General features: G+C 43.5%; 40 protein-coding genes. 30 read left to right on the plus strand and 10 right to left on the minus strand.

Translation table 11 applies throughout. From position 1 onward, the window contains the following. Positions 1-199 precede the first annotated feature (199 nt). Both EDD59_RS14480 and EDD59_RS14485 read right to left on the minus strand, forming a co-directional pair. On the minus strand, positions 200-1387 hold the full coding sequence (locus EDD59_RS14480; RefSeq protein WP_132383133.1) for an oxygen-binding di-iron domain-containing protein: 1188 nt from the start codon (positions 1385-1387) through the stop codon (positions 200-202). A gap of 75 nt (positions 1388-1462) precedes the next feature. Continuing rightward, positions 1463-1675 (minus strand): DUF542 domain-containing protein, encoded by a 213-nt coding sequence (locus EDD59_RS14485; RefSeq protein WP_165920952.1) that lies wholly within the window; start codon positions 1673-1675, stop codon positions 1463-1465. A 213-nt stretch (positions 1676-1888) separates the two neighbouring features. On the opposite strand from EDD59_RS14485, the gene EDD59_RS14490 reads away from it, so the two are divergent. The 4 genes from EDD59_RS14490 to EDD59_RS14505 all read left to right on the plus strand — a co-directional run bounded on the left by EDD59_RS14490 (position 1889) and on the right by EDD59_RS14505 (position 5927). Next, positions 1889-2818 carry an ABC transporter ATP-binding protein gene (locus tag EDD59_RS14490; RefSeq protein ID WP_132383137.1) on the plus strand — a complete coding sequence of 310 codons (930 nt, stop codon included), beginning with the start codon at positions 1889-1891 and terminating at the stop codon, positions 2816-2818. A gap of 11 nt (positions 2819-2829) precedes the next feature. Next, on the plus strand, positions 2830-3960 hold the full coding sequence (locus EDD59_RS14495; RefSeq protein WP_132383139.1) for an ABC transporter permease: 1131 nt from the start codon (positions 2830-2832) through the stop codon (positions 3958-3960). Continuing rightward, on the plus strand, positions 3947-5089 hold the full coding sequence (locus EDD59_RS14500; protein WP_132383141.1) for an ABC transporter permease: 1143 nt from the start codon (positions 3947-3949) through the stop codon (positions 5087-5089). Before EDD59_RS14495 ends, EDD59_RS14500 begins: the two co-directional genes overlap by 14 nt. Positions 5090-5231: 142 nt before the next feature. Continuing rightward, positions 5232-5927 (plus strand): S1 RNA-binding domain-containing protein, encoded by a 696-nt coding sequence (locus EDD59_RS14505; protein WP_132383202.1) that lies wholly within the window; start codon positions 5232-5234, stop codon positions 5925-5927. 231 nt (positions 5928-6158) lie between these two features. Here EDD59_RS14505 and EDD59_RS14510 read toward each other — a convergent pair whose 3' ends face one another. Next, on the minus strand, positions 6159-6986 hold the full coding sequence (locus EDD59_RS14510; protein ID WP_132383143.1) for an Mrp/NBP35 family ATP-binding protein: 828 nt from the start codon (positions 6984-6986) through the stop codon (positions 6159-6161). Positions 6987-7179: 193 nt separating this feature from the next. Between EDD59_RS14510 and EDD59_RS14515 the strand changes: the two genes are divergently transcribed. Further along, positions 7180-8832 (plus strand): putative manganese-dependent inorganic diphosphatase, encoded by a 1653-nt coding sequence (locus tag EDD59_RS14515; protein ID WP_132383146.1) that lies wholly within the window; start codon positions 7180-7182, stop codon positions 8830-8832. Between the two features lie 25 nt (positions 8833-8857). After that, positions 8858-9457 (plus strand): flavin reductase family protein, encoded by a 600-nt coding sequence (locus EDD59_RS14520; RefSeq protein ID WP_132383148.1) that lies wholly within the window; start codon positions 8858-8860, stop codon positions 9455-9457. On the opposite strand, the gene galT is transcribed toward EDD59_RS14520, so the two are convergent. Next, entirely contained in the window at positions 9441-10931 is a 1491-nt protein-coding gene (gene galT / locus EDD59_RS14525; RefSeq protein ID WP_132383150.1) for a UDP-glucose--hexose-1-phosphate uridylyltransferase, read from the minus strand. The two genes, EDD59_RS14520 and galT, sit on opposite strands and share 17 nt — an antisense overlap. 14 nt (positions 10932-10945) lie before the next feature. Further along, on the minus strand, positions 10946-12151 hold the full coding sequence (locus tag EDD59_RS14530) for a galactokinase (RefSeq protein ID WP_132383152.1): 1206 nt from the start codon (positions 12149-12151) through the stop codon (positions 10946-10948). A 240-nt stretch (positions 12152-12391) separates the two neighbouring features. Between EDD59_RS14530 and EDD59_RS14535 the strand changes: the two genes are divergently transcribed. Further along, positions 12392-13243: an AraC family transcriptional regulator gene (locus EDD59_RS14535; RefSeq protein ID WP_243117445.1), complete on the plus strand. Its 852-nt coding sequence runs from the start codon at positions 12392-12394 to the stop codon at positions 13241-13243. Here the strand turns inward: EDD59_RS14535 and EDD59_RS14540 are convergent. Further along, complete coding sequence (locus tag EDD59_RS14540; RefSeq protein ID WP_132383154.1) at positions 13221-14588, minus strand: MATE family efflux transporter; 1368 nt, start codon at positions 14586-14588, stop codon at positions 13221-13223. The genes EDD59_RS14535 and EDD59_RS14540 overlap by 23 nt on opposite strands. Before the next feature lie 158 nt (positions 14589-14746). Between EDD59_RS14540 and EDD59_RS14545 the strand changes: the two genes are divergently transcribed. Both EDD59_RS14545 and EDD59_RS14550 read left to right on the plus strand, forming a co-directional pair. Then, positions 14747-15448 (plus strand): polysaccharide deacetylase family protein, encoded by a 702-nt coding sequence (locus EDD59_RS14545; protein ID WP_456299103.1) that lies wholly within the window; start codon positions 14747-14749, stop codon positions 15446-15448. A gap of 19 nt (positions 15449-15467) precedes the next feature. Then, complete coding sequence (locus EDD59_RS14550; protein WP_132383208.1) at positions 15468-16784, plus strand: replication-associated recombination protein A; 1317 nt, start codon at positions 15468-15470, stop codon at positions 16782-16784. On the opposite strand, the gene EDD59_RS14555 is transcribed toward EDD59_RS14550, so the two are convergent. Beyond that, positions 16761-17273 (minus strand): DUF4364 family protein, encoded by a 513-nt coding sequence (locus EDD59_RS14555; protein WP_132383156.1) that lies wholly within the window; start codon positions 17271-17273, stop codon positions 16761-16763. The two genes, EDD59_RS14550 and EDD59_RS14555, sit on opposite strands and share 24 nt — an antisense overlap. Next, complete coding sequence (locus EDD59_RS14560; RefSeq protein ID WP_132383210.1) at positions 17266-18192, minus strand: tRNA modification radical SAM protein MnmL/YtqA; 927 nt, start codon at positions 18190-18192, stop codon at positions 17266-17268. The genes EDD59_RS14555 and EDD59_RS14560 overlap by 8 nt, the downstream gene beginning before the upstream one ends. Before the next feature lie 280 nt (positions 18193-18472). On the opposite strand from EDD59_RS14560, the gene rho reads away from it, so the two are divergent. From rho to glyA, 14 genes are all read left to right on the plus strand, one after another. After that, entirely contained in the window at positions 18473-19822 is a 1350-nt protein-coding gene (gene rho, locus EDD59_RS14565) for a transcription termination factor Rho (RefSeq protein ID WP_132383158.1), read from the plus strand. A gap of 114 nt (positions 19823-19936) precedes the next feature. Then, positions 19937-20137, plus strand: coding sequence for a 50S ribosomal protein L31 (rpmE, locus tag EDD59_RS14570; RefSeq protein WP_132383160.1), 201 nt, complete (start codon positions 19937-19939; stop codon positions 20135-20137). Between the two features lie 69 nt (positions 20138-20206). Then, positions 20207-21202, plus strand: coding sequence for a DUF1385 domain-containing protein (locus EDD59_RS14575; protein ID WP_132383162.1), 996 nt, complete (start codon positions 20207-20209; stop codon positions 21200-21202). Between the two features lie 2 nt (positions 21203-21204). Further along, positions 21205-22095 carry a peptide chain release factor N(5)-glutamine methyltransferase gene (prmC, locus tag EDD59_RS14580; RefSeq protein WP_132383164.1) on the plus strand — a complete coding sequence of 297 codons (891 nt, stop codon included), beginning with the start codon at positions 21205-21207 and terminating at the stop codon, positions 22093-22095. A gap of 35 nt (positions 22096-22130) precedes the next feature. Then, positions 22131-23204: a peptide chain release factor 1 gene (gene prfA / locus EDD59_RS14585; protein ID WP_132383166.1), complete on the plus strand. Its 1074-nt coding sequence runs from the start codon at positions 22131-22133 to the stop codon at positions 23202-23204. Positions 23205-23286: 82 nt separating this feature from the next. Beyond that, positions 23287-25023 (plus strand): ABC transporter ATP-binding protein, encoded by a 1737-nt coding sequence (locus tag EDD59_RS14590; protein WP_132383168.1) that lies wholly within the window; start codon positions 23287-23289, stop codon positions 25021-25023. Positions 25024-25169: 146 nt separating this feature from the next. After that, on the plus strand, positions 25170-26069 hold the full coding sequence (locus EDD59_RS14595; RefSeq protein ID WP_132383170.1) for a DUF2156 domain-containing protein: 900 nt from the start codon (positions 25170-25172) through the stop codon (positions 26067-26069). 14 nt (positions 26070-26083) lie between these two features. Further along, complete coding sequence (locus tag EDD59_RS14600; protein ID WP_132383172.1) at positions 26084-27271, plus strand: pyridoxal phosphate-dependent aminotransferase; 1188 nt, start codon at positions 26084-26086, stop codon at positions 27269-27271. 13 nt (positions 27272-27284) lie between these two features. Beyond that, positions 27285-28367 carry a histidinol-phosphate transaminase gene (gene hisC / locus EDD59_RS14605; RefSeq protein WP_132383174.1) on the plus strand — a complete coding sequence of 361 codons (1083 nt, stop codon included), beginning with the start codon at positions 27285-27287 and terminating at the stop codon, positions 28365-28367. Continuing rightward, a complete protein-coding gene (locus EDD59_RS14610; protein WP_132383176.1) occupies positions 28364-28873 on the plus strand; it encodes a COG2426 family protein in 510 nt (169 codons plus the stop codon). The genes hisC and EDD59_RS14610 overlap by 4 nt, the downstream gene beginning before the upstream one ends. 82 nt (positions 28874-28955) lie before the next feature. Continuing rightward, positions 28956-29405, plus strand: a complete 450-nt coding sequence (locus EDD59_RS14615; protein ID WP_132383178.1) for a hypothetical protein — start codon at positions 28956-28958, stop codon at positions 29403-29405. Positions 29406-29478: 73 nt separating this feature from the next. After that, entirely contained in the window at positions 29479-30540 is a 1062-nt protein-coding gene (gene ispG / locus EDD59_RS14620) for a flavodoxin-dependent (E)-4-hydroxy-3-methylbut-2-enyl-diphosphate synthase (RefSeq protein ID WP_132383180.1), read from the plus strand. Then, entirely contained in the window at positions 30528-35042 is a 4515-nt protein-coding gene (locus tag EDD59_RS14625; protein WP_132383182.1) for a PolC-type DNA polymerase III, read from the plus strand. The genes ispG and EDD59_RS14625 overlap by 13 nt, the downstream gene beginning before the upstream one ends. Positions 35043-35369: 327 nt before the next feature. Then, on the plus strand, positions 35370-36605 hold the full coding sequence (glyA, locus tag EDD59_RS14630; RefSeq protein ID WP_132383184.1) for a serine hydroxymethyltransferase: 1236 nt from the start codon (positions 35370-35372) through the stop codon (positions 36603-36605). A 114-nt stretch (positions 36606-36719) separates the two neighbouring features. Here the strand turns inward: glyA and EDD59_RS14635 are convergent, their stop codons facing one another. After that, complete coding sequence (locus tag EDD59_RS14635) at positions 36720-37577, minus strand: DUF368 domain-containing protein (RefSeq protein WP_132383186.1); 858 nt, start codon at positions 37575-37577, stop codon at positions 36720-36722. A gap of 316 nt (positions 37578-37893) precedes the next feature. Here EDD59_RS14635 and EDD59_RS14640 point away from each other — a divergent pair, with 316 nt between their 5' ends. Genes EDD59_RS14640 through EDD59_RS14665 form a run of 6 tightly spaced genes read left to right on the plus strand, consistent with a single transcriptional unit; the run spans position 37894 to position 43802 of the window. Beyond that, on the plus strand, positions 37894-39204 hold the full coding sequence (locus tag EDD59_RS14640; protein WP_132383188.1) for a phenylacetate--CoA ligase family protein: 1311 nt from the start codon (positions 37894-37896) through the stop codon (positions 39202-39204). Positions 39205-39208: 4 nt separating this feature from the next. Further along, complete coding sequence (iorA, locus tag EDD59_RS14645; RefSeq protein WP_132383190.1) at positions 39209-40954, plus strand: indolepyruvate ferredoxin oxidoreductase subunit alpha; 1746 nt, start codon at positions 39209-39211, stop codon at positions 40952-40954. Between the two features lie 2 nt (positions 40955-40956). Next, positions 40957-41526, plus strand: coding sequence for an indolepyruvate oxidoreductase subunit beta (locus EDD59_RS14650; protein ID WP_132383192.1), 570 nt, complete (start codon positions 40957-40959; stop codon positions 41524-41526). A gap of 19 nt (positions 41527-41545) precedes the next feature. Beyond that, on the plus strand, positions 41546-41965 hold the full coding sequence (locus EDD59_RS14655; RefSeq protein ID WP_132383194.1) for an ACT domain-containing protein: 420 nt from the start codon (positions 41546-41548) through the stop codon (positions 41963-41965). A gap of 40 nt (positions 41966-42005) precedes the next feature. Continuing rightward, on the plus strand, positions 42006-43337 hold the full coding sequence (locus tag EDD59_RS14660) for a phenylacetate--CoA ligase family protein (RefSeq protein WP_132383196.1): 1332 nt from the start codon (positions 42006-42008) through the stop codon (positions 43335-43337). A 21-nt stretch (positions 43338-43358) separates the two neighbouring features. Then, positions 43359-43802: an ACT domain-containing protein gene (locus EDD59_RS14665; protein ID WP_132383198.1), complete on the plus strand. Its 444-nt coding sequence runs from the start codon at positions 43359-43361 to the stop codon at positions 43800-43802. 197 nt (positions 43803-43999) lie between these two features. On the opposite strand, the gene EDD59_RS14670 is transcribed toward EDD59_RS14665, so the two are convergent. Continuing rightward, the gene (locus EDD59_RS14670; protein ID WP_089985107.1) at positions 44000-44197 is read right to left on the minus strand and encodes a cold shock domain-containing protein; all 198 of its coding nucleotides are present in this window, start codon (positions 44195-44197) and stop codon (positions 44000-44002) included. A gap of 269 nt (positions 44198-44466) precedes the next feature. Here EDD59_RS14670 and EDD59_RS14675 point away from each other — a divergent pair. Continuing rightward, on the plus strand, positions 44467-44667 hold a 201-nt coding region (locus EDD59_RS14675; RefSeq protein ID WP_132383200.1), incomplete at its 3' end, for an HPr family phosphocarrier protein.

The following is a 44667-nucleotide window of genomic DNA, read 5'->3' on the forward strand; positions in this document are numbered from 1 at the left end:
ATAATAGGCTCCTCTCTGATAAGAATATTCATATTTAATTCTTTCCAGATTGGATCCATTTATTACCAAAGACACAAAATTTATGACACTACCCTGTCTGAAACAGGGTCAGAAAACAATATAAAAGAAGCAGTCCAGTATCCCGCAAATAATTTACACCCACCGTACATTCCTTTCTGCTGCCCCCGCATCAGGCGGGCTATCCAAGTACAGCATTTACAAGTGCATTGGCTTTATCAAAATCCCCGGCTTCGGGGTTCCACAGAGATTTAATATTTTCGTCGACTACATCGAATCCAGAGTCCTTTAATTGTTCTGCCAGAACCTTGTTTCCTTCGCCGCTCCATCCGTAACAGCCGAATACAGCTGCCTTTTTATTCCTGAATTTCAAAGATTTTAAGAAATGAAGCAGCCCGGCCAAATTGGACAGGATATCGTTGCCAACAGTTGGTGAGCCTAAGGCAATTGCCCGGGATTTAAACACCTCTGTCATGATTTCATTTTTATCTGATTTTGAGCAATTGAATACTTTCACAACTGTATCCGGGCTTACGTTTTGAACTTCCTTTGCAATGCAGTGGGCAATCTTTTCTGTGCCCTGCCACATTGTATCATATATTATGGTAAACTGATCTTCCTGATATGCCTTTGACCATGCGGCATATTTCTCCACGATCTGCAGTGGATTTTCTCTCCAGATTGCCCCGTGGCTTGGAGCAATCATGTCAATCGGGATATTCAGTCCAACAATCTCATCTATTTTTTTAGAGACCAGAGGAGAAAATGGATTTAATATATTCGCGTAATACTTCATAGCTTCTTTGTTGAGCAGACACTGGTCGGCTTTATCGTTAAATAATTCCTCCACGGCGTAGTGTTGTCCGAAGGCATCGTTGGAGAATAAAACATTATCCCCTGTTAAATAAGTTGCCATGCTGTCAGGCCAGTGCAGCATACGCATTTCTACAAAGATTAATTTTTTCCCGTTGCCGATGTCCAAGGAGTCTCCGGTCTTTACAACATGAAAATCCCAGCCCTGCTTTCCATATTGCCCTTCCAGGCTTTTGACTGCGTTAGCAGTACAGTAGATGGGCTTACCGGGAATCTCCTTCATCAATTCTACAAGGGCTCCGGAATGATCCACCTCCCCGTGGTTTGCGACAATATAATCAATTTTATTCAAGTCGCTCTCTTTCTTTAAATTTTCTATAAATTCAAATCTGTGAGGAGCCCATACGGTATCTATTAATACTGTTTTCTCTTCCTCTACCAGGTATGCATTTTGACTTGAACCATTTAAAATGGAGTAATCGTCTCCGTGAAAACTTTCCAGCTCCCAGTCTATATAACCAATCCAACTTACATTACCCTTTATTGTTCTTTTCATTGCGTCATTCCTCCTGACTTATTTTAAAAATAATACACTGTGTTTTTATGATATAAGCTATCAAATCTTTCCTGTTTAGATCCAAGGGGTTTCTGTCATATTAACATTTTTCTTCTGGCGGTTCAACAAATTAATAAAAAAATCTGCATCAAGTTTCTTTTCCTGGAGAGCTGCCTCAAGAGGCTTGTTTCCTCCACAGCAATAATCAATGTTTTCATCCGAGAAAATTTGGATAATGTCCGGATTGTCTCGTATAGCCTCTGCTACTGTCATTTCTTTGGTAATCATAAAAATACCTCCTTTCATTGGATACCTCTTTGTTTAAGTAGAGTATACCCAACAGGGGGAGTAAAAACATTGATTCAAATCAAGTTTGAAACGTATTATTAAAATCATCTTGTACAGATGACATTTGTCATACGCTATTATGACGGATGACACTGACATATTGCAAACGGCAGAGTTATACTTTTCTTATAGTAATGATAGGAGGATTTGCTAATGATTCAAATAGAAAATCTGGTAAAACGATATGGAGAACTACTGGCCCTTGATCACCTGAATTTAGAAATTGAAGAGGGGGAGATATTCGGCCTTCTTGGACCTAACGGCTCCGGGAAAACTACGGCTATTAACTGTATGCTGGCCCTCTTGAAGTATGACAAGGGGACTGTAAGGATATTCGGCGAAGAGATGAGTCCGGACAATTACAAGGTAAAACAGCAGATAGGAATTGTGCTTCAGAATGTGGCGGTTTTCGATGAACTGACCGTCTATGAAAATATAGATTATTTTTGTGGTTTGTATGTGAAAGATAAAAAAGAAAGAAAAAAATTGGTGGATGAGGCTATTCATTTTGCAGGTCTGGAGGAATATACAAAAATGCGTCCTAAAAAGCTTTCAGGAGGCCTGCTCCGGCGCTTGAATATTGCGTGTGGCATTGCCCATAAACCTCGGCTGATTATTATGGATGAGCCCACTGTTGCGGTGGATCCCCAGAGCAGAAACCGGATTCTCGAAGGAATTAAGGAATTGAACCGGCAGGGCTCCACTGTTATATATACCTCCCATTATATGGAGGAGGTAGAGCAGATCTGTACAAGGATTGCTGTTATAGACCACGGAAGAAGTGTAGCCGTGGGCACAAAAGAAGAATTGAAAAGCATGATTAAGACTGGGGAAACCATAACAGTTGAGAGCGTTGCATTAAGTGATGGGCAGATAGCCGCTGTCGGGGCACTGCCCCATGTATTTGATGTAAAGTACAAGGAACAGGTTCTGAAAGTTCGGTGTACAAGGGGAAAACATAATCTTATGAGGATACTGAGTTATCTTCAGGAGGAAGAGATTTCTTTTGGCAGGGTCTTTTCAGAACTGCCGACTTTAAATGATGTATTCCTGGAAATCACAGGAAAAGAATTGAGGGATTAGGAGGAGATTACATGCTGCATCTCATGAAATATGATGTAAAGGTAAAGCTGCATAATTTTAACAGGATGTTCTGGCCCCTTTTGTTTCCCCTGATTCTTGCCACTCTTTTCTATTTTGCATTCGGCAAAATGGATGAAGCAGATTTTGAGACAGTACCTGTGGCTGTTGTGGAGGAAACAAACAGCAGTGGGGAAAAGACATTTTTAGACTTTTTGTATACAGTTGAAAAGGATAAATCCAAATTAATAAAGACAGAGGTAATGGGGGAAAAACAGGCCGTAAAGGCTCTCAAAAGCGGAAAGGTATCCGGCATTTATTATGCAGGGGAAAAACTTTCGCTGACAGTAAGCGGTGTTGGTATTAAGGAAAGTATTCTGCAGTCTCTTCTGGAAAGCTATGAGAATGGGAAAAATACAATAGAAAATATTGCCGTGAATCACCCTGAAGGAATTCAGAGTGCATCAGAGCAGATGTCTGATTACCGGGACATGGTAAAGCAGGTATCTCTGGGAGGAAAAACTACGGATCAGACTGCACAGTTTTTCTATGCGCTCATAGCGATGGCATGTCTTTATGGGTGCTTCAGCGGTTACGGAACTGCACTTTACCTCCAGGCAAATCTGACGGCACTGGCAGCCAGAAAATGTGTGACACCTACCCATAAGCTGAAGCTTATACTTTCAGAGATGCTGACTTCCTTTTTCATGCATTTTGTTGATATTGTCATACTTCTGATTTATTTGCGGTACGTGCTTGGGATGGACTTTAGGGGAGATATTCCCCGCATGCTGCTTGTGTCTTTCATAGGAAGCATGATTGGCGTGTCTATGGGAATTTTTATCAGCAGCATCGGCAAGACCAGAGAAGGCGCAAAAATAGGAATTCTGCTGGGAATATCTATGGTATGCAGTTTCCTGGCAGGCCTAATGGTCTCCGACATGAAAGATATAGTGGAGAGATACTGCCCGATTATAAACAGAATCAATCCGGCAGCTCTTATAGCAGATGCATTTTACTGCATTAATGTATATGATGATCCGGCGCGCTTCTGGCGCAGTCTGGCAATATTGACGGTCATGTCGGTGCTGCTGACACTGGGTTCATTTTTTATGGTCAGGAGGGAACGCTATGACAGTATTTAAAGGATATATGAAAATCACAAAACAAAATATAGGCCTGATTATAATGTATCTGGCGATATTCATGGGCATTACGGTTATGATGCAGCTTTCTGCCAAGGATCAGGAGACTGGCGGCTATAGGGCAGAGAGTGTGAGAATTGGGTTTGTGGATGAGGATGGCGGTGCACTGGCAAAGGGGTTGGAGGAATATCTCGGGAAAATACACAAAATTATCCCAATGGATAATAATAAAGGGGAGCTGCAGGAGAATCTATTCTATAGAAATGTTGAATATATCGTAAAAATTCCTGCCGGTTTTGAAAAAAGATGCCTGAAGGGAAATGAGAAATTGTCCGTTACAAAGCTTCCCGGCTCCTATACAGGCTTTTATGTAGATCAGCAGATAAATAGTTTTGTGAATAGTGCAAAAGCGTACTATGCTGCAGGGTATACCTCAGAAGAAGCAGCAGAAGCAATTATGGAAGGGCCTGAGCCTAAGGTGAAAATGTTGGATACAGGACATACAAAAGGAGAGACTCCGGGGTATGCTTACTATTATAGATACATCCCATACCTGCTATTAAGTGTACTGTGTTATGTCCTGGGTAATATATTGTCTGCCTTTCATAAGGGAGATGTCCCCAAGAGGATGCAGGCCAGCCCCATATCCGGGCAGAGACAGAATCTGGAAGCTCTGCTGGCAGCTGGGGTACTGGGCATTGTGCTGTGGATAATCTGTATCCTGGGAGGTATTTTCTTCTATGGGAGAGAGCTTCTTGAAAGCGGCGGATTTGTATATTATCTGCTTAACTCACTGACCATGCTGCCTGTATCACTTTCCTTGTCTTATCTGGTGGGAATATTGACAAGCAATCCAGAGGCCTTAAGCGGTGTTGTAAATACCTTGTCACTCGGAATGTGCTTCCTCTGTGGGGTATTTGTACCTCTTGATATTTTAAGTACAAAAGTTAAGACGGCGGCACAGTTTCTTCCGGTATACTGGTATGAAAAAGCCAATGACACAATAGCAGAATTCGAAAACATCACAGGAGGCGTGAAAACAGAAATATGGCAGGCAATGGGGATTCAGCTGGTATTTGCGGCAGCAATCCTGTGCGTTGCTATGGCAGTGGGGAAAAGAAAAGCGTAGGAGTATAAGAAGTAGATAGAGATGGCTACTATAAAATCAGCATTTCAAAATTTCAAGATAAGGTGTTTTTTTAGACTCAGCTATGGTATACTTAAAATATGTGGTTTATACGAATTATGAAAAAATAAGTTGAGGTGCTATGATGAGTGAAGAGATGAAATTAGAAGGGTTACAGACAAGTGAAGAGAATGTAGAGACAATGGCAGACTATGAAGAACATTTTGACGATGCCAATCCATGGAATCGTGTTCTTGATTATATGGAGAAGAAGACGGTTTTGCCGGTTAAAGTAGAAGGTATTGTAAATGGCGGAGCTATAGCGATGGTGGAGGGGTTGCGCGGATTTATCCCGGCATCCAAACTTTCACTTTCCTATATCGAAGATTTGGAGACATATTTACTGAAAGATATTGAGGTGCGTGTTATTGAGGCTGACCAGGCCAATAACCGTTTGGTATTATCTGCCCGCGAAATATTAAAAGAGAAGGAAAAACAGGCACGCAAAGAGCAGATTGAGAATATTAAGATCGGTACAGTCATGGAAGGCACTGTAGACAGTCTGCAGAACTATGGCGCATTTGTCAATCTGGAGAATCACCTCTCCGGGCTTGTCCATATTTCCCAGATTTCCAAAAAGCATATTAAGACGCCGGGTGAAGTTCTGAAAGTGGGTGATACCGTCAGAGTCAAAGTAATCGGAATTAAAGAAGGAAAAATCAGTCTGAGTATAAAAGCTCTTGAGGAGGCACAGGAAGAAGCAGAAGAAAAAGTGGAGCTTCCAAAGAGTGAGAAAATTGGAACAAGCTTGGGCGATTTATTTAAAAATATCAAGCTATAGAGAGTTGACAGGAAATATAGAATTAAGGGCAGTTTAGCGTTGAAAAGAACTGCCCTTAATTTTTTGCTATACTACGGTTTATTCCCGCGAGCAATGAGCCAAGCGGAAATGCTTGCATTTCCATTTGGCGACTGCCGCGAGGGTCAAATACCCCGCAGCTTGCTGCGGGGTATTTGACTAATTCGATATATAAAATCTTATGCCATTTGGGATGAAGCTTCCTCTTGAAGGTTATAGCTCAATATTTTGCAAATATGGATTCTCTGTCTCATAGAATTTTTCTGCTTCCACAGCCTCAGCGATTTTCGCATCTATTGGTATTTTACCAAGTACCGGAATTTCTAATTCTGCAGCAATCTCCTCAATATGGCTCTCGCCAAAAACATTGATTTCTTTTCCGCAGTCAGGACACTTCACATAGCTGTAGTTCTCTACAACGCCCAATACCGGGATATTCATCTGCTTTGCCATATTGTAAGCTTTTTTTACAATCATACGGACAAGATCCTGAGGGGAGGTTACAATTACAACTCCGTCTACGGGAAGTGACTGAAATACGGTGAGTGGAACGTCTCCTGTTCCCGGCGGCATATCTACAAACAGGTAATCCAAATCTCCCCATATAACATCCGTCCAGAATTGTGTTACGACTCCGGAGACGACAGGACCTCTCCAGATGACAGGGGCATCCTCATCCTCTAGTAAAAGATTTACGGACATTATTCTTGTTTTGTCCTGTGCGATACAAGGGAATATTCCGTCTTCTGTTCCTTTTGCCATCTCGTGCACACCATACATTTTGGGTATGGACGGTCCCGTAATATCGGCATCCAGAATTCCAACTGTGTATCCTTTCTCACGCATCATTCTTGCGAGAGAGCCGGTGACTAAGGATTTACCCACACCTCCTTTTCCGCTGATAACACCAATCACCTTTCTTATCTGTGAATGTGCATTTACAGGTGCACCAAAATCTTCCTTCTTACTCTGGCATGTTCCAGCCTGCGCACATCCTGAACAGGATTCCTGGCTGCAGCCGCTGTTATTTTTTTCTGTCATATTTGTCTACCTTCTCTTTCTTTCATAAACATCAATGTAAATCTGTACAACTAACAACTCACTTTTCCATTATACCTTATTGAACGTTAGTAGTTCAATAAGTATAGCATACTATTTTTAACTTTTGGTTGACGAATTCTATAAAAAATGGCAATCTTATTATGTGAGAACCAACAGAAAAAGGGGATATAAGATGGATAACATAGTAAATGCAAGAAAAATATACGTGGTAGGTCATAAAAATCCGGATACAGATTCTATTTGTTCTGCGATAGCCTATGCCAGGTTAAAGTCAAAATTGACAGGGGAAATATATACACCTCGCAGGGCGGGCCAGCTTAATGAGGAAACGCAGTATGTACTGGAACGGTTCAAGGTAAAGGCTCCGAAGCTTCTTTCTGACCTGCGTGTTCAGATAAAGGATGTGGAATTAAGAAAAATCCAGGGGGTAGATGGCAGTGTTTCCATCAGAACCGCCTGGGCGCGGATGAAGGAACTGAATATTAAGACACTGCCTGTGACAAGGGAAGGAAAGCTGGAAGGGCTGATTACAATCGGCGATATTGCAACATCATATATGGATGTATACGATAGCTCTATTTTATCTGCTTCCAGAACACAGTACCGTAATATAGCCAGTACCATCGGCGGAAAGGTTGTTGTGGGGAATGACCACAGCTTCATGCCAAAAGGAAAGGTGGCAATTGCAGCTTCCGGCAGAGAACTGATGGCCGACTTTATTGAAGAGAATGATTTACTGATTCTGGGAAACAGACCAAATGTCCAGCAGGATGCCCTTGACTTGAATGTGAGCTGCATCGTTGTGTGCCAGGGTGCGGAGATTTCGGATGAGATTATAGCTCAGGCGAGAAGAAAAGAGATTGTCATTATCCGTACACCTCACGATACTTTTACGGTTGCCAGATTGATCAATCAAAGTATTCCGGTAAATTGTTTTATGACAAAAGAAGGGCTTATCACTTTTGGTATGAAAGATTACGTGGATGATGTGAAAGCAGTGATGGCAACAAAGAAGTTTCGTGATTTCCCCGTTCTGGATGGAAATAAAAGCTTTCTGGGGTTTATTTCGAGAAGAAGGCTTTTGAACAGCAGGAGAAAACAGGTTATTTTGGTAGATCACAATGAAAAAAGTCAGGCTGTCGATGGGGTGGAAGAGGCGGACGTATTAGAAATTATTGATCACCATAGATTAAGCAGTATCCAGACTATCGGACCTGTATTTTTCAGAAATCAGCCGGTAGGCTGCACGGCTACAATCATTTATCAGATGTATCAGGAAGAAGAAATAGAGATTGATTCGGTCACAGCATCACTTTTATGCTCGGCAATCATATCGGATACGCTGATGTTTCGTTCTCCCACCTGCACTCCTATAGATGAGGCGGCTGCGCGAAAATTGGCAGAGATCGGGAATATTAATATAGAGGAGCTGGCTTTAGAAATGTTCAATGCAGGCAGCAACCTCAAAGGAAAGAGTGCAGAAGAGATTATTTTCCTGGATTTCAAACAATTTACAGTGAATGAGACTGTTATAGGCGTGGGGCAGGTGAACTCTATGAATACATCTGAACTCAGGGAAATCAAAGCAATGGTGCTGCCGCACATGGAAGAGGCGAGGAAGAAAAATAGTTTGGATATGATATTCTTCATGTTGACGGACATTGTGACTGAATCTACCCGGCTTCTCTGTTGTGGCCCTGAGGCTCTAAGTAAGGTGATTATGGCTTATGATTTAAATGAGGACACAGAGGACATTATACTAAGAGGCGTTGTATCAAGGAAAAAGCAGCTTGTACCTACATTGGTAGGCGCACTGCAGCAATAGAGGAAGAAAACAGAAAGGAAAGAAAATGAGCAGACAACTATGGAAGCCGGGTAACATGCTGTACCCTCTGCCTGCTGTAATGGTGAGTGCAGGCAGCCTAGAGGGAAACCAAAACATTCTGACCGTTGCCTGGACAGGCACCATCTGCACAAATCCAGCCATGGTCTATATTTCTGTAAGGCCAGAGAGATATTCCTATCAAATGATAAAGGATACCGGAGAATTTGTCATCAACCTGACAACGGAAAAGCTGGCAAAAGCTACAGATTACTGTGGGGTGCGGTCAGGGAGAGATGTGGACAAATGGAAGGAGACGGGGCTGACTCCGGGAAAAGCTGAAAAATTGGAGTATGCCCCAATTATAAATGAGTGTCCTGTAAATATAGAGTGCCAGGTAACAGAAGTAAAAGAACTGGGCAGTCATCATATGTTTATCGCAGAGGTGCAGGGAGTTCAGGTGGATGATGCCTATATCAATAAGACAAATAAGTTCGAACTCAATCAAACAGGTCTTCTTGTGTACTCTCACGGTGAATATCTCTCTTTAGGGAATACTCTTGGAATGTTTGGATATAGTGTGCGGAAGAAAGTAAAGGGAAAAAAGAAAGCTACAAGGAAGAAATAAACCTTCCGAAGGCTTCCAGCCCTTTCCTTGTATACTTGTATACACCTGCGTCCTTCAGAACCTGACAGAAGACCTTGCCGATTTCCTGCTCTAAAATGGAGTCGATATTACCCTGACTTACATGGCTGTAAGCCGGAAGGAATTCCGCCACCCAGTCTGCATGTTTTGCCAGTACCTTGCTGCTTCGAATATCTTTCCCTTCCAGAATATAAGTCTTTAGCATGTCCATCTCTTTCTTAAGACGGGAAGGCAGTACAGCCAGACCCATGACTTCAATCAGCCCGATATTTTCTTTTTTAATATGGTGCAGATTAGCATGAGGGTGATAGACGCCCAAGGGGTAATCTTTTGTTGTGATATTATTGCGGAGTGTCAGATCCAGTTCATACAGATTCCCCCGCATTCTTGCTATAGGAGTGATGGTATTGTGAGGTGTCCCTTTTGTCTCTGCAAAAATAAAAGCTTCTTCATCTGTATAGCCTCTCCATACATGAAGGATATGGTCTGCCAGCTCGGCCACTCGCTTTTCGTCCTTACTCTGTAATCGGATAACAGAAAGCGGCCACTTTATAATTCCGGCTGTGACATCCTCATAACCCTTCACTTCAAATGTACGGATAACAGAAGCTTTTTCCATGGCGAAGGTATAATTTCCTCCTTGAAAATGATTGTGGCTTAAAATTGAGCCTCCCACAATGGGAAGGTCGGCATTGGAGCCTACGAAATAATGAGGAAACAGTTTTACAAATTCAAATAATTTCTGAAAAGTTTCCTTTTCTATTTTCATAGGTATATGCTTCTTGTTCAGGATAATACAGTGCTCATTGTAATACACGTAGGGAGAATATTGAAAACCCCAGGTGCTGCCCTGTATGGGAATAGGAATAATGCGGTGATTTTCACGGGCCGGGTGATTTGCCCGACCGGCATAACCCTCATTTTCCATACAGAGAAGGCATTTCGGATAGGACAAGTCTTTTGCATTTTTGGCAGCAGCGATTGCTTTCGGATCCTTCTCCGGCTTTGATAGATTGATTGTAATATCCAGTGTGCCGAATTCCGTACCCACCGTCCACCTTATATCCCTGCTGATACGGTATCTGCGGATATAATCGCTATCCTGGCTTAGTTTATAATAATAATCGGTGGCTGCCCGGGGAGATACTTCGTATTTTTCCCAAAATTGCGCCTGAACCTGGGCGGGACGCGGCATTAAAGTGTTCATCAGTTTTGTGTCGAACAGATCCCGGCATATAATATTGTCTTCAATGATTTCACGCAGGCAGGCTTCGTCCAGCAGCTCGTTTAATACGTCTCCCAATACAATGTCAGATAAATTACAGGGTACATCTTTATAGTCATCTTCGCCAAAAAGCTCCAGAAGGAGATTAGTTGTATAAACACGTTCACACTCCGGTGTCAGACCGGTTTCAACCCCATATTGCACCAGCTTTTTGATTGCTTCATATAACATAGTTATTGCCTCCCTTAATCTCTGCCCTCACTGTGAAAAAACGGCTGTGAAGTATCCAGCTTACGTGCTCCATCGCCAATGTCCACAGTATAAAAGTCAGCATCATGTCCCACCTTTTTCCTGTATGCTTTCCCGATTGTTTCAATAAATGTATCTACACTGTGGTTTTTCACAATACTGACCGTACATCCGCCGAAACCGCCGCCCGTAATTCTGGAGCCGATTACACCGGAAACAGCCCAGGCAAGATCTGTGAGAATGTCAATCTCTTCGCAGGACACCTCGTAGTCATCCCGCAGGGAAATATGGGACTGGTTCATTAGTGCTCCGAACCGAGCGATATCACCGGCTTTCAGTGCCTTCACAGCTTCAATGGTGCGCTGGTTTTCGGAAACAGCATGTTTTGCCCGCTTTATGAGTACAGGGTCTTTGATGACCTCCTTAAATTTATCAAAGGTGTCCATATTCAGATTACCCAGAGAGTTGATATCCAGTTCCTGCTGCAGTGCGGCCAGGGCCTTTGCACATTCCTGCCGGCGTTCATTATATTTTGAATCTACCAGGCTGTGCTTCACCTTGCTGTTTGTGATTATAATTTTTGCATCTTCCAGTTCAATGGGAGCGTATTCATATTGCAGTGTGGCGGTATCCAGGAAAATGGCATTATTCTTTTTACCCATAGCTACAGTAAACTGATCCATAATTCCGCAGTTGCAGCCGTTAAAATTATTTTCGGAATACTGGCAGATAAGGGCCAGGTCAGTCATGCTGAACTTATGAATGTCAAACAAATCCAATAGGACAATTCCGGTCAGAACCTCCAGGGAAGCAGAGGATGAGAGGCCGGAACCATCCGGAATATTCCCCCATATTACCATATCAAATCCGGTATCCAAGGTACATTTCCTCTGTGCAAAAGCCCACACAACACCCAGGGGATAGTTGGCCCAGCCGTAGTCTTGCCTGTTGGTCAGGTCGTCGAGTGAAGTCTCGACTACACCGAAACTGTCCAGGTTCATGGAATAAAGGTGCATTGTTCTGTCTGTGCGTTTGCGTGCAATCCCATAGGTTCCGAGGGTCAGTGCACAGGGAAATACATGCCCTCCATTATAATCGGTATGTTCTCCAATCAGATTGACGCGGCCAGGGGAAAAATAAAATCCGGCATCTTCTATATTCCCAAATAATTCCCTGAATTTTGCAGCCAATTGTTCTTTCATATATAAACCTCACTTTCGTTAGATAAACATGTCATAAAAAATCGATTGCCTTTACTTATCATTATAGGGGGAAGGAAAAGAAAAGTATATAAAAAATCTGCTCAAAAACATGTAATTATGTTGCATCTAGTCAGAGCAAAAGAGTATAATGAAGATTAAAGATCAGCCATGTACTAGTGTACTGTCTCATTGACAGTTTCCAAAAAGATTAGCATTTGGTTTGCAGAAAGGGTGAGAAACATAAAAGAGACTTATAAGTATTCTTATAAAACAGGTGAAAATCTCATGACCTCCCTGTCAGTCTACAACGTGGGCCATCAAAAATGCGAGCCGGGATATCAGTGGGGGCCGGGGGTGCGAAATCATTACTGTATTCACCATATTATTTCAGGCAGCGGATATTATAGCGTGAATGGGAAAACACACCATCTTTTTGCCGGGGACACCTTTATACTTTATCCGGATATTGAAGTGAAATATTATGCGGATATGCAGGAACCTTGGGAATATGCATGGGTGGGGTTCATGGGGGCGGACGCCCCGTCGATCTTACATTCCACTGATTTTACGAAGGATCATCCTTTTATCCAGAAGGCTGGCCCGCCCAGAGGCCTTTTGCAAAAACAGCTGGCCCTGATTTACGAAGTAAAAGGAAACAGTTATGAGGCGGCAGTGGCAATGACGGGCGCCCTGTATACTCTTTTGGCAACATTCATGCAGTATGCTGCAAGCTCAGAGCAGGTAAAGGATATTCAATTCCTCTACGTCCAGAAAGCTAAGTCCTATATATCCACAGGCTATTCTTATCCTATAACAATAGAGGAAGTGGCAGCTTACGTAGGAATCAGCCGGAGCCACCTCTACCGTGCTTTTAGGGCCTGCCTGCAGCAGTCTCCCAAAGAATACCTGAGTGATTTCCGCATAAGACAAGCCTGCAGGCTGCTAAAGGAGACAACCTTGTCTGTCGCAGCTATAGCATATTCTGTCGGGTTTGAAAGTAACCTTTATTTTTCCAAAGCTTTTAAAAAACAAAAAGGACAAAGCCCCTCAAAATATCGCGAGAACTACCTTATGACTCTTTTAAAACATTAATTTTTAATTGTATTATCCTCTTAAAAAGAAGAGAGGAGAGAGCAACAGCAGCAATCTCTGCTATGGGAATAGCCCACCATACCATGGCAAGCCCAGACAATTCTGCAAACAAATAAGCGATGGGTAGAATGACAATCAGCTGTCTTGCAGCAGAGATTATCAGGCTGTACACTCCATTTCCCAGAGCCTGAAAGGCTGAACCCACTACAATATTAAATCCTGCAAGGAGAAAGCTTAGGCTAATAATACGGAGTGCAGGGACGCCAATCTCCAGCATATGTTCAGATGCACCGAACAGCCCCAAAAACTGTGTGGGAAATATTTGAAACAAAAGAAGCCCTACTGTCATGAATCCTATGGCAATGAATATAGCCATTTTTATGGTATCCACAATTCTTTTTTTGTTTCGCGCACCGTAATTATAGGCAACAATAGGTATCATTCCGTTGGTCAGCCCAAATACCGGCATGAAAACAAAACTCTGCAGCTTAAAATAAACTCCGAATACAGCCGCAGCGGTGGAAGAGAATATCAAGAGTATCCGGTTCATGCCAAATACCATGACGGAGCCGATGGACTGCATAATAATGGAGGGGACTCCAACCTTATAGATTTCAGCGATGATAGCCTTATCCGGTCTGAAGCCTTTCATATTTAAGTTCAGCTCCGTATTTCTCTTGCAGTTAAAATACAAGGACATGCAGACTGCTGTAACCTGGCCAATGACGGTTGCGATAGCAGCTCCTGCCACCTCAAGCCGGGGCATGCCGAACAGACCAAAAATCAGGATGGGATCCAGAATAATGTTGATGATGGCTCCCGTTCCCTGGGTGATCATATTGTAGATCGTCTTTCCGGTGGATTGTAAAAGACGTTCAAAAGTGATCTGCATAAAAATCCCCACAGAGATAACGGTGATGATAGTCATATAGTCAGTTCCATAACGAATGATAGCTGGGTCATCTGTCTGTACCAGAAAAAAATAGTGGGAACCAAGCAGCCCGATAACTGCCATAATGATACAGCTGATAATTCCAAGAAAGATTCCGTTTCTGGCAACAAGATTGGCCTCCCGGAACTTTTTCTCGCCAAGACTTTTGGAGAGCAGGGCGTTGATTCCAACACCGGTACCGGCAGCTATGGCAATCATCAGGTTCTGCACCGGAAAGGCAAGAGAAACTGCAGTCAGTGCCTCTTCGTTGAGCTGTGCAACAAAAATACTGTCTACTACATTATAAAATGCCTGCACCAGCATAGATATAATCATGGGCAGAGACATAGTAACCAATAATTTTGGAATGGGCAGCAGACCCATCTTATTTTCAGTATGTACTGTTTCTTCCATTGAAAAACTCCTCCTCAAATGTGACATAGTGAGCATTATAGCATAAATACTTGGTTTGCAAAAGACCTCTCATATCATCTATAAAAATTTGGAATAATGCATATATTTGTAAAGAAGTGTTAAAAGGGACTGTATGCTGTTTGCGTTTAAAGAGAATGATGCAGGGAGTGGGGCTGGTCTATGTGCTTTTATTGTTAGGACTGATTTGCCCGACACTTTTTACAGAAAATCAGACAAAAGAGAAGGTACAGGAGGTCTCTGACTCAAATGCCGGTGCATATGAAGGCACTGCAGAAGAGAAGCCTAAAATAGCACTTACGTTTGATGATGGCCCCAGTGCAGAATGTACTCCTATGCTTCTGGATGGGCTCAAAGAAAGAGGCGTGAAGGTTACTTTTTTTCTGATTGGGCAGAATGTGGAGAAAGATAATAACTGTGAAATTGTGAAACGTATGTACGAAGAGGGACATTTAATCGGAAACCATACGTACCACCATGTAGAAATCACCAGAGTGAGCAACGAGACTGCCTATCAGGAGATTGCAATGGGAAATGAGGCTATCAAGAATATAACCGGGCAGGAAGTAGAATATATGAGGCCCCCCTTTGGTTTGTGGCAGAAGGGATTGGAGCAGAGGGTACATGTACTGCCGGTTATGTGGACGATTGATCCGCTCGACTGGGCAACGGGAAATACAGACGAAATTGTTAATAAGGTAGTGACGAGGGCAGAAGAAAATGATATTATTCTATTACATGATTGTTACGACAGTTCCGTAAAAGCAGCCCTGCGCATTATAGATTTGCTGCAGGCGGAGGGGTTTGAGTTTGTGACGGTAGACAAATTGATGATGAATTAGAGAAAGTACGGTGAGAACAGTGGATTTGTTCGATTATATGAGAGAGACCAATAAGGAAAAAGAGGCGCCTCTTGCTTCGAGGATGCGCCCGGCCACCTTGGATGAAGTAGTAGGACAGCAGCATATCATAGGCAAGGATAAGCTTCTGTATAGAGCAATTAAGGCGGATAAGCTGAGCTCCCTGATTTTTTACGGGCCTCCAGGGACAGGAAAGACAACACTTGCAAAGGTAATCGCCAACACGACCAGTGCCCAGTTCAGGCAGATTAACGCCACGGTTGCCGGGAAGAAAGACATGGAGGAAGTTGTCAAAGAGGCAAAAGATTTATTGGGGATGTACCAGAAGAAGACAATTCTGTTCATCGATGAGATTCACAGATTTAACAAAGGACAGCAGGATTATCTACTTCCCTATGTAGAGGACGGTACCATAACCCTTATCGGGGCTACGACGGAGAATCCGTACTTCGAGGTGAACAGCGCCCTCCTGTCCAGGTCCGGCATATTTGAGCTAAAGGCATTGAGCCGGGAAGAGGTAAAAACTATTCTAAAGCGTGCAGTATATGACAAAGACAAGGGTATGGGCAGTTTCAAGGCAGAAATTGATGAAGATGCCCTGGAATTTCTTGCTGATGTATCAGGAGGAGATGCCAGACAGGCTTTAAATGCGGTGGAGCTGGGAGTGCTGACTACCCAGCGAAGTGAAGACGGGCTTATTCATCTCACTCTGGAGGCAGCCTCCGAATGTATCCAGAAGCGGGTGGTACACTACGACAAAGCAGGCGATAATCACTACGATACGATTTCAGCTTTTATAAAAAGTATGAGGGGCTCAGATCCCGATGCGGCAGTCTATTATCTGGCAAAAATGTTGTATGCAGGGGAGGATATTAAGTTCATCGCCAGGCGGATTATGATTTGCGCCTCGGAGGATGTGGGAAATGCGGACCCCATGGCTCTCACAGTCGCAGTATCGGCTGCCCAGGCAGTGGAGCGCATTGGAATGCCGGAATCACAGATTATTCTCTCCCAGGCAGTGACTTATGTAGCATCGGCTCCGAAAAGTAATTCTGTGGTAAATGCTATATTTGCGGCAAATGAAAGTGTGAGACGGCAGAAAACAACTGTTCCTGCCCACCTGCAGGACGCACATTATAAAGGCTCAAAGAAAATGGGACGCGGGACCGGCTATAAGTATGCCCACGATTATCCCGGACACTATGTAAAACAGCAGTATCTTCCTGACGAAATCAAAGACGCCAGATTCTACGAGCCAGGTGTTCTGGGATATGAAAAGACAATCAAAGAATATTTAGAGAAGCTTAGACAGGAGTAAAGCATAGATATCCTGGCTTCTTCCGGCCCAGTTATTGGCGATAGTTTCAGCTTCGGTTTTTGTGGGGACAGTGATTTTCAAATCGATTAGGCTGAAACCATTCTCCACTATCCGGCATCTGACTTCATATTCGTGGTTCGTGTTCAGATAGTAGTCTGATTTTACTGCGGATTCTTCCTTCAGGTCATATTGTTTTTCTCTAAGGAATTCGTTGATATCCTTCTGGATGCCGGGTGAAATTTTATTTGTAAAAAAACGTATAGTCTCAGTTCCATTTTCTGTCAGGTGATAGAGCGTGCGGTTATGGGTTGTCTCGGCTTCCAAAAGCTCGGAATCCACCATGTCCGACAGGGCCTCCTGCAGTTTAAAGTAGGTTGTATAACCTTTATCTAGTATAAACTCTGAGATTTGGGATGTAGTAAGCGGAAAATCTACTTTCTTTAACATATATAGTACAATCAATTTGTATAAGGTAAATGTTTCAGTCATAGTACTCCTTTCCCTGCCATATATCTTGTTCTTTCAGATAACGGTGCAGTGTGTTTAAAACAGTTCTTTTATTGCCGGCCCAGAGAGGGGCAATCAATAACTCTGACGGCCCATCCCCTGTCAGACGGTGTATAGTAATCCGTGGATTCAGGCGGGCGATGCAAACGCCCAGAAACTGGATATATTCCATCATATCGGGGATATGAAAAGGATGATTCCTATATTCTGAGGCAAGCACTGTATCCTTTAAGACATGGAGAAGCTGTAGTTTAATGCCCTGAATATCCATGTGGTTCAGATAATCCAAAGTTTCCAGCATATCTTTCCGGGATTCTCCGGGAAGATAGAGAATCATGTGGACAATTACTGTAATTCCAAGACTCCGCAAATGCCGGACTGCGTCCTCAAAGGCAGTCAAGTCATATCCTCTGCGAATGTATGATGCAGTCTCAGAGTGAATTGTTTGAAGTCCCAGCTCTATCCACACAGGCTTTATCTGATTAATCTTATCAAGAAGTACAAGGACATCCTCACCCAGGCAGTCAGGCCTGGTGGCGATGGAGAGAATCCTGACCTCCGGATCCCGGATAGCTTCTCTGTATAGCTTTTTCAGATATGGGACAGGTGCATATGTATTGGTAAAAGCTTGAAAATATGCAATGTAGGAATGTACCGGACGCTTTCTTTGCAAAGCTTCTTTTCCACATGCAATCTGCTCGGAAATCGAGGCACGGGCGTTGCCGGCAAAGTCACCGGAGCCCTTGCTGCTGCAGAAGATACAGCCGCCTTTGCCGACGGTACCATCACGGTTAGGGCAAGTCATACCGCCGTTTAAGGTGATTTTATAAACCTTTTCTCCATAGATGGTCTTTAGATCATAATCCATTGAATGGTAACGTTTTTCTCCCCAGTGGTTCATCTGTGCCAGCCCCTTAAATTTCTTGATTATCTGCCCATTATCATAACACTCATGGAAATACAGCGCAAGAAGGAACGTGGTGAAAGAAGACACATTTAAAAAAAACTTTCCTTTTTTTGAAAGATGATGTATAATGGCACCAGATTCAATTAATGTTTTAGGAGGCTTTAAGCTTTCGCCTAAATTCGGACAAGTCACTTCAGACTGAGGTTCCCGCGATATTTTATTAAAACAGTTTTGAAAATTATATTATGGATTTATAGGAAAGGAAATATATTGTATGACGAGAGAAAAATATGAATCTCTGCCTCTTGCTACGCTGAGAGAGTTGGCAAAAGCCCGCAAAATGAAGGGTGTATCTACTATGAAGAAAGGTGAACTGATAGATGCCATGCTGGACCGGGATGAAAAAGAAAATATGGAAGCAGCAAGAGCAGAAGCAAAAGAGGAAGTAAAAGAGGAATTGAAGGAGAAAAAGGAAGGCACTGATATTGAACAGCTGGACAGCGGCAATTCTGCCAATGGAATACTGGAAGTGCTGCCCGATGGATATGGCTTTATCCGGTGTGAAAATTACCTGCCGGGGGAGAATGATGTATATGTATCACCGTCCCAGATTCGGAGATTTAACCTGAAGACGGGAGATATTATCTCGGGAAATACAAGGGTTAAGACACAGTCTGAAAAGTTCAGCGCACTGTTGTATGTTTCTACGATTAACGGCATGAGACCTGCAGAAGCATCGAAAAGACATAATTTCGAGGATTTGACACCTATTTTTCCCAATCAGCGTCTCCGCTTGGAAACGCCGGGATGCACTACCGCAATGAGAATCGTGGATCTGCTTTCTCCTATAGGAAAAGGGCAGAGAGGTATGATTGTATCCCCCCCCAAGGCAGGAAAGACAACCTTGTTAAAAGAGGTGGCACTTTCCGTCCAGAAGAGAGAGCCTAATATGCATCTTCTGATTCTTCTGATTGATGAGCGCCCAGAAGAGGTGACAGATATTAAAGAAGCCATTGCAGGCCCCAATGTGGAAGTGATTTATTCTACATTCGATGAGCTTCCGGAGCACCACAAAAGAGTATCTGAGATGGTAATTGAACGTGCAAAGCGTCTGGTGGAGCACGGGAAAGATGTTACAATTCTTTTAGACAGTATTACAAGGCTTGCACGTGCCTATAACCTGACTGTGCCGCCGTCAGGAAGAACTCTTTCAGGAGGCCTTGACCCGGCTGCCTTGTATATGCCAAAAAGGTTCTTTGGCGCTGCCAGGAATATGAGAGAAGGCGGAAGCCTCACTATTCTTGCAACGGCCCTTGTGGATACGGGAAGCAAGATGGATGATGTAGTTTATGAGGAATTTAAAGGAACAGGCAATATGGAACTGGTGCTGGACAGGAAGCTGCAGGAAAAGAGAGTATTTCCGGCAATCGATATTCCAAAGTCAGGAACGAGAAGAGAAGACCTTTTGCTCAGCAGGGAAGAACAGGATGCAGTCTATATCATCCGCAGAGCTATGAACGGCCTGAAAGCGGAAGAGGCAGTAGATAATCTGCTCAATATGTTCTCACAGACGAAGCACAATGGAGAGCTGGTTCAAATGGTAATTAAGAAAAAATTTATCTAGACTGAACTGTTATCAATACATGATCAAAAAAACTTGCAAAACGAAAAATCATATGATATGATAATAGAGCTGTTTAGAGAATGTAAGTAAATTTAAAATAGAGAGGTGAAAATCATGAAAGAAGGAATCCATCCAGAATACCATCAGGCAACAGTAACCTGCAACTGTGGAAATACATTTGTAACAGGTTCAACAAATGAAAGCATTCATGTGGAAATTTGCTCTAAATGTCATCCGTTCTATACTGGTCAGCAGAAATCTAACCAGGCTCGCGGACGTGTTGATAAGTTCAACAAGAAATATGGCATGAAATAAGAATGAACGATTGCAGGCTGAGGTGAGATATCTCAGCCTCTTTTCTGCTATAGAAGGATAGGAGGATGCATGAAATCATCAAACATAGGCGGTCAGGCAGTACTGGAAGGTATTATGATGAAGAATCAGGACAGGTATGCTGTAGCGGTCAGAAAACCAAACAAGGAAATTGAGGTTGATGTCCAGGAATATCACAGTGTGGTGCCGTGGAAGCCGCTGCAAAAAACACCTTTCATACGCGGCATTTTTAATTTTATCGATTCACTGGTGCTGGGGATGAAGACCCTCACATATTCGGCCGGCTTTTTTGAGGACGAGGAAGAGACAGAGGAAGAACTGACAGAGGCGGATATTGCTAAGAAGGAAAAACAGGAAAAGAGGATTATGAACCTGACGGTTGCATTTTCAGTGGTTCTTGCGGCCGGTATTTTTATGATTCTTCCGTATTTTCTCAGCAACATCTTAAAACGGCATGTTTCTTCCAGGGGGATGATCACAGTTGTTGAGGGAATCCTCCGCGTCGCAATTTTTCTGGGATATATCTGGCTTATATCCAGGATGGAAGACATCCAGAGGACATTTATGTACCACGGCGCGGAGCATAAGTGTATTAACTGCATTGAACACGGACTTGTGCTGAATGTGGAAAATGTGCGTAAAAGCTCCAGACAGCATAAACGCTGTGGAACCAGTTTTCTGTTTTTTGTCATGATCGTAAGTATTATATTCTGCTTTTTTATCACAGCGGAGTCTCAGATTATGAGGGTTGTCCTGAGAATTGCCCTTCTGCCTTTGATCGCAGGGGTATCCTACGAACTGATCAGAGTGGCGGGAAACAGTGATAATTACTGGATTAATTTGCTGAGTAAGCCGGGAATGTGGGTCCAGAACATGACCACCAGTGAACCTGACGATAGTATGATTGAGGTGGCAATCTGTGCAGTGGAAGCTGTATTTGACTGGAAGGCATATCAAGAGGAAAACTTTGGAAGCCTGCAGGAAAACCCTGGGAGTGAAAACGCCGGGGCACAAATGCCGGTTCAGGCGGATGGCGGAGGACAGTAGATATGACTCTGCAGGAAGCCCGTCATCGGGGAAGCCGTATTCTTCAAAATTCGGGGATTTTGGAGGCAGATTTGGACGCACAGCTCCTTTTGGAGCATGTAACTAAAGTCAGTCTTGCCATGTATTATGCAATGCCGGAAAAGGCCATGACCCCGGAAGAGGAAAAAAAGTACTTTGCCTATATAGATAAAAGGGCCCGGCACATCCCTCTTCAGCACATCACAGGCACACAGGAATTTATGGGACTTAAGTTTCAGGTAAATGAAGATGTACTGATTCCAAGGCAGGACACAGAAGTGCTTGTAGAGGAGGCGCTGAAGCTCGTAGAGATATCAGTAAAGAAAAAACAGGGAAATGTTCCTACAGACAAGGGGATGTTTCGAATGCTGGATATGTGTACCGGGTCGGGGTGTATTCTACTTAGTATTCTGCATTATGCCGGGAGATTTACGGAGGTTCAGCTAGAGGGAACAGGGGTAGATATTTCTGAAAAGGCTTTGGCGGTCGCGTCAGCAAATGCAGATACACTTCACGTTCCGGCAGAGTTTTTTTTCAGTGATCTGTTCGAGCGGGTGACAGGTCATTATCAGATGATTGTTTCAAACCCTCCATATATTAGAACAGATGTCATAGAGACTCTGCAGAAGGAAGTGAGATGGCATGATCCTGTTCTGGCTTTGGATGGAAAAGGAGATGGCCTGTACTTCTATAGAAAAATCATAGAGGCATCGGGCAGGTATCTCACGAAAGGCGGGTACTTACTGTTTGAAATTGGGGCTGATCAGGGAGAATCGGTGGCGGCTTTGATGTGGCACTTAGGATATCGTGATGTCGCAGTAAAAAAGGATTTGGCAGGTCTTGACCGGGTTGTCATTGGCGTGTATGATAAATAATGAGTCTGCCGAAATGCAGGAAAGGATAGAAAAAGATGTTTGATAAATTAGAAGATCTGCTGATCCGCTACGAAGAACTGATGGGTGAGCTGCAGGAGCCTGATGTGGCCAATGACCCTGAACGCTTTCGGAAGCTGATGAAAGAGCAGAGTGATCTGACTCCGATTGTGGAGGCATATAAAGAATATAAACGGAGTAAACAAAATATTGAGGACAGTCTTGTCATGTTGGAAGAAGAGTCCGACGAAGAGATGCGGGAGCTGGCGAAGGAGGAATTGAATGATTCCAAAAACCGTGTTGAAGAACTGGAGCAAAGGTTAAAGATTCTCCTTTTACCAAAAGACCCTAACGATGATAAAAACGTTATTGTAGAAATCCGCGCCGGTGCAGGCGGGGACGAAGCAGCCTTATTTGCAGCCGAAATTTACCGCATGTATGTACATTATGCAGAGGGACGCAGATGGAAAATTGAGATGATCTCTCTGAATGAGAATGGAATCGGCGGCTTTAAGGAGTGCGTATTCATGATTACAGGCCAGGGTGCCTATTCCCGTCTGAAATATGAAAGTGGTGTTCACCGCGTACAGCGGGTTCCCGAGACAGAAAGCGGCGGCAGGATCCACACATCTACTGTTACGGTAGCAATTATGCCGGAAGCAGAGGAAGTGGACGTTGTGATTGATGATAAAGATATTCGTATCGACGTTATGCGCGCCTCAGGGAACGGAGGGCAGTGCGTCAATACGACAGATTCGGCAGTGCGTCTGACACACTATCCTACGGGAATTGTCATTTACAGCCAGACCGAAAAGTCACAGCTCCAGAATAAGGACAAAGCTTTTCGTCTGCTTCGGTCTAAATTATATGATCTGGAGATGGAAAAACAGCAGGCATCGGAAGCTGAGGCCAGGAGAAGCCAGATCGGAACCGGAGACCGTTCCGAAAAAATCAGAACCTACAATTTCCCACAGGGAAGAGTTACAGATCACAGGATTAAGCTGACACTGCACAAGCTGGATACAGTACTGCACGGAGACCTGGATGAAATTATAGACAGCCTGATTGCGGCGGACCAAAGTGCAAAGCTGGCTAAGATGAATGAGGGTTAAGTATTGTTAAAACATACGCTGGGTGTTTGAATTTCTCAAACACCCTTTTATGATACAAATGATAGAAAAAGAGGAAATGGATATGGGAGAAAAGCTAAAAAAATTATTTGCTTATTACAAGCCTTACAAGGGGCTGTTTTACAGTGATATGGTATTTGCTATACTGGGAGCAGCGGTGACACTCGTGATTCCCATGATTGTCAGATACATTACCAATGAAGTTGTTTACTTCGGAGCATCTCAGGCGAGACAAGCAGTTCTGGTGCTGGGAGCGGTGATGCTGGGGCTGGTAGCCCTGGAAATGTTCTGCAACTTTTATATTGCATATTTTGGGCATATTATGGGGGCAAAGATGGAAGCGAATATGCGCCGGGATATTTTCGGACATTATCAGAAGCTGACCTTTGCCTTTTATGACAATCAGAAGGTTGGCCACTTGCTTTCCAGAATTACAAGTGATCTGTTCGATATTAGTGAACTGCTTCATCACGGGCCGGAGGATCTGGTGATATCTGTTATTAAGATGGTGGGTTCTCTTGTTATTCTGCTGACAGTAAATGTCAAACTTGCTCTTGTTGCATTTATATTTATTCCGCTTATGGTAATCTTTGCTTTCTATACTAACAGGAAGATGAAGGTTGCGTTTAAGAGAAACAGGGAAAAAATTGGTGAAATCAACAGCCAGATTGAGGACAGCCTTTCCGGTATACGGGTAGTAAAATCCTTCGCAAATGAAAATATAGAAATGAAAAAGTTCAAAGTCGGGAATGATAATTTTGTGAAGGCGAAGAGGATGAGCTATAAGTATATGGCAATCTACAACTCTGGTCTGGGCGCCATGAGTACAATGATTACAGTTGTTGTATTAATTTCCGGGGTGGGAATGATGATGTTAGGCAGACTTGCCGTGACAGATTTGATTACTTTCCTGCTATATATTAATAATCTTACAGATCCTGTAAAGAAGCTTGTGGCACTTACAGAACAGTTTCAGAATGGCTACTCTGGCTTTGAAAGATTTTTGGAAATTATGTCAATCGCACCGGATATTGCAGACGAGCCGGATGCAGTTTCTCTGCCGGAAGTAAAAGGAAATATTGGGTTTAAGAATGTTTCCTTTTATTATGAGGATAAAAATAAAAAAGTGTTGGATAACCTGAATCTGAAGGTAGAAGCAGGGGATTATATCGCTCTTGTAGGACCCTCCGGCGTGGGAAAAACTACGCTTTGCAGTCTTATTCCAAGATTTTACGAGGTGTCAGAAGGCGGAATCTATCTGGATGGGACAGATATCCGTCATATTAAACTCGACGAATTACGCAGCCATATCGGAATTGTACAGCAGGATGTCTACCTGTTTGCAGGCAGTATTATGGACAATATCAGGTACGGAAAACCGGGAGCTACAGATGAGGAGGTAGTCCGGGCAGCCAGAAACGCCAATGCCCATGAGTTTATTATGGAATTCCCGGAAGGATATGATACAGATGTGGGACAAAGAGGTGTAAAACTATCGGGTGGGCAAAAACAGAGACTCTCCATTGCCAGAGTGTTCTTAAGGAACCCGGAAGTTCTTATTTTCGACGAGGCTACATCTGCGTTGGACAATGAAAGTGAACATGTTGTTCAGCAGTCTATGGAAAGCCTGTCAAAAAATAGAACAACATTTGTCATTGCCCATCGTCTCTCTACTATCCGCAACGCCGGACGGATCTTGGTTCTCACGGAGAATGGGATCGCAGAGCAGGGAACCCATGAAGAATTGCTTGCAAAAAGGGGCATTTATGCAGGGCTTTATGATGCGAATATTGTCAAATAAATAAAGAGTATGGTATAATGCTCTTACTTGGCGAGGTACTTTCGAGCCTAGAAAGACATATACCTAAACACTTAGCGAGGTATTTTCGAGCTTAGTATTTATGGTATACTAACAAAACCTAAGAAGGAGACATAAAAAGGATAAGCATGGAGGAAATAAATTTTAAGAGACCTGAATTGGAAGACAAAGATATTATCACTGCCTATTTTAAGAAAGCTCCCAGCAGAAGCTGCGAAAGAACTTTTAGCAATGTATTTCTCTGGTCGAGATTTTATAAAGTGAAGTATGCAATTATAGAAGATACCCTTGTGTTTAGAAATGATGAAGATGGAATAGCATTTTCCTATCCGGCCGGGGAACCCCAGTGTGTAAGGAATGCTCTGGAGTTTCTTATGAAGTACAGTGAAAAACAGGGTTACCCGTTTAAGCTTTACCACGTGACCAAAGAACTTTTCACGCAGCTTGAGGGGTGGTATCCAGGAGAATTTCAGGTAGAGTATGTACGAGACGCGGCAGATTATGTTTATGAATCTGAGAAGTTATCTAGGTTATCAGGAAAGAAGCTGCACAGTAAAAGAAACCATCTCAATAAATTCAAAGCATTATATCCTGACTGGGGCTATGAATCTTTAAATGATGAGAATCTGGAAGAATGTTTTCAGATGGCATTGAAGTGGCGCAACCTCAATGATGTCGATGGTGACTCAGAAAAGAATGCAGAGATGAGTGTAACTCTCAATTCTCTTCGTCTGTATAAAGAATTAGGAGAAGTCGGGGGCATTCTGCGTATAAGCGGCGAAATTGTCGCTTTTGCAGTCGGAGAAGCCATATGTGATGATACATTTGTTGTCCATATTGAGAAAGCATTTACTGATGCACAGGGGGCTTATGCTATGATTAATCAGCAGTTTGTGGAGCATGAATGTGTGGACCGTTATAAATATGTGAACCGTGAAGATGATGCCGGGGCGGAGGGACTGCGCAAAGCAAAACTTTCATACAAACCGGTCTTTATGGTGGAAAAAGGGATTGTTACCAGAAAATAACAGGAGGAAATGCAATGATATCAAAGAAAATGGAAAATATGGTTGCTAATAGTTCTGCAATCCGCGCAATGTTTGAGGAAGGCAACCGTTTGGCTGTAATTTATGGGGCAGACAAAGTATATGATTTCAGTCTTGGCAATCCAAATGTGCCGGCACCCCAAGCGGTTCAAGATGCAGTCCGGCAGATATTTGATGAAGAAGATCCTGTTGTACTCCACGGGTATACAAACAGCAATGCGGGCTACCAGGATGTAAGGCAGGCCGTGGCAGAGTCTTTGAATAGCAGATTCCGGACAAATTTTGCAGCGAGAAATATTACCATGACAGTGGGAGCGGCAGGAGGCTTAAATGTAATTTTAAAATCTTTGCTAAACCCGGGGGATGAAGTTATTGTATTTGCACCTTATTTCGGTGAATACAGAAGCTATGCCGATAACTATGACGGAGTGCTTGTGGAGATATCTCCAAACACAGCAAATTTTCAGCCAAAGCTTGGTGAGTTTGAGACAAAAATAACTTCCAGAACAAAAGCTGTCATTGTAAATACTCCAAATAACCCGACCGGAGTCGTATATTCTGAGGACACCATCAAAAAGATGGCAGCAATTATGGAGAAAAAGCAGGAAGAGTACGGCACAGCAATTTATCTGATATCAGACGAACCGTACAGAGAACTGGCTTATGACGGTGTGGAGGTTCCTTACCTGACGAAATACTATACAAACACAGTAATAGGATATTCCTACAGCAAATCTTTGTCACTTCCCGGAGAGCGGATAGGGTATTTGGTTATACCGGATGAGGCAGCCGACAGTGACAAGCTCATGGATGCGGCGAACGTGGCAACCAGAATCCTTGGATTTGTCAATGCACCGACTCTTCAGCAGAAAGTTGTTAAGAAGTGCCTCGACGAAAAGACGGACATTTCCTATTACAACAGAAACCGAGAGACATTATACAGCGGATTAAAAGAACTGGGCTTTGAATGTATTAAACCGGAAGGAGCATTTTACCTGTTTATGAAATCTCCTGTGGAGAATGAGAAGGAATTCTGCGCCTCAGCGAAAAAGTACAATATTCTTATTGTTCCGGGATCGTCTTTTGCATGTCCCGGTTATGTACGCCTTGCCTATTGCGTATCCTATGAGACAATTGTAAATTCTCTGCCTAAGTTTGCAGAACTGGCAGCGGAGTATAAATAGATAGGAGCTATAGATGGAAATAAATGAAAATCTTCTGAAAAATATCCGTAAAGTGGAGCCTTATGTGCCAGGTGAGCAGCCACAGAATAAGGTTGTTAAGTTAAACACCAACGAGAATCCATACCCTCCGGCGCCGGGGGTACAAAAGGCGCTTAGGGAGCTGGAATATGACCGTTTCCGCCTGTATCCGGATCCTACAGCAAAAAACCTGGTGGATATTCTGGCAAAATATTATCATGTGGGTAATGACCAAGTATTTGTGGGTGTGGGTTCGGATGATGTTCTGGCAATGTGTTTTCTGACATTTTTCAATTCAGAAAAGCCAGTATTGTTCCCAGATATTACCTATTCCTTTTACAAGGTATGGGCAGGACTCTATGGCATTCCTTATGAGTGTCCAAAGCTGGATGGAGATTTCCGTATACAAAGGGAGGATTACTACAGGGACAATGGGGGAATTATATTTCCAAATCCCAATGCGCCTACAGCTATATATGAAGAGCTGGAGTTCATAGAGGATATTCTGCGCCATAATCAAGATGTGATTGTGATTGTGGATGAAGCATACATAGATTTTGCAGGCAGATCTGCTTTGGAACTTTTGGCGAAATATCAGAATCTTATTGTTGTACAGACCTTTTCAAAAGCAAGATCCATGGCAGGAATGAGAATAGGTTATGCGATAGGGGATCCTGAGTTGGTAAAGTGTTTAAATGATGTTAAATATTCTTTTAATTCTTATACCTTGAATCTGCCTTCATTAATTTGTGGGGCCGAGGCCGTGAAAGACAGAGAGTATTTTGAAAAAGTAATCTCGGAGATTGTTGATACAAGAGAATGGACAAAAAAAGAGCTGCGCGGCCTGGGTTTTGAGTTCCCGGATGCAAAGGCTAATTTCATATTTGCGGCACATCCGGATTACAATGGAGAAGAACTATTCCAGGCATTAAAGAGAGAGAACATTTATGTCAGGCACTGGAACAGTGAAAGAATAGGACAGTACCTGCGTATTTCGATCGGAACGAAAGAAGAGATGGGAATACTTTTTGATTCTTTGAAGAGATATATTAGTAAACAGGGGGATTATAATTTATGAGTCATGCTTTAATGAATTGGTTTATCATAAATTTGGGCGGGAAGGTAAGCAAAAAACTAATTGTTTTTATAATTTCTATGGTTCCGATTTTGGAGCTTAGAGGAGGACTGCTTGCTGCCGGTCCCCCCTTTTTAGATGTGCAAAAATGGCAGGCGGTTCCTATTTGCATTATTGGTAATCTGTTGCCGATTCCTTTTATATTACTGTTGATCACAAGGATTTTTGACTGGATGAAAGGTACAAAAAAATTGAGACCCATGGTGGAGAAACTGGAAACAAAAGCCATGAGTAAAAGCGCTAACATTGAGAAATATGAATTTTGGGGGCTTCTGATTTTTGTGGGAATTCCGCTTCCCGGTACGGGAGCGTGGACAGGGGCGCTGATTGCAGCACTTTTGGGAATCCGATTTAAAAAAGCATTTCCCGCCATTGCGCTTGGAGTCCTTATGGCAGGGTGTATTATGACCATTTTGTCATATGGAATTATCGGAGGCATATTTGGCTGATCATTCTCTGCAAATTCATATCCGTTGACAGGACAGGTGAAAGACCGTATAATGAAAAAGTAGAAGGAAGGAAAGAATATCCATGTATAGTGAGGAAAAACGGAATCAAATCTGGAAAGTCGTGATGACTGTATCTACAGTAGTGATTATCGTCATAGCTGCCTTTTTCATAATAAAGCTTTTTACGGCCAATCCACTGGAAGGTAAATGGAGCAATGAAGACATCAATTTGGTTATGACCATCAGAGGAGATGGCAAAGTGGTGCTTGAATGGCCAAAAGAGTATGAAGATGCAGGTGTATCTGTGGTGACAAAATACAACATTGACAAGGAGACAAAGACCTTTACAATAAATGTTTCGGAAGATGCCATACAGGAGGCCGCAGGTACTTCGGATGGCAGCGTAACCGCAGACACTCTGAAGTCGGCGGCAGATCAGATGGAAGGTACCTTTGATTACAGCATCGAGAATAAACAATTAGTTCTGACAGACAGAGAATACGGAGAAAGGATGGTCTTCGTTAAAAAGTAACGGGTAAACAGGGAAGGCTTTCCCTGTTTATTCTTTCTTAATGGGAAACATGCCGGAGAGAGGAAGTGCAGTTATGGAGTTTTTAAGGGAGAACACAAAGGAAATAAAAATAGGGGATGTAGTAATCGGAGGAAATCATCCGGTTGCAATCCAGTCTATGACGAACACAAAAACAGAGGATGTGGAGGCGACAGTATCACAGATATTGAAGCTGGAAGCGGCAGGATGCGAAATTATCCGTTGTGCAGTGCCAACAATGGAAGCGGCACTGGCATTAAAAGAGATCCGCAGTAAGATTCACATTCCGCTGGTTGCAGATATTCATTTTGACTACCGGCTTGCCATTGCCGCTATAGAAAACGGGGCTGATAAGATTCGGATTAATCCCGGCAATATCGGAAGTGAAGAGAGATTGCGCACGGTCGTGGAAAAAGCAAAAGAATACCAGGTTCCAATCCGTGTAGGGGTCAACAGTGGTTCTCTGGAAAAACAGCTGGTTGAAAAATACGGTGGTGTAACTGCAGCGGGACTTGCGGAAAGTGCTCTGGATAAGGTAGATATGATTGAAAAGATGGGGTATGAGAATCTGGTAGTGAGCATTAAATCCTCGGATGTAATGATGTGCGTAAAGGCCCATGAATTGATTGCCGAGAGATGCCCTTACCCTCTGCACGTGGGAATTACAGAGGCGGGGACAGTATATACCGGAAATGTAAAGTCGTCCGTGGGTCTGGGAATTATTTTATATGAAGGAATCGGCAATACAATTCGCGTATCTCTTACTGGGGATCCCGCAGAGGAGATAAAGACTGCCAAATTGATATTGAAGACTCTGGACCTTCGCAGGGGGGGAATTGAGGTAGTATCCTGCCCTACCTGCGGTAGGACAAAGATTGATTTAATACAGCTTGCCACCCAGGTAGAGAATATGGTGGCAGATTTCCCTCTTGACATTAAGGTGGCCGTCATGGGCTGTGCAGTAAACGGCCCCGGGGAGGCGAAGGAGGCAGACATTGGTATCGCTGGGGGAGACGGCGTGGGACTGCTGATTAAAAAAGGTGAGATTGTGAAAAAGGTGAAGGAGGAGGAGCTTCTGGAAACCTTGCGACAGGAGTTGTTAAATTGGAAAAACTAGGAAATAAAAAACTCTTTTTCGGTGTATTCCCCACATTAAAGGTAGAGGATGATATACAAATACTGTTTCAGGATGTGGAGGTTCAGAAAGTCTCAACAAACTCAAAACACGATTTTTTGAATATACATATTCTGAGCAGGCATTTGATACAAAAGAAACATATCTGGCAGATGGAGCAGAAGATTAAAGAACAGCTTTTTGGGAAGGTCAGAATTACTATCCGGCTGGCTGAGCAGTATATTCTCTCTGAGCAGTATACGCCCGGTACATTGATGATGGAATATCATGACAGTATTGTGCAGGAGCTCAAAACTCACAGTGTTCTGGCCGCAAATATGCTTGAGCGGGCTAAAATGCACTTTGAGGGAGACAATGTTTTATATCTGGAAATGACCGGTACCATAGTAGCTGAAGGTAAAAGAGAATACATTGCCGGCCTCCTTTATGAAATTTTTGAAACAAGATTCAACATGAAGATAGATATCCGTGTGTCCTGCCGGGAATCCCAGGATGATAAGGAACGTGAATATGATGAACAGAGGGTCCAGCAGGAAATCAATGCTATTTTTGAGCGCCGCGCAAGGCAGCGGGGAGAGTTGCAGACAGAAAACGAGGGCTCTTCTCAAAACAATGAACAGAAAAAAGAAAAATCCCGGGAGAAGAGAAATGGTTCCGAGAAAAAGGGTGGGTTTAAAAGGAAAGACTTTAAGAAAAAAGACTTTTACAGGCCTCTGAAGCAGGGAGACGATCCGAGTCTGATTTTCGGAAGGAATTTTGATGATGAGCCAATCAGGTTGGATCAGGTTGTCAGTGAGATGGGGGAAATTACAATCCATGGCAAGATTATCAATTTTGATACCAGAGAAATCAGGAATGAAAAGACCATTCTTATGTTTGCAGTCAGTGATTTTACGGATACAATTACAGTAAAGATGTTTGCTCGCAACGACCAGCTTCCGGAGCTTTTGGGAGAGTTGAAGAAAGGTGTTTTTGTTAAGATAAAGGGAATTACAACAATTGATAAGTTTGACGGTGAATTGACCATAGGCTCAGTAACCGGTATCAGAAAAAGCAGTGACTTTACAGTGTCCAGAGAGGATTTGAGCCCGAGAAAGCGGGTGGAACTGCACTGTCACACAAAAATGAGCGATATGGATGGTGTTTCTGAGGTAAAGGATATTGTAAAAAGAGCCCATGACTGGGGGCATCCGGCAATCGCAATCACAGATCATGGAGTGGTTCAGTCCTTTCCAGATGCCAATCATTATATTGAAACATTAGATAAGGACGACCCTTTTAAAATTCTTTATGGTGTGGAAGGGTATATTGTTGACGATTTGACGAACATTGCAGTGAATGCCGGGGATGAAGACCTGAGCGGAACTTATACTGTGTTTGATTTGGAGACTACCGGCTTTAGTGCCATCAAGGATAAAATTATTGAAATCGGGGCGGTGAAGGTGGTAAATGGTGAGATTGTGGACCGGTTCAGCACCTTCGTGAACCCCAGACGCCCGATTCCCTTTGAAATTACGAAGCTTACAAGCATTACGGATGAGATGGTCATGGGATCACCTGATATTGAGCGTATTTTACCTCAGTTTCTAGAATTTGTGGGGGATAGTGTTCTCGTGGCCCACAATGCTGGGTTTGACGTGGGCTTTATAGAGCAGAACTGCCGATACCAGGACATAACACCTCATTTTGTCTATGTGGATACGGTGGCCCTCGCCAGAGTACTTCTGCCGGCCCTATCCAGATACAAATTGAATACTGTGGCAAAGGCCCTTGGCATTTCACTGGAAAATCATCACAGAGCGGTGGATGATGCGGCGGCTACAGCAGAAATCTTTGTAAAGTTTGTACAAATGCTTAAGGAGCAGAACATCACCACCTTGAAAGAAATAAACCGGTTTGGAGATATGAACCCTAATGCAATCCGCAAAATGCCCACTCATCATGTTATTATTTTGATCCAGAATGACATTGGAAGATTTAATTTGTATCAGCTGGTTTCTCAGTCCCACATTACCTATTATGGCAGAAGGCCGAGGATTCCAAAAAGTGCGCTGAATAAACATCGGGAGGGGCTTATTGTGGGAAGCGCCTGTGAGGCAGGGGAGCTATATCAGGCGGTTTTGGAAAGAAAGTCTTCAGAGTCTATTGCAAGACTTGCCGAATTTTATGATTATTATGAAATTCAGCCTCTTGGAAATAACAAGTTTATGCTGGAGAGCAACAAATATCCAGACATTAATTCCCTGGAGGATTTGCAGGATATTAATCGAAAAATCGTGGAACTTGGAGAGAAATTTAAAAAGCCTGTGGTTGCCACCTGTGATGTGCATTTCTTGGATCCGGAGGATGAGGTGTACAGACGTATTATTATGGCGGGAAAGGGATTTAATGATGCGGACGAGCAGGCGCCTCTTTACTTGAGAACTACGGAGGAGATGCTGGAGGAGTTTGAGTATCTGGGAGCAGCTAAGGCGCGAGAAATTGTGATCGATAATCCTAATAAGATTTGTGACATGATTGAGAAGATATCTCCTGTCAATCCAAATAAATGTCCTCCGGTCATCGAAAATTCGGAGCAGGATTTAAGAGATATCTGCTATAGCAGAGCCCATGAAATATATGGGCCCAATTTACCTGCTCCGGTGTCGGAGCGCTTGGAAAGGGAGCTGAACTCCATCATATCCAATGGGTATTCTGTGATGTACATTATCGCACAGAAGCTTGTCTGGAAATCCAATGAGGAGGGATACCTGGTGGGTTCCCGAGGTTCTGTAGGTTCCTCCTTCGTAGCCACTATGGCAGGGATTACAGAGGTCAACCCTTTAAGTCCCCATTACTACTGCCCCAAATGTCATTATAACGACTTTTTGTCTGACGAAGTCAAGGCGTTTGCAGGGGGCTGCGGTTTTGATATGCCGGATAAGGTGTGTCCCGACTGTGGAGAGCAGCTTGTAAAAGCCGGATTTGACATTCCTTTTGAAACCTTTCTCGGGTTCAAGGGAGACAAGGAGCCGGACATCGATTTGAACTTCTCAGGGGATTATCAGGCAAAAGCCCATAAATACACAGAAGTAATTTTCGGGGAAGGCCATACGTTTAAGGCAGGAACAATTGGGACTCTGGCAGATAAAACTGCTTTTGGTTATGTGAAAAATTATTACGAGGAGAGGGGGCACAGGAAGCGCAAATGTGAAATTGACAGGATTACCCAGGGCTGTACAGGTATCAGAAGAAGCACCGGGCAGCACCCGGGAGGAATTGTGGTACTTCCCCATGGACATGATATCAATGAATTTACACCGGTACAGCATCCGGCTAATGATATGGAGACAGATATCGTCACAACACATTTTGACTATCACTCTATCGACCACAACCTGCTGAAACTAGATATTCTGGGTCATGATGATCCTACGATGATCCGCACATTAGAGGAATATATTACATCGGATGCTATGGATAATGAGTACAATGAGGAGAATCCTTTTGTTGCGACTAAAATTCCTCTGGACGATAAAGATGTTCTCTCTTTATTCCACGATACCAGTGCACTGAAGATTAACCCGGAAGATATTGACGGATGCAAGCTGGGCTGCCTCGGGATTCCTGAGTTTGGCACAGACTTTGTTATTCAGATGGTACAGGATGCGAAACCCCAGTCTCTTTCTGACTTGATCAGAATTTCGGGATTGTCCCACGGTACAAACGTGTGGCTGGGCAACGCACAGGAGCTGGTGAAATCGGAAAAAGCAACAATTTCCACCTGCATCTGTACCCGGGATGATATCATGATCTATCTGATCAATCAGGGAGTGGACAGCGCACTCTCCTTTACTATCATGGAGAGTGTACGTAAAGGAAAAGGCCTGAAGCCGGAATGGGAAACTGCAATGAAAGAAAAGGGCGTGCCGGACTGGTATATCTGGTCATGCAAGCAAATCAGCTACATGTTTCCAAAAGCACATGCGGCAGCTTATGTTATGATGGCATATCGTATTGCCTACTGCAAGATCAATTACCCGCTTGCATATTATGGGGCATATTTTGGAATCCGCGCTAATGCATTTTCCTATGAAATCATGTGCCAGGGAAAAGAAAAATTGAATTATTATATAAAAGAGTATAAAAGAAGAGCAGATTCCCTCAGTAACAAAGAACAGGACGTAGTGAAAGATATGAAAATCGTCCAGGAAATGTATGCCAGGGGCTTTGAGTTCCTGCCGCTGGATATTTACAAGGCAAAGGCAACCAAATTTCAGATTATAGACGGCAAACTGATGCCCCCTTTGTCCAGTATCGAAGGAATGGGAGAAAAAGCAGCAGAGGCGGTGGAGGAAGCGTCCAAGGACGGGCCGTATCTTTCCCTGGATGATTTCCGCCAGCGCACAAAAGTCAGCAAGACAGTTATTGACTTTATGGCGGAATTGGGGCTGTTCGGCAATCTTCCCCAGAGCAACCAGTTATCTTTGTTTGATTTTGTGTAAGGTTATGATGTAGGGGTCAAAAGGTATTTTGACCCCTGATACCTACGGATTGCTCCGCACTTTGTGCTCCCGCAATCCTAAAAACATTCGAAATCCGCCCTGCTCGGGCTGCTTTCTCATGTTTTGCGGGCCCCAAGGTCATGCTTTTTCATGCAAGCATGAAACGCATGACCTTTTGACCCTGGTATCAGGTTATGATATAATGCTCTTACTTGGCGAGGTACTTTCGAGCCTAGAAAGACATATACCTAAACATTTAGCGAGATTTTTTCGAGCTTAGTATTTACGGTGTAATGCTACCAACAGGATTCAGAGAGGAGAAGGAATATGTACGATTTCGAGGATATCAAAAACGAAGATATTGAGATTGCGGACGCAATTCAGGCGGAGATGGAGAGACAGAATTCCCATATTGAGCTGATTGCGTCCGAGAACTGGGTGAGCAAGGCTGTTATGGCGGCTATGGGAAGTCCCCTAACCAATAAATATGCAGAAGGGTATCCGGGAAAAAGATATTACGGCGGATGCCAGTGTGTGGACGTGGTGGAGAATCTTGCAATTGAACGTGCGAAGGAATTATTCCACTGTGAGTATGCCAATGTACAGCCTCATTCCGGAGCACAGGCAAATATGGCAGCCATGTTTGCAATGGTGCAGCCGGGAGATAAGGTGATGGGAATGAATCTGGATCACGGCGGACATTTAACTCACGGTTCACCAGTGAATATATCGGGGAAATATTTTGACTTTACATCATACGGCGTGAATGAGAACGGCATAATTGATTATGATAGAGTACTCAAAATCGCAAAAGAACATAAACCAAAATTAATTATAGCGGGTGCCAGTGCCTATGCCAGGACCATTGATTTCAAGCGGTTCCGTCAAATTGCAGATGAAGTAGGGGCTTACCTAATGGTGGATATGGCCCATATTGCAGGGTTAGTTGCAGCGGGTCTGCATCCGAGCCCAATACCATACGCCCATGTTACAACCACGACGACTCACAAAACTTTGCGTGGACCCAGAGGCGGCATGATTCTTTCCAGCAAAGAGATGAATGAAAAGTTCAATTTCAATAAAGCCATCTTCCCCGGGACTCAGGGCGGCCCGCTGATGCATGTGATTGCGGCTAAAGCCGTCTGCTTCAAAGAAGCCTTGTCCCCTGAATTCAAGACCTATCAGGAACAGGTGGTTAAAAATGCAAAAGCCCTGTGCCGGGGCCTTCAGTCCCGCGGAATAAAAATTGTCTCTGGTGACACTGACAATCATCTGATGCTTGTAGATTTGACTGAAAATAATATCAGCGGCAAAGAACTGGAGAAACGTCTCGACAATGCCCATGTAACCTGCAACAAAAATACGATTCCCAATGATATCCGTTCTCCATTTGTGACAAGTGGAGTCCGACTTGGAACCCCCGCGGTAACTACCAGAGGAATGAAGGAATCAGATATGGATAGGATAGCTGAAATCATAGCTATGGTTATTGCTGATGAAGCCAACGTGGAAAACGCAAAAGAACAGGTAGCTGAGCTTACTAAAAAGTATCCTTTGTTATAAGTTTTCTACTGTACAAAAAAGTGCTTTAAAAATGGCTCCCGGATATACCATTAGAACCATTTTTGAAGCACTTATCATTAAATCTGAGATTCAGGAATCTTTTTAGTTATTGCATCAATCATTTGAAAAATGGGACAGTGAATTAATTGCATAATACCCAAGTACAAAAGTCACTATGGATATTAAGGCGGAAGAAATCCACCAGCTCATATTAGCCTCCACAGGAAGGGCAGGTATTATCTTATCCTTAAATATCTCGGAAGTAGATCCAAGAACGAACCCTATAATCATACAATAAGTCTGATGTGGAAAATTATTCAGCGTCCATTCAATTGGCTTTGTAATGAGGAAAATCCCGATAACAGTAGAAATTCCCAAGACCCCAATATAGGCAATATCAAAATTGGTAATTGCCAAAAGTGTTGAATCATACATACCGAGTATAAGGAGCATGTGGGAGGTACTGATACCCGGCAGCACCAGCGCTAGGGCAATTATAATTCCTGCTACCAATATCATGAAATAATGTACGAATCCGGAGCCGGAACTTATATTAAAATTCCCGATTGGTATGAAACCGATAGAAATCACAAGGACTAATCCCACAAGAAAATAGATGACAGAAGAAACCTTAAATGAGGATTCTTTTGTTTTTTTGTATAAAGCCGGGATGCCGCCAATAACAGCACCAAGAAAGAAGAAGGAAACCGGTATTGGAAACTTCTCTAAAAGCCATTTAATCAGAAAAGCCAGAGATCCTATTCCGGCAGCCGCCCCTACACAAAACTTTATAAGGAAAAGTAAATTTCCCTTAAAATCTTTTAGAAAATTGCTGATGGAGGAGATCAGTCTATCATAAATCCCCAGCAGAATTGCCATTGTTCCTCCGCTTACTCCGGGTACACTCATAGAAGAACCAATGATAAAGCCCTTCAGTATAATTGTTAAGTTATTTTTTAATTTGTTATTCATATGCATAAAAACATATCCTGTAACCAGGCATATGTATTCCTTTCATCATGTTCATCCATAAGATTATACCGTAAATACTAAGCTCGAAAAAACCTCGCTAAGTGTTTAGGTATATGTCTTTCTAGGCTCGAAAGTACCGCGCCAAGTAAGAGCATTATATCATAGGGTGTAGTATAAGTACAACAATCAGTTACGAATTTCTCTTTCAAGGCATCTCGCTGTGGCAGAGCGCCATATGAATTTAATGCTTTAAACCAACAAAGTATTGTGTTATACTGTTGTTTAACGATTGTTATATCAAAGGAGGTTTTTCAGGATGATTTGGGCAAAGGAAGAGACTCTGCCAAGAGCTGAGATTGAGGCAATCCAGCTGAAACGCTTAAAAGAGACAGTCACCTATATATATGAGCGTGTCGAGCCTTACCGCAAAAAAATGGATGAGGCCAAAGTGAAGCCGGAAGATATCCAAACTTTACAGGATTTAAGAAAGCTGCCGTTTACATATAAAGCTGACTTCAGAGAAAATTATCCCGATGGTTTATTTGCGGTGGATAAAGAGGATATTGTCCGATATCACGCCAGCTCTGGTACTACGGGAAAGCCTACGGTCGTAGGATATACAGCCAATGATCTGGATATATGGCTGAATAATGTGGCAAGAATTGCCTGTATGGGAGGTGCCACTGCCAAAGATGTGGCGCAGATTTCCTTTGGCTATGGCACATTTACGGGTGCCCTCGGGCTGCACGGAGGCCTGGAGAAGATAGGGGCATCGGTAATCCCCATGTCTTCGGGAAATTCGGGTAAGCAGATGATGTTTCTGCAGGATATGGGGGTGACACTGCTGGTGGCGACCCCTTCCTATGCACTGCATTTAGGAGAATCTTTAAGAGAATGCGGAGTGGATCCAGCAAGGGATTTAAAGACACGCATTGGACTCTTTGGGGGCGAGGGAATGACAGAACCCATGAGAGATGAGATGCACAAGGTGTGGGGAGAACAATTTATATGTACACAGAATTATGGAATGAGCGAGCTATGTGGTCCCGGGGTGGCGGGAGAATGTACCCGGCTGTGTGGGATGCATATAAATGAGGACTGGTTTATTCCTGAGATTATCGATCCGGATACAGAGGAGGTGCTGCCTTCCGGCTCTACCGGGGAACTGGTGGTTACATGTCTGGGCAAGGAGGCCCTTCCTCTTGTCAGATACCGCACCGGTGATCTGACAAGACTCATGTATGAGCCGTGTGAATGCGGAAGGACGACGGTGCGTATGGCCAATCTGTCAGGCCGTGTGGATGATATGCTTGTCATCCGTGGAGTAAATGTATTCCCCGGACAAATTGAAGAGGTATTGTTTAAGATAGAGGAGATAGGCCCTCACTATGAGATTCTGGTGGAGAGAAAGAACAGGCTGGATGTGATGACAATCACAGTAGAATTGATAGATGACAGGCTTCTGGACAGTTACTCCAGGCTGGGCAGCCTGGAACAGGGCATCAAGGCAGCTCTGAAGTCTCAGCTTGGACTTGCAACACATATCAGACTGGTTGCACCAAACTCTCTTCAGCGGTTTGAGGGCAAAGCAAAGAGAGTTACAGATTTACGAAAGGATGGTTTATAAGAATATGTCAGAAAGAGTAATCATGTTGGGGAATGAAGCTATAGCCAGAGGGGCTTATGAGGCCGGAGTCAAGGTATCCTCCGCTTACCCCGGCACACCCAGCACGGAGGTAAGTGAATATCTGGTTCAGTATAGAGATGATGTCTATGAGGAGTGGGCACCCAATGAAAAAGTGGCTGCTGAAGTGGCAGTAGGGGCAAGTCTTGCAGGTGTGCGTTCTATGGTGTGTATGAAGCATGTGGGGCTGAATGTGGCTTCAGACCCTCTTTATTCAGTATCCTACATGGGTGTGAACGGCGGACTTGTGTTTATGGTTGCAGATGATCCTGGTTTATACAGTTCCCAGAACGAGCAGGACACTAGAATGGTAGCCAGAGCTTCCCAGGTTCCGGTTATAGAGCCTTCTGATAGTGCGGAAGCAAAAGACTTCTTTAAAATTGCCTTTGATTTAAGCGAACAGTTCGACAGGCCGTTTATATTCAGGACGACCACCCGTCTGTCCCATTCTCAGGGTATTGTGGAGCTACAGGATAGAAAGAATATTCCGGATAAGCCTTATAAGAAGAACGTCCGCAAAAATGTAATGATGCCGGGAAATGCAAAGCTTCGCCATATAGAAATAGAAAAGCGTAATCTGGAGCTGGCAGAGGCAGCCAACACCCTGCCAATCAATAAGGTTGAAATGAACGATACAAAAATAGGTGTGATTACAAGTGGTATTCCCTATCAATATGTGAAGGAGGCACTTCCAGATGCCTCTGTTCTAAAACTTGGGATGGTAAATCCTCTTCCGCGAAAACTGATAGAGGAGTTTGCGTCAAAGGTAGATACCTTATATGTTGTGGAAGAGCTGGATCCAGTGATTGAAGAGCAGGTCAAATCTTGGGGAATTAAAGCAATCGGAAAAGAAATTTTCACAGTGCAGGGTGAATACAGCGCCAATATGGTGATGAAAGCCATTTTAAAAGAAGCGCCTGAAACAGATGTGCCGGCTGAGATTCCACAGCGTCCGCCGATTCTCTGTCCGGGATGTCCCCACCGGAGCGTATATCACGTGATGAATAAGCTTAAACTCCATGCTGCCGGCGACATCGGCTGCTATACACTGGGTGCAGTTGCGCCGCTAAGTGTTGTGGACACTACTATGTGTATGGGATCTGGTATTTCCACCTTACATGGAATGGAAAAGGCAAAGGGAAAGGAATATATCAAGGACTGGGTTGCAGTGATCGGAGACTCCACATTCTTACATACAGGTGTAAATTCTTTGATGAACATGGTTTACAACAATGCCACAGGTACGGTTGTGATTCTCGACAATTCCACTACAGGAATGACCGGACATCAGGATCATGCTGCAACCGGAAAAACACTGCAGGGAGATCCGACTTATATGATTAATATTCCTGCACTCTGCCGCGCCATAGGGGTGAAAAATGTGACAGAGATCAATGCTTTTGACATTGTTCTGTTGGAGAAGACCTTAAAGGAAGAAGTGGCAAAGGATGAGGTATCTGTGATCATAACAAAGACGCCCTGTGTTCTCCTTGATAAATCTAGGAAGCCGGTTTATATCTCCCATGAAGATAAATGTAAAAAATGCGGCATGTGTTTAAAGCCCGGCTGCCCGGCCATCACGAAAAATCCAGATGGCACCGTGCATATTGACGATACGATTTGTACAGGATGCGGACTGTGTGAAACACTATGTAAATTCGGTGCAATAGAACTGGCAAAGGCGGGTGTATAGAAATGACAGTAAAGAATATTATGATAGTTGGAGTAGGAGGGCAGGGAACCCTGCTTACCAGTAGAATATTGGGTAGTCTTACAATGGCAGGAGGGTACGACGTGAAGCTTTCGGAGGTGCACGGCATGGCTCAAAGGGGAGGCAGCGTTGTTACCTTTGTACGCTACGGTGAGAAGGTGGCAGAGCCTATCGTGGAAGAGGGGCAGGCAGATGTGCTGATTGCCTTTGAACGGCTGGAGGCCTTGAGGTACGCTCATTTCCTGAAAAAGGACGGGGCATTGATTGTCAATGACTGGCGGATAGATCCCATGCCGGTTGTAATCGGGGCCGCCAAGTATCCGGAGCATATTCTGGAAGCCTTGGAAAAAGACCACAGAGTTTATAAAGTCAATGCAACCAAGGAGGCCAGAAAGCTGGGCAATTCCCGTGTCTTTAATCTGATTGTGCTCGGAATTGCAGCGCAGCATATGGATTTTACTAAGAAGCAGTGGTATGATGTGATTGAGAAGACCGTGCCGCCAAAAACAGTCGATATTAATAAAAAGGCATTTGATGTAGGCTATACTTTATAAAACAAAGGCAGGTGTGAGGATGATTAAACAGTTATCGGTATTTGTGGAAAACAGGCCGGGCAGTATCATGAGGGTGACCTCTGCACTTACCTCGGCATGCATTAATATCCGGGCCATAGCCTCTTTTGATACGCCGGAATTCGCAATCTTACGTTTGGTTGTAGACCGGCCGGCCAAAGCCAAGGAGGATCTGACAGCCAAAGGATTTGTCGTCAAAGTTCATGATGTAATCGGAGTAGAACTAAAAGATGAAAAAGGAAATCTGAACAAGATGTTATCTGTCCTCGCCGAGGGTGGAATCAGCATCAGCTATATCTATTCCTTTGTAATCAGGGAGGAAAAAGCCCCTGTTATGGTGTTTAATACGGATAATTATGAGAAGGCAGAGAAAGCCTTAAGAGCAGCAGATATAAAGCTGGTTGAGGAAGTAGAGTTATAAAGCAAGAAGGTACAAAGTAAAAGATAAAGGAGTCAAAAGGATGGCGGCAGTGGTACTGGAAAATTGGGTGGAACGGATCAGGAACCCGGAAATTGAATGTATGAGCAGGGATGAAATGGCAGCTTTGCAGAGCAAGCGTCTGGCAAATGTTGTAAACCGTGTCTATCACAATGTAGATTTCTATCACAAGAAGATGAAAGCTCTCGGGGTGGAACCGGGGGATATTAAGGGAATTGAAGATATCGATAAGCTCCCTTTTACAACAAAAGAAGATTTAAGAGACAATTACCCCTTCGGACTTCTGGCAATACCCAGAAAAGATGTTGTTCGTGTTCAGGGAACATCCGGCACAACGGGGAAACTGACACTGGCCTCTTATTCTCAGAAAGATGTGGATGTCTGGGGGGAATGCGTTGCAAGGTGCCTGACTATGGCGGGCCTTAACGAAGAGGACATTATCCATATATGTTATGGCTACGGATTGTTTACCGGAGGCATTGGGCTGGATTTTGGAGCAAGAGCGCTGGGAGCAACGGCTATCCCCATGTCCGCCGGAAATACTGCACGCCAGATGATGTGTATGGAAGACTTTGGGGCGACTGCCATTGCATGTACGCCTTCTTATGCACTCCATCTTGCAGAATCCCTGCAGGAAGCCGGCCTTATAGAACAACTGCATATCAAAACGGGGATTCACGGTGCAGAGCCCTGGACAGAGGAAATGCGCAGGAAAATCGAAAGTATTCTTCACATTAACTGCTTTGATATCTATGGGTTATGCGAAATTACCGGACCAGGGGTGGCACAGGACTGCATCCATCATGCAGGATTACATATCAATGCAGATTATTTCTATCCGGAAATATTAAATCCGGCGACAAACAAGATGTGCGCAGACAAAGAGACAGGAGAACTGGTATTTACCACTCTGGCGAAGGAAGCAATGCCTTTACTTCGCTACCGTACAAAGGACTTGACCAGTATTGACCACAGCACCTGCAGGTGTGGAAGGACTACGCCAAGAATCTCCCAGTTTACCGGCCGCACAGATGATATGAAGGTAATCCGAGGAGTCAATGTATTTCCGACCCAGGTTGAAACGGCACTTCTTAGTATGGGCGGGGCAGTGGCGCCACATTATCTCATGATTGTGGAGCGGAAAGACAACATGGATATCCTTACGGTTATGGTGGAGGTAGACGAGAGCCTGTTCTCTGATGAAATCAGAAAATTGGATGCGCTGAAAAATAAAATAGGTGCAGTGCTCAAACAAGCGCTTGGGGTATCTGTCCGTGTAAAACTGGTCGAGCCAAAGACCATACAGAGAAGCGAGGGAAAAGCAGTGCGCGTCATTGATAAACGCGGCCTGTGATAAGTAAAGGGGGAAGAACAGGTGGGAATTACAATTCAGCAATTATCAGTATTTCTTGAAAACAGGGAAGGACGTTTGGACGAAGTGCTTGCGGCATTGGCAAGTAATGATGTGAATATCGTGGCACTGAGCCTGGCGGATACATCGGATTATGGGATGCTCCGTATGATTGTATCTAATCCGAACAAGGGCAGGGCCGTACTGAAGGAAATCGGGATTACGGCAATGCTGACAGATGTGGTGGCATTTCGTGTCCCTCATGCTACAGGCTCTTTAAGTAAAGCAATGCACCAGATTGTAGAGGGAGATGTGAATATCGAGTACATGTATGCCTTTGCAAATGGAGTGGACGCGTCTGCCGTGCTTAAGACGGATGATCCGGCAAGAGTGGCGGATATTTTGCGGGGCAGTGGATTCGATGTCTGGGAGGCAGCGGAAGCCTATGTCTCTAATTTGGATTTGTAGTGTGCTGTCTTCATTGACTTTCAGTAAAACCGCGCAGAACCAATTTTCAGACTGCAAGACGGAGGTATGCCAGAACTGAAAAAAGGTATCGGGAATTTTCTCGATACCTTTTTAAGGATTCTTAATCATATTTCGCTGTATTTCTTTTAAATATTTAATTTTAATTATATAATTAAAAGGTACATATAAAATTCTGATTAAAGTTTTACTACGTTAGTTGCCTGAGGTCCTTTAGCGCCTTCTGTTACATCAAATTCAACAGCCTGGCCTTCTTCTAAGGACTTGAATCCATCCATGTTTAATCCTGAGTAGTGTACGAACACATCATTTCCTTCTGAATCAGAGATGAATCCATAACCTTTTTGGTTGTTAAACCATTTTACTGTACCTGTCATTGTGTTGCCCTCCATAAAATAAAAAATAAATAATAAAGTATTTACATTGTCCACGAAACTATATGAACAACGCTGTATTAGCGTAGCATATTTAACAATGAAAGTCAACGCATTTATGAAACATTCTGCAAAAATATACAAATATATCAAATATATTTAACAGTTAGGAAAACGGCAGGCAAAGTAGCTAATTTTCAACTGATTGAAAAAGACGTTAATATGTTATATACTGGCGTTAACAAAATATGAAGCAGAAGGAGAATAATTTTATGCTGGGATTTAAGTACACCATTACAGACTCTGAGGGAATCCATGCGAGACCGGCGGGAATGTTGGTAAAGCAGGCTGCAGGCTATAAGTCCGATATCAAGATTGCAAAGGGTGAAAAGAGTGCTGATGCAAAGAGAATTTTCGGTGTTATGGGACTGGGTACTAAAGCAGGTGAAGAAATCACTGTGACTGCAGATGGA

Source organism: Muricomes intestini, assembly GCF_004346165.1.
In the GTDB taxonomy this organism is placed as follows: Bacteria; Bacillota; Clostridia; order Lachnospirales; family Lachnospiraceae; genus Muricomes; species Muricomes intestini.

Bases quoted from the DNA above. Each gene is read 5' to 3' on its own strand.
- EDD59_RS14555 (WP_132383156.1), bottom strand. From the start codon at position 17,273: ATGACTGAAACATTTACCTTATACAAATTGATTGTACTATATATGTTA.
- EDD59_RS14520 (WP_132383148.1), top strand. From the start codon at position 8,858: ATGAGCAGACAACTATGGAAGCCGGGTAACATGCTGTACCCTCTGCCT.
- prmC (WP_132383164.1), top strand. From the start codon at position 21,205: ATGACTCTGCAGGAAGCCCGTCATCGGGGAAGCCGTATTCTTCAAAAT.
- EDD59_RS14490 (WP_132383137.1), top strand. From the start codon at position 1,889: ATGATTCAAATAGAAAATCTGGTAAAACGATATGGAGAACTACTGGCC.
- galT (WP_132383150.1), bottom strand. From the start codon at position 10,931: ATGTTATATGAAGCAATCAAAAAGCTGGTGCAATATGGGGTTGAAACC.
- EDD59_RS14540 (WP_132383154.1), bottom strand. From the start codon at position 14,588: ATGGAAGAAACAGTACATACTGAAAATAAGATGGGTCTGCTGCCCATT.
- EDD59_RS14640 (WP_132383188.1), top strand. From the start codon at position 37,894: ATGATTTGGGCAAAGGAAGAGACTCTGCCAAGAGCTGAGATTGAGGCA.
- rpmE (WP_132383160.1), top strand. From the start codon at position 19,937: ATGAAAGAAGGAATCCATCCAGAATACCATCAGGCAACAGTAACCTGC.
- EDD59_RS14600 (WP_132383172.1), top strand. From the start codon at position 26,084: ATGATATCAAAGAAAATGGAAAATATGGTTGCTAATAGTTCTGCAATC.
- EDD59_RS14505 (WP_132383202.1), top strand. From the start codon at position 5,232: ATGAGTGAAGAGATGAAATTAGAAGGGTTACAGACAAGTGAAGAGAAT.
- EDD59_RS14610 (WP_132383176.1), top strand. From the start codon at position 28,364: ATGAGTCATGCTTTAATGAATTGGTTTATCATAAATTTGGGCGGGAAG.
- EDD59_RS14635 (WP_132383186.1), bottom strand. From the start codon at position 37,577: ATGAATAACAAATTAAAAAATAACTTAACAATTATACTGAAGGGCTTT.
- EDD59_RS14660 (WP_132383196.1), top strand. From the start codon at position 42,006: ATGGCGGCAGTGGTACTGGAAAATTGGGTGGAACGGATCAGGAACCCG.
- glyA (WP_132383184.1), top strand. From the start codon at position 35,370: ATGTACGATTTCGAGGATATCAAAAACGAAGATATTGAGATTGCGGAC.
- EDD59_RS14615 (WP_132383178.1), top strand. From the start codon at position 28,956: ATGTATAGTGAGGAAAAACGGAATCAAATCTGGAAAGTCGTGATGACT.
- EDD59_RS14485 (WP_165920952.1), bottom strand. From the start codon at position 1,675: ATGATTACCAAAGAAATGACAGTAGCAGAGGCTATACGAGACAATCCG.
- EDD59_RS14510 (WP_132383143.1), bottom strand. From the start codon at position 6,986: ATGACAGAAAAAAATAACAGCGGCTGCAGCCAGGAATCCTGTTCAGGA.
- EDD59_RS14530 (WP_132383152.1), bottom strand. From the start codon at position 12,151: ATGAAAGAACAATTGGCTGCAAAATTCAGGGAATTATTTGGGAATATA.
- EDD59_RS14670 (WP_089985107.1), bottom strand. From the start codon at position 44,197: ATGACAGGTACAGTAAAATGGTTTAACAACCAAAAAGGTTATGGATTC.
- EDD59_RS14480 (WP_132383133.1), bottom strand. From the start codon at position 1,387: ATGAAAAGAACAATAAAGGGTAATGTAAGTTGGATTGGTTATATAGAC.
- EDD59_RS14655 (WP_132383194.1), top strand. From the start codon at position 41,546: ATGATTAAACAGTTATCGGTATTTGTGGAAAACAGGCCGGGCAGTATC.
- EDD59_RS14495 (WP_132383139.1), top strand. From the start codon at position 2,830: ATGCTGCATCTCATGAAATATGATGTAAAGGTAAAGCTGCATAATTTT.
- iorA (WP_132383190.1), top strand. From the start codon at position 39,209: ATGTCAGAAAGAGTAATCATGTTGGGGAATGAAGCTATAGCCAGAGGG.
- ispG (WP_132383180.1), top strand. From the start codon at position 29,479: ATGGAGTTTTTAAGGGAGAACACAAAGGAAATAAAAATAGGGGATGTA.
- prfA (WP_132383166.1), top strand. From the start codon at position 22,131: ATGTTTGATAAATTAGAAGATCTGCTGATCCGCTACGAAGAACTGATG.
- EDD59_RS14560 (WP_132383210.1), bottom strand. From the start codon at position 18,192: ATGAACCACTGGGGAGAAAAACGTTACCATTCAATGGATTATGATCTA.
- EDD59_RS14590 (WP_132383168.1), top strand. From the start codon at position 23,287: ATGGGAGAAAAGCTAAAAAAATTATTTGCTTATTACAAGCCTTACAAG.
- EDD59_RS14575 (WP_132383162.1), top strand. From the start codon at position 20,207: ATGAAATCATCAAACATAGGCGGTCAGGCAGTACTGGAAGGTATTATG.
- EDD59_RS14515 (WP_132383146.1), top strand. From the start codon at position 7,180: ATGGATAACATAGTAAATGCAAGAAAAATATACGTGGTAGGTCATAAA.
- hisC (WP_132383174.1), top strand. From the start codon at position 27,285: ATGGAAATAAATGAAAATCTTCTGAAAAATATCCGTAAAGTGGAGCCT.
- EDD59_RS14595 (WP_132383170.1), top strand. From the start codon at position 25,170: ATGGAGGAAATAAATTTTAAGAGACCTGAATTGGAAGACAAAGATATT.
- rho (WP_132383158.1), top strand. From the start codon at position 18,473: ATGACGAGAGAAAAATATGAATCTCTGCCTCTTGCTACGCTGAGAGAG.
- EDD59_RS14650 (WP_132383192.1), top strand. From the start codon at position 40,957: ATGACAGTAAAGAATATTATGATAGTTGGAGTAGGAGGGCAGGGAACC.
- EDD59_RS14545 (WP_456299103.1), top strand. From the start codon at position 14,747: ATGCAGGGAGTGGGGCTGGTCTATGTGCTTTTATTGTTAGGACTGATT.
- EDD59_RS14500 (WP_132383141.1), top strand. From the start codon at position 3,947: ATGACAGTATTTAAAGGATATATGAAAATCACAAAACAAAATATAGGC.